Below are 56,988 nucleotides of genomic sequence, written 5' to 3'. Positions count from 1 at the left end.
CCGCGCCCGGCACCCGGACGGGACACCGGCCGGGCACCCGTGAACGCACGCCCGATTCCGCCTGCCGGTGACCTGTCCGGCCGTTGCCCCGTTGCCCTGGTATGACCCCCATCTCCTCAGCGACCGGGCGTCAGCGCCTCCTGTACGTCCCGCCGCCCGCAGAATCGGTTCGGCCGACTGCGCCGCGGTATCAGGACCCGCCGATCTACCGCGACCTGATGCGGGCATGGGCAGAGCGCGGCCGCACCCTGCCGGGCCGGCACGACCCGGAGTGGATGCGGCTCGCGGCGCCCTGGCGCGGCCTCGACCAGTTCAGCGTTCCTCTGGACCCACGAGATGGCGGGCGATGACCATCCGCTGGATCTGGTTGGTGCCCTCGACGATCTGGAGCACCTTGGCCTCGCGCATGTAGCGCTCGACCGCGAAGTCCGCGGTGTAGCCGTAGCCGCCGAGGATCTGCACGGCGTCGGTGGTGACCCGCATCGCCGTGTCGGTGCAGTGCAGCTTCGCCATGGCCGCCTGCCGGGCGAAGGGCCGGCCCGCGTCCCGCAGCCGCGCCGCCGCCAGGTAGAGGGCACGGCCCGCCTCGATCTGCGTCGCCATGTCGGCGAGCATGAAGCGCAGACCCTGGAAGTCGGCGATCGGCTTCCCGAACTGCCGCCTCTCGGCGGCGTACGCCAGCGCCTCGTCGAGCGCCGCCTGGGCCACGCCGATGGCGCAGGCCGCGATACCGAGCCGCCCCGAGTCGAGCGAGGACAGCGCGATCGCGAAGCCCTGGCCCTCCTCGCCGATGCGGCGGTCGTCGGAGACCCGTACCTCGTCGAAGTGGACCTGGGCGGTGGGCGAGCCCTTCATGCCCATCTTCTTCTCGGGCGCCGCGGCACTGACCCCCGGCGCGTCGCCCGGCACGAGGAACGCGGTGATCCCGCGCGGGCCCTCCTCGCCGGTGCGCGCCATGACCGTGTAGAAGTCGGCGATCCCGCCGTGCGTGATCCAGGCCTTGCTGCCGCTGATCACCCAGTCGTCACCGTCCCGCACGGCCTTGGTGCGCAGGGCCGCCGCATCCGACCCCGAGTGCGGCTCGGAGAGGCAGTAGGCACCGAGCATGCCGCCGCCGAGCATCGCGGGCAGGTGCTCGACCTGCTGTTCCTTGTTGCCGTAGGCGGCGAGGGCGTACGAGGCCAGGGTGTGGACGCTGACGCCGAGACCGACGGTGAGGCGGGCCGCGGCGAGCTCCTCGAGGACCTGGAGGTAGACCTCGTACGGCTGGTCGCCACCGCCGTACTCGGAGTCGTACGGCAGGCCGAGCAGGCCGGAGCGCGAGAGCAGGGTGAAGAGTTCGCGCGGAAAGCGGCCTGCGTCCTCCTCCTCGGCTGCCTTCGGGGCGATCTCCTGCCGTGCGATGTCACAGACGAGCGAGATCAGGTCCCGGGCCTCGTCCGTGGGCAGTTGTCGGTCCACCGGCTGCGGGGCGCGGTCGGGCATGGCGACGCTCTCCTCCCTGTCGGGCGCTGGCGGACGGGCCCGTGGGTGAGGGCGGCGCCGCCGGGTCGTTCTGGTGCCTGGCCGATGCTTGCAGTTCCGGGTCTCGGAAGCTGCTGACCAGCGGCTCTGGGCTGTGAGTATGCCCGATCGGAGGCATCCCGTCACCAGTTAACGACCGCTCACTTCAAGAAATACCCGAGCAGGTCCGCGCGTGCGAAATTGGTCCGCACCATTGACCCTACTGGTCTAGTCCTCCTACTGTTTCGCTGCATCGACCCATCGCGTTCATGCCAACGCTGTGGGTCCGCGGCGTGTTGTGCCGCCCCCGGCGCCGACCCGCCGGCCGGCGCGGGCACCTCGTCCCTCACCGCGGCGACCTCGGCTCAGGAGGCCGCCGCACGCTCGAAGTCCGCCCTCCCCGGGGCCGGGGCCGCCGGCTCCAAGGTCATCGGGTGCTTCACCGAATGGGGCACCTAGCGAACTACCACGCCCTGGACGGCACGTTCTTCACGCGCCCTGCCGGGCGGCTTCCGGGGCGGGGTAGGCGGGGTCGAGGTCCGCGATCGCACGCAGGGCGCCACCGAGCCCCTTCACCAGCAGCTCGCACATGGTCCCTCGGGGCAGCCCGGGGCGGTCGATCCATTCGAGGGTGGCACCCTCGACGCCGCACACCCAGGCCAGCAGCCCCATGCGCGCCAGCGGAGTGATGTCGACACTGCCGTACGCCCCCTCGGCGATGGTGGCGACGATGGCCTCGCGCACCCCGTCGCGGATGGCGTGCACCTCGGTGTCGAAGCCGACGCCGCCGCTGACGATCGTGCGGTACGCCGCCTGGTTCTGCTCGGCGTAGCGCAGATAGCTGTCGATGGTGCGCTGCACACGGTCGACCGGGGGCAGTTCGAGGCCGCTCGCCGCAAGGTTGACCAGGTCGGTGACAGAGTCCTGGATGATGGCCAGGTAGTAGCCGCGCTTTGACTGGAAGTAGTAGTAGATCAGCCCTTTGGCGACGTGCGCCTGCCGGGCGATGTCGTCCATCGACAGGGCGTCGTAGGAGGTGTCGGCGAACAACCTCCGCCCGATGGCGATGAGTTCGGCACGGCGGGCCAGCGAGCGCTCGGTGCCGCGAGCTCTGGGACGCGTGGCAGGCTGTGGACTGATATTCAATTTCGACCCTGGTTCCAACGGGCGGGCGGGGCGGGACATCCGCAGTATGGCAGGTCGCGGGGCCCGGTCGTGGGTCAGGTCACACCGCCTCGGAGAACCGGATCACAGCAGGCCGAGCTGGGTCACGAGCATCGCGACGACCACGACGAGGACCCAGCCCATCGCGTGCTCGACGATCTTCGGGCCGTCTCCCTGAGGACCGCCGGTACGGACGTTGGCTGCGGTGGCGGAGTGTGCGGTCATGAGCTCTCGCTGCTTCGGTCGGTGCGGACGGACTCCCCCCGGCGCCCGTCCAGCTTGCCACCTTAGGCGGCTTTTGCGGCCGAGACCTTGGTCACACGCGCACACCCACGGCCGCCAGTGCCATGCGCTGGGCCGCGGTCGGACGCGCCGGGAAATACAGGTAGCAGACGCCGCCGGTTCCGGAGACGACCTTGCCGGAGGAGTTGTACCGCTTGGTCCGCAGCCAGATGTTCTCGAATTCACGACGCCGGTAGACCCGCCGCACGGCCTCGTTGCTCTCCGATGCCGGGTCGTTGGCGATCACGTCGCCCCCGGCGGTGAAGCCGACGACGGTCATCAGGTGCCCGGCCGTGCCGTACCCGGCCCCGGTCAGTTCCTCCTTCAGGAAGGACTGGGAGGTTATGGCCGGGATGCCGGCGGCGATCAGCCTTTCCAGGTCGGCGAGCGAGCCGAGCCGGGTGACGACGCCTTGGAGGTCCTTGAAGGTGGCCGCGTAGGCGGCGTTGAACGGCCAGTTGCCGCAGCCCGCGTACTGGTAGTCGTACGTGAAGCGGGCCGCGTGGCAGACCTGCGGGTCGCTGTACGCCGGATCCACCCAGGCCAGCTGTTCGGGGGTGAGCCGGCCGCCCCAGTACTCGATGATCATCTGGGAGGACGTGGGGCTGCACCAGGCCTCGCCGCCGTTGTCGTACTCGGGGTACCGGCCCTTGTGGATCTCCTGCGAGTACCTCGGGACAGCCAGTTCCTTCGCGAGGCGGGGCTCGGACGCCGGGACGGTGAAGCGGTCGGGCACGTCCGACCCCATCGCGCCGAGCCGCCACACGGTGGGCGTGACCTTGGCGCCCGGCCTGCGGTACAGGGTCAGGCGCAGCCGGTAGGAGGCCAGGCGCAGCCCCGTCGCCGGGTCGTCGATGGCCAGTGTGTCCGTCCAGACGGTGCTCTTGCCGTCGCTCTGGTCGTCGACCGAGGTGCGCCGGATGTCCTGGTCGCCGGCCGCCCAGCGGCCCATGACGTACCAGGGGGTGCTGGTCCCGTCGGTGTAGGTGCCCTTGAGTTCGGCCTGGAGCCAGGTGCCGGCCGGGGTGTGCGCGTTCCAGGAGACGATCGCCTCCGTAGCGGGGACCGCGAGCCGGTGGGCGCGGGAGGTCCAGGTGCCGTACTCCCAGAAGGCGGTGGTGCCGGTGTGCGGGTCCGTGTAGTCGGTGGTTCCGGCGGGCGTCGCGATCACGACGCCCGGACGGGCGCCCGCGACGGCACGGGTGCCCCGGACGGCACCCCCGCTCCAGTCGGCGAACGAGATCCAGGCCCGGTTGTGCACGGTGCGGGCCGGGAGGGAGCGGGCGGGGTCTGCGGTGTCGGTCGGCATGGTGGCCTCGGGCTCGGCGGCCACCGGACTCGCGCCCGCCGTGACGGCGGCGACGACCGCGGCGGCCAGGACGCTTCTGCGGGACGGCTGTTCGGCTCTGCTCATGGCGGGGACCCCCGGATCTCGGAGTCGGGCAGGGGCGGGGCAGGTCCGTTGCATGTAGGTCGCACAGGTGTATGCGCCACATAGGAGCACAGCCCGCCGGATACCGCCAGCACTTCGGCCCGCGCCACGCTCACCCATATCGGCGTGACCAGTGGCGGGGACCGAGGGCGCCGTCGTTAGAGTGCTACGCGAGATGAACGCGCCCTTCCGCTCCACCCCGGGATCAGCCGTCCGCGATCTCGCCTCGCGGATCCGCGGCCTCCGGCCCTCCTGCGGCCCGGTCCGTCTCGTGGGCGTCGACGGGCACGCCGGCTCCGGAAAGACCACGTTCGCCTGCCGGTTGGCCACGGAACTGGACGGTGCTCCGGTGCTGCGCCTCGACGACATCGCCAGCCACGACGAACTCTTCGAGTGGTCCGGACGCCTGCTCGACCAGGTGATCGAACCGCTGTCCCACGGCCGGACCGCGCAGTACGCCCCCTACGACTGGCGAGCCCGCCGCTTCGGCCTCCCGCGCTCCCTGCCGGCCGCCCCTGTGGTCCTCGTGGAGGGCGTCGGAGCGGGGCGCCGGGCACTGCGCCCCCATCTGGCCCTGCTGCTGTGGATGGAACTGCCGTGCGAGGAAGCCTGGGCACGTGGGCGGTCGCGGGACGGGGAGGAACAGCGGGAGTTCTGGAACGGATGGATCCCCGCCGAACGACGGCATTTCGCCGGCGACCCCTCGCGGCCCTTCGCCGACCTCCTGGTACGGCAGGTGGAGAAGGGGTATCAGGTGCTTCCGGGACCTGCTGGGACCGTTGGACCGGACCAGTTTCCTCACGCACGGTGACGGGCCGCCCGCAGTGTGCTGAAGTCGTGAAAGCCCTTGCGGGACAACTTGCCGGAGTGCTTCAACTCGGCTTGACCGGGGGGCCGTACAGGACTTACGTTTCCAATGTGCGGCCATTCGCAGCCGCCCACAGACGCGAAGCCCCCGGTTGTTCCCCCGTGATCGGGGGCTTCGTTCTGTCTTCTTCCGGTTCTCCGGGCGCCGCGCCCCATGACGCGCTCACCCTCGGTCACCGTGCACGGCAGCGCCGCGTCCGCTCCCACCTCGTCGAACGGCCCGTGCGGCACCCTACGGGGCGGCGGCCCCCGCGGGTACGATGCCCTCGTCGCGGCCTGCGGACGGTTGCTTCGCGCACCTGGCAACTCCGGTCCGTGGCACAGCGGTTCGAGCAGGGCAGCCGGCTGGGGGCGGCTCGTTGGCATTCCGACGGGGGCACGGTTCGTGGGGGACGTGATGGACTTCGGCACGCAGGGCCCTCAGGCCCCGGCCGACCTCGCCTGGCTGCGAGGCGTGGACGCCTACACCATGGGTGCCTATCCGCAGGCGGAGGAGGAGTTCCGCGCCGCCGTCCGGACGGACCCCCACATGGCCGACGGCTGGCTCGGGCTGCACGCGCTGCGCGTCGACACGACGACCGCGCTGCTGAGGATGTTCCGGCACCGGGACCGCTTCGGCGAGCAGCGCTCCCGGTACGGTCGCACCCTCAACTCCTGGTACTGGCTGGGCTGGTGGGTGCAGCCCGTGCTGGAGAGCCCGCGTGATCTGCTGCTCGCGCACGCCTCCCACTGGCTGGACGGCCGCCACGTCCCCGAGCTGGACCGGGCGCTCGCCGGACTGCCACCGGTGGACACCGATCACCAGGTCCGGTTCCTGCACGCCTGCCGCGCCTATCTCGTCAAGGACTGGGAGCAGCTGGTCCGGCACACCGACCCCCTCCTCGACGACCCGATGCTCGGCATCGAGGCGGGCTTGTTCGGCGGCATGGCCCGGGTCCGCCTGGAGATGTACGGCCAGGCCGAGCCGCTGCTGTCCGCCGCGCTGATGCGCTGCCGCAGCGAGCAGCCCCAGCGCAAGGAGCTGCGCTACTGGCTGGCCAGGGCTCACGAGGGCACCGGCCGCAGCGCCGCCGCACTCCCCCTGTACCGGGCCGTGCACCGCGTCGACCCCGCCTTCATGGACACCTCGGCGCGGCTCGCCGCGATCGCCGAGGGCGACGGCTACGACGCCGCCGATCTCGCGGCCATCACGCTCAACGGCGCGGGCCAGGACATGGTGGACGGCCAGGACGGGTTCGATCCCCTCTTCGGCGCCGACGGCCGCGATCTCAGGCTGCCCGATCCCGAGCCGCCGGGCTCCGCTCCCCTGCCACCGGTCACCGACCCCGCGGTGCGCGAGAAGGCCGGCCCGGTGTCGTCGCTGCCCGCCGGGCCCACCGACCCCGTGTTACTGGAGGAGGCCCTCGCCGAGCTCGAGCGCATGGTGGGGCTGGAGCCGGTGAAACGCCAGGTCAAAGCGTTGTCGGCACAGTTGAACATGGCGCGGCTGAGGGCCGGGCAGGGGCTTCCGGTCCAGCCGCCGAAACGCCACTTCGTCTTCTCCGGCCCCTCCGGCACCGGCAAGACCACCGTCGCCCGCATCCTCGGCCGGGTGTTCTACGCCCTCGGGCTGCTCGGCGGTGACCATCTGGTGGAGGCCCAGCGGGCCGACCTGGTCGGCGAGTACCTCGGGCAGACGGCCGTGAAGGCGAACGAGCTGATCGACTCGGCCCTCGGCGGTGTGCTCTTCGTCGACGAGGCGTACTCGCTGTCCAACTCCGGCTACGGCAAGGGGGACGCGTACGGCGACGAGGCGCTGCAGGTGCTGCTGAAACGGGCCGAGGACAACCGCGACCATCTCGTGGTCATCCTGGCCGGCTACCCGGAGGGCATGGACCGCCTGCTCGCCGCGAACCCCGGGCTCTCCTCCCGCTTCACCACCCGCGTGGACTTTCCCTCGTACCGGCCCCTGGAGCTCACCGAGATCGGCAAGGTGCTCGCGGCGGAGAACGGGGATCTGTGGGACGAGGAGGCCCTCGACGAGTTGCGGTCGATCGCCGGGCATGTGGTGGATCAGGGGTGGATCGACGAGCTGGGGAACGGGCGGTTTCTGCGGACGCTCTACGAGAAGAGCTGCGCGTACCGGGATCTGCGGTTGTCGGTCTATCCCGGGGTGCTGGGGAGGGAGGATCTGGCGACCTTGCGGCTGCCGGATCTGATGCAGGCGTACGGGGAGGTGCTGTCCGGGCGGGGGCCGCAGGACCCGCCCGGACGGTGAGGCGCCGGCCAGGTGGGACGGCCCGCAGCCCGGCGGTGCGGGGTGCCTCCCCCAAGCTCTCGGCTTCTCCCCCAAGCTCTCGGCTTCGCTCGAACAGGGGGGACCCCCATGAGCAGGGGGACCCCCATCGCCCACCCGTGCCACCCCAGGCGGCACGACTGCCCGCAGGCTGGGTGAGACTACGTCGCCAGCACCTCTTCACCGGACCTGGGCTCGGTCAGCCGTACCTCGCGCACCTCCCGGTGAGCCGGATCCCGCACCTCCCCCACCAGCAGCTCCAGCACGTCCTCCAGCGCGACAAGCCCGAGTACCTTCCCGGACCCGTCGGCCACCTGGGCCAGATGCGTAGCCGCCCGCCGCATCACGGTCAGCGCGTCGTCCAACGGCAGCTCGGACCTGAGCGTCGTCATGGGCCGCCACAGCTGCTGCGGTACGGCCCGGTCCGAGTGCTCCAGGTCGAGGACGTCCTTGACGTGCAGGTAGCCCATGAACACGCCGTTGTCCGCGGCGACCGGGAAGCGGGAGTACCCGGTGCGGGCGGTGAGCTCGACGATGCGGCCGGGGGTGACCGACGGGCTGACCGTGACCAGTGACTCTCGTTTCAGAAGGACGTCCGTCACCGGGCGGGAGCCCAGCTCCAGGGCGTCCTCCAGGCGTTCGGCCTCCTCGGGGTCGAGCAGGCCCGCCTGGCCGGCGTCCTCCACCAGCCGGTTGAGCTGCTCGCTGGTGAAAACGGCCTCCACCTCGTCCTTCGGCTCGACGTGGAAGAGCCGCAGTATGCCCTGCGAGACCGCGCCGAGGGTGGCGGTGATCGGCTTGCAGAAGCGAGCGAACCAGACCAGGCCGGGGCTGAGCCACAGCGCGGCCTTCTCGGGGGCCGCCATCGCCAGGTTCTTCGGGACCATCTCACCGATGACGAGGTGGAAGAAGACCACCGCGGCGAGGGCGATGACGTAGGTGAGCGGGTGGATCATGCCGTGCGGCAGGTGGATCCACTCGAACACCGGCTCCAGCAGGTGCGCGACGGTCGGTTCGGCGACCGCGCCGAGGGTGAGGGAGCAGATCGTGATGCCGAACTGGGCCGCCGCCATCATCTGCGGCAGTCGCTCGAGGCCGTAGAGCACCTGCCGGGCCCGGGCGGTGCCGAGCGGTTCGATCTGACTGCGCCGTACGGAGACGAGCGCGAACTCGGCGCCGACGAAGAAGCCGTTGGCCAGCACCAGGAGCGCGGCGAAGGTCAGCTGGAGCGTGCTCATCGGGCGACCTCCATCACGGCGACCGGGGCGGTCCTGACGAGCCGCACCCGCTCCGCGCGGTAGTGGCCGACCTGGCGCACCGACAGCCGCCAGCCGGGCAGCTCCGCCTTGTCACCGACGGCCGGGATCCGGCCCAGCAGGTCGGCGATGAGGCCCGCGACGGTCTCGTACGGCCCCTCGGGCACCTCCAGGCCTATCCGCTGGAGGATGTCGACACGGCAGCTGCCGTCGGCGTCCCAGGCGGGCCTGCCGTCCTCCGGCGGGGCGGCCGCCAGCTCGGGCAGGTCGTGTCCGTCGTGCTCGTCGCGGACCTCGCCGACGATCTCCTCGACGATGTCCTCCAGCGTGACCACACCGGCGGTGCCGCCGTACTCGTCGACGACGACCGCGATGGGCTGCTCGCTGCGCAGGCGGGCCAGCAGCGGCCGTACGGGCAGGGTCTCGGGGACGAGCAGCGCCGGGCGGGCGATGCGGCCGACGGGGGTGCGCAGCCGGTCCCGTACGGGCACGGCCAGGGCGTCCTTGAGGTGGACCATGCCGACGACCTCGTCGATCTTGTCCCGGTAGACGGGGAAGCGGGACAGGCCGGTGGCGCGGGTCAGGTTGACGACGTCCTCGGCGGTGGCGGACGACTGCAGGGCACTGACCTTCACCCGCGGCGTCATCACATGCTGCGCGGTGAGCTCGCCGAGCGACAGGGTGCGGACGAAGAGGTCGGCCGTGTCCTGCTCCAGGGCGCCGGCCCGGGCCGAGTGACGGGCCAGGGAGACGAGTTCGCCGGGGGTGCGGGCGGAGGCCAGTTCCTCGGTGGGCTCGATGCCCAGGGCGCGTACGAGCCGGTTCGCGACGGCGTTGAGGCCGGCGATGACCGGGCGGAACAGCCGGGCGAAGACATGCTGCGGGCCCGCGACGAAGCGCGCGACCTGCAGCGGCCTGGACACCGCCCAGTTCTTGGGGAGGAGCTCGCCGATCACCATCTGCACGGCGGAGGCCAGCAGCATGCCGACGACGACCGTGACACCGGAGACGGCTCCCTCGGGTACGCCGATCGAGGTGAACGGGCCGTGCAGCAGCTCAGCGAGCGCCGGTTCGGCGAGCATGCCGACGACGAGGGAGGTGATGGTGATGCCGAGCTGGGTGCCGGAGAGCTGGAAGGACAGTTCCCTGAGGGACTCGACGACGCGGTGAGCGCGCCGGTCGCCCTCGGCTGCGGCCTTCTCGGCGTCCGCCCGCTCGACCGTCACGAGGCCGAACTCGGCGGCCACGAAGAAACCGTTGGCCAGAATCAGCAGGAACGCGGCTGCCAGGAGCAGCAGGGGGATGGTCATGTTGCCGCCGCCTCCGCACGGTCGCGGACACGGTCCGCGCTATGTCGGCAGGGGGCGGCGCAGGTACTGCAGGACGATCCGTCCATCGCCGGAGAGGGTCACTCCTCGGTTAGCAGGAGCCCCTGGCACACCGGGCGGGGCGACAGGGGCGGAGGCGCATCCGTTCACGCCTCCGCCAACAGATTAATCAAGACATGGCCCGATGCGGCAGGGTGACCACCCCCAGGATCTCCCCGAGCGGCCCTCAGGGCCGCTCGGGGTCCGGCACGGAGCGGGCCTCGGCGAGCGCCCGCAGGGCGCGGGCGTCGGCGATCGCGCGCTGTCTGGCGATGCCCGGCTGGATGCCGAGCGCGGGCAGGCTGGTGCCGTCGCTGAGGTTGAGGAAGACCCAGGGGTCACCCGGCCGGAGGGTCACCTGAAGGATCTCGGCCCACTCCAGCCGGCGCTTGTTCGTGAGATTGACGACAGTGACGCCGTCCTCGTCGGCGACGACCTTGGGCCGTGCCAGCAGGAGCAGCACCGCGTCCAGCAGGAGCGCCGTGAAGACGAAGCTGACGCGCTCACCGGGGCTGAGCTGCTTCAGCAGCATCGCGACGGCTGTGATCACCACGAAGATCGCGACGGCGGCGGTGAGCAGCACCGCGCGGGTGCTGCCCGGCCGGAAGGTGACGGGCAGGGTGGGCAGGTCGGACATCGTCGGTCGCCCCTCAGAGACGGCAGGCGTGGATGGCCGTGGTCAGGATGGCCCGGGCGCCGATGTCGTACAGGTCGTCCATGATCCGCTGCGCCTCCTTGGCCGGAACCATGGCGCGGACGGCGACCCAGCCCTCGTTGTGCAGCGGGGAGACGGTCGGCGATTCCAGACCGGGGGTGAGGGCGACGGCCTTCTCCAGCTGCTCGACGCGGCAGTCGTAGTCCATCATCACGTACGTCCGGGCGACCAGGACGCCCTGGAGGCGGCGCAGGAACTGCTGCACCTTGGGGTCGTCGGCGTCCGCGCCGGTGCGGCGGATGACGACGGCCTCGGACCGCATGATGGGCTCGCCGACGACCTCCAGGCCGGCGTTGCGCAGCGAGGTGCCGGTCTCGACGACATCGGCGATGACCTGGGCTACGCCGAGCTGGATGGCGGTCTCGACGGCGCCGTCGAGGTGGACGACGGAGGCGTCGATGCCGTGGTCGGCGAGGTGGCCCGCGACGATGCCCTCGTAGGAGGTGGCGACGGTCTTGCCCGCCAGGTCGGCGAGGCCGCTGATGGTGCCGGGCTTGCTCGCGTAGCGGAAGGTCGACCGGGCGAAGCCGAGGGCGAGGATCTCCTCGGCGTCGGCTCCGGAGTCGATGAGCAGGTCGCGGCCGGTGAGGCCGATGTCCAGCTGGCCGGAGGCGACGTAGATGGCGATGTCGCGGGGGCGCAGGTAGAAGAACTCGACCTCGTTGGTGGGGTCGACGATCCGCAGTTCCTTGGACTCCCGGCGCTGCTGGTAGCCGGCCTCATGCAGCATCTCCGCCGCAGGGCCTGACAGGGAACCCTTGTTGGGGACGGCGATGCGCAGCATGAGGTGGGCTTCCTTTGCGTGGTGTCTTACGGGAACGGGGTGCGGCTCAGAGGTGGGCGTAGACGTCGTCGAGGGAGATGCCGCGGGCGACCATCATCACCTGGACGTGGTACAGCAGCTGCGAGATCTCCTCGGCGGCCGCCTCCTTGCCCTCGTACTCGGCGGCCATCCAGACCTCGGCGGCCTCCTCGACGACCTTCTTGCCGATGGCGTGGACGCCCTTCTCGACCAGTTCCGCGGTGCGGGACGTGGCGGGGTCGCCGTGGGTGGCCTTGTGCTGGAGCTCGGTGAAGAGCTCCTCGAACGTCTTCTTGGACATGGTGACGCTCAGCCTATGCCACCGCCGGCTTTCGTCAGCGCCAGGGTTCGGATACTGAGCGGAGGGTGGCCGCGGTCGCCACCGCCGCCGTCACCGCCTCGTGCCCCTTGTCCTCGTTCGAGCCCTCCAGGCCGGCCCGGTCCAGGGCCTGCTCCTCGGTGTCGCAGGTGAGCACGCCGAAGCCGACGGGGACGCCGGTGTCGACGGAGACCTGGGTGAGGCCCTGGGTCACGCCCTGGCACACGTAGTCGAAGTGGGGGGTGCCGCCACGGATGACGACGCCGAGGGCGACGATCGCGTCGTAGCCGCGACCCGCGAGGACCTTGGCGACGACCGGGAGCTCCCAGCTGCCGGGGACCCTGAGCAGGGTCGGCTCGTCGATACCCAGGTCGTGCAGGGCGCGCAGGGCGCCGTCGACCAGACCGTCCATCACCTTCTCGTGCCACTGTGCCGCGATGACGGCGACCCGGAGGTCACCCACATTGCGTACGGACAGTTCCGGTGCACCCTTGCCGCTCACGTCTCTCCCTCGTGCTTTCTTACTGGTTGCCGCAGGCCGGCACGGTGGTCGTGTCCAGCCAGGGCAGGTCGTGGCCCATCCGGTCCCGCTTGGTGCGCAGGTAGCGGAGGTTGTGCTCGCCGGCGCTCACCGGCATCGGGACGCGCGCCTTGACGGTGATGCCGTGCCGGACGAGCGCGTCGGTCTTGTCGGGGTTGTTGGTCAGCAGGCGGACGCCGCGCACGCCGAGGTCGGCGAGGATCTGGGCCCCTGCCGCGTAGTCCCGGGCGTCGGCGGGCAGGCCGAGTTCGAGGTTGGCGTCGAGGGTGTCGCGTCCGCGCTCCTGGAGTTCGTAGGCGCGCAGCTTGGACATCAGGCCGATGCCGCGGCCCTCGTGTCCGCGCAGGTAGACCACCACGCCCCGGCCCTCGGCCTGGATGCGGGCGAGGGAGGCGTCCAGCTGGGGGCCGCAGTCGCAGCGGGCGGAGGAGAAGACGTCGCCGGTGAGGCATTCGGAGTGGACGCGGACCAGGACGTCGTCGCCGCCGCCCACCTCGCCGTGCACCAGGGCGACGTGCTCGACGCCGTCGACGGTGGAGCGGTAGCCGTACGCCGTGAAGGTGCCGTGGGCGGTGGGCAGTTGGGTCCTGGCCTCGCGGCGGACGGTGGGTTCGCTGCTGCGGCGGTAGGCGATCAGGTCCTCGATGGAGATGATCGTCAGGCCGTGCTTGCGGGCGAACGGGATCAGCTCGGGCAGGCGCAGCATCTGGCCGTCCTCGCCGGCGATCTCGACGATGGCGCCCGCCGGGCGCAGGCCCGCGAGGCGGGCGAGGTCGACGGCGGCCTCGGTGTGGCCGTTGCGGGTGAGGACGCCGCCGGGGCGGGCGCGCAGCGGGAAGACGTGGCCGGGGCGGACGAAGTCGCCGGGACCGGAGACACCGTCGGCGAGCAACTGGAGGGTGGTGGCGCGGTCGGAGGCGGAGATGCCGGTGCTCACGCCGTGCGCGGCGGAGGCGTCGACGGAGACCGTGAACGCGGTCTTCATCGACTCGGTGTTGTCCTCGACCATCTGCGGGAGGTTCAGCCGGTCCAGTTCGTCGCCCTCCATGGGGGCGCAGATCAGACCGCGGCACTCGCTCATCATGAAGGCGACGATCTCGGGGGTCGCCTTCTCCGCGGCGATGACGAGGTCGCCCTCGTTCTCCCGGTCCTCGTCGTCGACGACCACGACCGGCCGGCCGGCCGCGATGTCGGCGATGGCCTGCTCGACGGGGTCGAGCACGAAGTCCTCCACCTCTCCGGTGCCGTACAGAGCGGTTGCCGAGGGGGTGACGCGATGGGGGTCCCCCCAGGCCTTCTGCTCTGGGGGAGCCTCGTCGAGGGCGGTGGTGGGTGACGGGCGGGCACTCATGCCGGCGCTCCTTCCAGGGTGGGCTGGGCTGCCGCTCGCGAGCGCAGCCACCAGTCGCGCAGGCCCCACAGGACGAGCGCGCCGTAGATGACGTAGACGAAGCCGGAGAAGGCGTAGCCGTTGGCGAAGTTGAGGGGAACGCCGACGAGGTCGACGAGGAGCCAGGCGAACCAGAACTCGACCATGCCGCGGGCCTGGGCGTACATGGCGACGATGGTGCCGACGAAGATGTAGGCGTCCGGCCAGGGGTCCCAGGACAGCGTCGGGTACGCCTTGAAGAGCAGCGCCACCGCGACGGTGCCGGCGGCGGCCGCCGCGGTCATCACCGCGCGCTCACGCCAGGTGGCGAACCGCACGGCGATGTGGCCGTCGCCCCCCTCGTCCTTGCCGCGCTGCCACTGCCACCAGCCGTAGAGGGCCACGAGCATGACGACCGCCTGCTTGCCCGCGCTGCCGGTCAGATGTCCGAAGAAGGCGCCGAAGAGGATGAGGCCGGCCAGGAACTGCACGGGCCAGGTCCAGATGGAGCGCCGCCAGCCGAGGGCGAGGGCGGCCAGCCCGAAGAGGTTGCCGACCATGTCGGACCAGAGGATGTGCTGGCCGAAGAGGACGAACGCCTCAGAGTTCAGCGAGTTCACTCGGCCGCCCCCTGCGTGCGGTCGCCCAGCATCCGCTCGACGTACTTGGCGATGACGTCCACCTCGAGGTTGACCGGGTCGCCGGCCTGCTTGTGGCCGAGCGTGGTCAGGGCGAGGGTGGTGGGAATGAGACTCACGGTGAAGTAGTCGGGGCCGGCGTCGACGACCGTGAGGCTGATGCCGTCGACGGTGATGGAGCCCTTCTCGACCACGTACCGGGTGAGGTCCGCGGGGAGGGAGATCTTCACGATCTCCCAGTTCTCGGACGGCTTGCGCTCCAGGATCTCGCCGGTGCCGTCGACATGGCCCTGCACGATGTGCCCGCCGAGGCGTTCGCCGAGGGCCATGGGGCGTTCGAGGTTGACGCGGGAGCCGGCCTCGAGGACGCCGAGGCTGGAGCGGCCCAGCGTCTCGGCCATCACGTCGGCGGTGAACTCCTCGCCCTCGTGGTCGACGACGGTGAGGCAGACGCCGTTGACGGCGATGGAGTCGCCGTGCTTGGCACCCTGGGTGACGATGGGGCCGCGCAGGCGGAAGCGACAGGCGTCGTCGAGGGTCTCGACGGCGGTGACCTCGCCCAGCTCTTCGACGATTCCGGTGAACACTTCCCGGGTCCTCCTGCCTCTTCGGGCACGGACTCCGGGGCTGTCGATGACGACAGAGGATACGAGCGGGAACACCGGGGGCGGCGCCGGATGAGTTCCGCCCGAGGACGGACCACTTCGGCGGCGCGCACGAATGCCCGCTCGCCGCGCACTGCCTCCCATCCGGACTTTAACCGTCGGTCCAGGAATTTCACCTGGTCAACCGGCCGCTGGAGGCGACCGGGTCGCGGACTTTAACCGCCGGTTCGGACTTTCACCGACCCCGGAGTGCGCTGCTGCTGATACATGGCCAGTGTGCCACGCCTGATCGACGTTAAGAATGTGGGGTGCCTCACAGAACGTTGCTCCGCCTTTCCGCAGCGCGACAGGGCGGCGCAACTGCCGGGAGAGACGCACCTATTGACGCTCTGGTCTAGTCCTTTCTAGGGTCGACGCACGGCCGCCCAGACCGGCCCGGCGGCGGTGACGACGGCCCTTGCCCGCCGCCGGGCCCTACCACCCCTGTACGACCTGCTCCCCAGGGGTGAAGAGTTCCCGCTGGGCGCGGTCGCGGGCGGTGAGGAGTGCGCCGCGCAGGACCGCGCCGCCGCCCAGTGTGGTCGCCCGTACCTCGGTGGCCAGGGGTGTCATCCGGGCGATGCGGTCCTGCACCCGCCCCGCGAGCTCCTCGCCACCGGCCTGCCCCACCTCACCGCCGAGCACCACGCACCCGGGGTCCAGGATCGCGACGACCGAGGCGACACCGACGGCGACACGGTCGGCCAGCGCGTCGAGGAAGCGGGCGGCGGAGCCGGGCTCCGCGGAACGGGCCCTGCCGTCTTCCACCAGCCCGACTGCCGACCGCACCACACCAGCCGCCGCCCGGACCACCCCCACCAGCGACGGTTCCCCCTCCGCCACCACCGGAACACCCCACAACGCGGCCAGCTCCAGCACCGCGGCCGACGAGGCCAGCGAATGGAACCCGCCCTCGCAGTCCGTCGAGGACGGCAGCGCGGCCGCGCCCGGCACCGGCAGGAAGCCGATCTCGCCCGTGCCGCCCGAAGCTCCGCGCCGCAACGCACCGTCGAGGACCACCGCCGCGCCCGTGCCGTGGCCCAGCCACAGCAGGACGAAGGTGTCCCGGTCCCGGGCCGCCCCGTCGCGCTGCTCCGCCAGCGCCGCGAGGTTGGTCTCGTTCTCGACGCTGATCCGGGCCTCGGGCAGCCGCTCCTGGAGGGCGGCGACGAGGCGGCGGTGCCACTCGGGCAGCCCGGAGGAGTTACGGAGTTCGCCGTTCGCCGGGTCGATCAGGCCGGGGGCCCCGATCCCGACGGTGTGCAGGCGGTCGGCGCCGGCCTCCTTCACCACGCGCTCGACCAGTGCGACGGCCTGCTCCACGGCGGGCCCGGTTCCCGTGTCACCGCCGATCGGCATCGACGCCTCGGCCAGCACCCGGCCCACCAGGTCCGCGACGGTCACGGCGACGCCCTCGGTGCGCACGTCCAGCGCGGCGAGGTGCGCCCGGTCGGCGACGATGCCGTAGACCTTGGCGTTGGGGCCGCGCCGCTGCTCCCCCGCCTCGCCGACCACCGCGATCAGCCCGGCGGTGGTGAGGCGTTCGACCAGGTCGGCGACGGTCGGCCGGGAGAGACCGGTCAGCTGCTTCAACTGCCCTGCCGTCAGCGGGCCCTCCTGCTGGAGCAGACGCAGGGCGAGCCGGTCGTTGATGGCCCGGGCGGTGCTCGGGGATGCGGGCATGCCGGGATCCTTCCAGATCGGCGAGTCCGTCGGCCGTGGCCCGCCGGGAAACCCTCTTATTATCAGGCAGGGTTCCTGATAGTTTACGCCCGCTGCGGTGAGCGCGGCAGCGAAGACCTGGAGGGGGACCGCAGAATGGGCAACGTGCTCGACGAACTGCGCGAGGTGAAGCGGTCGCGGTACGCCGTGGCCGCCGTCTTCGCCGTGCACGGCGCGGTGACCGGCTCGTTCGCCACCCGTGTGCCGTGGATCCAGGACCACGCGGGCGTCAGCGCGGGGCAGTTGGGGATCGCCCTCGCCTTCCCCGCGCTGGGCGCGTCCGTCGCGATGCCGCTCGCGGGCAGTGTCAGCCACCGTTTCGGGGCCCGCAACGCACTGCGCGGACTGATCGCCCTGTGGACGATGTCCCTGGTCCTGCCGTCCCTCGCCCCGAACCTCCTGACGCTCTGCCTGGCCCTGTTCACGTACGGCGCGACGGCTGGCATGGCGGACGTGGCGATGAACGCCCTCGGTGTCGAGGTCGAGAACCGCCTCGACCGGTCGATCATGTCCGGACTGCACGGCATGTGGAGCGTCGGGGCCCTGGTCGGTTCGGCGGCCGGCACGCTCGCCGCGCACCTCGGCTCGGACGCCCGGCTGCACCACGTGCTGGCCGCCGTGGCCCTCACCCTCGTCGGCGTGCTGTCCTGCCAGTGGGTGCTCGACCTGCAGCCCGCCGCGGACGAGGAGCCGCCGCCGAGGTTCGCGCTGCCGCCCCGGTCGGCGCTGGTCATCGGCGCGATCGGGTTCTGCGCGGTGTTCGCCGAGGGCGCGAGCCTGGACTGGTCGGCGGTCTACCTGCGCGAGCAACTGGAGACCTCGGCCGGTCTCGCGGCGGCGTGCACGACGGGCTTCACCCTCACCATGGCGCTCGCCCGGATCGCCGGCGACCGGATCGTGGACCGCTTCGGCGCCGTGCGGACCGTGCGTGCGAGCGGGGTGCTCGCCGTCCTCGGCGGGCTGCTGATCGTCGTCGCGGAGCAGCCGGCGGCGGCGATGACCGGGTTCGCGCTGATGGGGCTTGGCATCGCCGTCGTCGTACCGCTGTGCTTCGCGGCGGCGGGGCGCAGCGGCTCCAACCCGAGCCTGGCCATCGCGGGTGTCGCGACCATCACGTACACCTCCGGCCTGATCGCGCCGAGCGCCATCGGCATGCTGGCCCAGGCGACCAGCCTGATGGTGTCGTTCTGCCTGGTGACGCTGCTGTCCGGCGGCCTGGTGGCGTTCGCGGCCGTGTTGCGTCCCGGCGACCGGGCGAAGATCAGCCGGCCGGACGCGGCCGTCCCCGACCCACGGCCCTGAGCGGATCCGGGGCCGGCCGGGCCCGCCCCGGTCATCGCCGCTCCGGGCGCACCCCGACAATGGTCCGGACACTCGCACGCACGACGAAAGCGATACCGCACCATGGATCTCGGCGTCCGCTGGAAACTGCACGGCGACGGACGCACCCCGGCGCCCGGCGCGGTGGTCCGCCCCGACGAGCGGCTGTCGTGGCCCCGCACGGCCGGGCTCGGTGCCCAGCACGTGGTGGCCATGTTCGGCGCGTCCTTCGTGGCCCCGGTCCTGATGGGTCTGGACCCCAATCTCGCGATCATGATGTCGGGCGTCGCGACCGTCGTGTTCCTGCTCGCCACGCGTGGCCGCGTCCCCAGCTACCTGGGCTGCTCGCTGTCGTTCGTCGGTGTGGCGGCGGTCATCCGCGCACAGGGCGGCAGCAGCGCCACCGTGACCGGCGCGGTCTTCGTCGTCGGTGCCGCACTGGTCCTGGTGGGGCTCGCCGTGCGGCGGTTCGGGGCGCGGATCATCCACGCCACGATGCCGCCCATCGTGACCGGCGCGGTGGTCATGCTGATCGGCTTCAACCTGGCCCCGGTGACGGCCTCGACGTACTGGCCGCAGGACCAGTGGACGGCGCTGCTGGTGATGCTGTTCACCGGTCTCGCCGTGGTGTGCCTGCGCGGTTTCTGGTCCCGGATCGCGATCTTCCTCGGGCTGGTCTTCGGGTACGGCATCTCCTGGATCTTCGACCTGGTCTTCGGCAGGATCCACTCGGTCGACGCGAGCGGCAAGCTCACCGACCACTGGCGGCTCGACCTCTCCGGCGTGGGCCAGGCCGACTGGATCGGGCTGCCGACCCTGCACGGCCCGTCGTTCGAGTGGTCGGCGATCCTGGTCGCCCTGCCGGTCGTCATCGCGCTGGTCGCGGAGAACGCCGGGCATGTGAAGGCGGTCGGCGAGATGACCGGCGACTCACTGGACGACAAGCTCGGCACGGCGATCGCGGCCGACGGCGTCGGCTCGATGCTGTCCACCGCGGTCGGCGGCCCGCCCAACACCACCTACTCCGAGAACATCGGCGTGATGGCCGCGACCCGCGTCTACTCGACGGCCGCCTACTGGGCCGCCGCCGGTTTCGCGCTCCTCTTCGGCGTCTGCCCCAAGTTCGGCGCGGTCGTCGCCGCGATCCCCGGCGGTGTGCTCGGCGGCATCACCGTCATCCTGTACGGCATGATCGGCCTGCTCGGCGCGCAGATCTGGATCAACGCCGGGGTGGATCTGCGCAATCCGCTGAACCTGGTCCCGGCGGCCGCGGGCATCATCATCGGCGTCGGCAACGTCTCCATGAAGTTCACGGACACGTTCTCGCTGAGCGGCATCGCCCTCGGCACCCTGGTCGTCATCACCGGCTACCACGCGCTGCGGGCCTTCGCACCGGCCCATCTGAAGACGCAGCACCCGCTGCTGGACGAGGGCACCTCCTCCTACGACGACGCCAAGTCGTAGGCGCCGTCCGCCGAGGCGCCGTTGCCCTTGCGGCTGGTGCCCGACACGGTACTGCTCCCCTCCCCTGCGGCGAGCCGTGTTCCCCCGTTTCGGGGAAGCGCCGGGCCCGCCGGCCCTCCGGCCGGCCCAAAGCTGCGACTCTGCCCGCATGCCGCGATGCGAACAAGTCCCCCCGGCCGTGGACACTCCGGTCGACGGAGTCATCTCCCGTATGCGCGCCCTCGACGCGACCCTGCACCCCCGGGACGGCGTGGCCGTCTTCAACCGCGTCTACCTCGCCGTGACGCAGGCGGTGGGCCGGTACGTCGGCACCGGGCGGTTCGCCGACCGGCACGCCGCGATCACGCTGGACGTCCGGTTCGCGGAGCGGTATCTGACCGTCGTCGAGGCGGGCTCGGACGAGCGGCGTCCCCCGGCCTGCTGGCGGCCGCTGTTCCAGTTCCGCCGTCACCCCGGGGTACGGCCGTTGCAGTTCGCGCTGGCGGGCATCAACGCGCACATCGGGCACGATCTCGCGCTGGCCGTCGTGGACACCTGCCGTACGCTCGGCTGCGCGCCCGCCGAACTGGAAGACGAGTTCGACACGGTGGGCGATCTCCTCGTCTCGCTGGAGGAACGCATCCGCGAAGATCTGATGCCGGGCCCCGACCTCCTCCAGATCGCCGACCCGCTCACCCATCTGCTCGGCTCGTGGAGTCTGGAGCGGGCCCGGGACGCGGCCTGGACGGCGGCCCGGGCCCTGTGGGCGCTGCGGGACTTCCCGGACGTCGCAGAGGAGTTCACCGAACGTCTGGACACGGCCGTGGGCTTCGCGGGGCGCATGCTGCTCACGCCCCTGCCCGAGCCGCTGCCCGGGCCCTGCCGGTTCTCCTAGTCCTCCGGCAGTTCGACCGGCGCGATGTCGTCGTAGACGTCGCCGGGGCCCGGGTTGGTCGGGTCGGTCGTGCCGCCGAGGTGGTGCATCACGCCCCAGACCGCGTTGAGGGCGGTCTGGACGGCGCCCTCGGCCCAGCCGGCCGTCCAGGAGATGTCGTCGCCGGCGAGGAAGATGCCGCGCTTGTCCTCGGGCAGCCGGTCCTGCATGAAGTGGGTGAACAGGCGCCGCTGGTAGCGGTAGTGACCGGGGAGGTTGGCCTTGAACGCGCCCATGAAGTAGGGCTCGTTCTCCCAGGAGACGGTCACCGGGTTGCCGATGATGTGCCCCCGGATGTCGACGTTCGGATAGATCTCGCCGAGCGACTTCAGCATCACCTCCATCCGCTCGTTCGCGGACAGCGGCAGCCACTTCAGGCTGTCGTCGCACCAGGTGTAGGAGAGGCAGATGACGGCGGGCTTGTCCGGGCCGTCGTCGAGGAGGTAGGTGCCGCGCGTCATGCGGTCGGTGAGCGTCATCGACATGACGTCCCGGCCGGTCGGGTTTCCCCTGTCGTCGACGGCCTTGTCCAGCCAGAACGGGCGGTCCACCGGCACGAAGAGCTTGGAGCTCTCCATGTAGTGGGTGCGCTCGATGGCCGTCCAGTGGTCGATCGGGAAGAGCGAGTCGTCGCAGTCGATCTTCGAGAGCAGCATCCAGGACTGGGCGGTGAAGATCGCCGCCCGGTAGGTGCGGATGTCGCCACGCGCGTCCGTCACCGTGATCCGGTTGCCCGCCGTGCGGTGCAGCCGCGTCACGGCCGGGCGGGGCTCGCCGCCCTCGTGCAGGGTCGCGAGCGAGGTGCCCTGGGCCCAGTGGACGATCTTCTGCGGCTCGCGCTCCCACAGGCGCAGCGGCAGTTGCTGGGAGCCGCCGACGATGCCGCGGTGGTGGTCGTCGGCCTCGGTGTAGACGACGCGGAGGATCTCCAGGATGGAGTTGGGGAAGTCGGTGTCCCAGCCGCCGGTGCCGAAGCCCACCTGGCCGAAGATCTCGCGGTGCCGGAAGGACTTGAACGCCTCGGAGTCGCACAGGAAGCCGTAGAAGGTCTGGTTGTCGAGCTTCTCGACGAGCCGGGACCAGATCTCGCGGATACGCGGCACGTCCCGCTCGCGCAGGGCGCGGTTCATGTCGGAGAAGTCGGCGCCCTCCTCCAGGCACCGGTTCCAGGCCTGGGCGACGTCCCGGTACACCTGGGGCAGGTCGTCGATCGTCTCGGCGTAGTGCGACTCGCCCTTGAGGTCGACGACGGTCGACGGCGTCGCCTCCGCCAGGGGGTTGGGGAAGGGCCGGGTCTCAAGGCCGACCAGGTCGATGTAGTGCTGGAGGGCGGTGGAGGACGGCGGGAAGCGCATCGCGCCCATCTCGGCGGTGAGGGACTCGTCGCAGCCGTCGAAGCCCACCGTCCGAAGGCGCCCGCCGATCTGGTCGGCCTCGTAGACGACCGGCTTGAGGCCCATCTTCATCAGCTCGTACGCGGCGACGATGCCCGACAGCCCGCCGCCGATGACCGCGACCTCCGTGCCGTGCTGCGTCGCGGGTATCTGACCGAGACCCGCCGGGTGGGCGAGGAAGTCGTCGTAGGCGTACGGGAAGTCCGGGCCGAACATGGTGATCGGCGGCTGCTGCGCGTCTGCGTGCTCGACGGCGTTGGGCACGGTGGACGTCATGGGGTACGGACTCCTTGTACGAAAGAACTGGGGGGAGAGAGATCAGGGGGTTGTCAGATCAGCGACCCGTACAGGCCGGGGCGCCGGTCCCGCAGATACGGGTTGGCCTCGCGCGACGCGGCGAGGAAGGCCGGGTCCACGTCGGCGAACACGAGCTCCTCGCCCCGCCCGGCGCGGGTACGGGCGACCCCGTCGGGCCCCGCGAGTGTGGAGAGGCCGACGAACTCGAACTCCCCTTCCTGCCCGACCCGGTTGACGTACGCGACGTACATCTGGTTCTCGAAGGCCCGCACCGGGATCATCGACTCGGCGACGAACTGGAACGGGTGCATCTGCGCCGTCGGGACGACCAGCAGGTCGGTGCCGGCGAGGGCGTGGGCGCGGACGTTCTCCGGGAACTCGACGTCGTAGCAGATCAGGACACCGACCCGGACGCCGTCGATCTGGGCCTGGACGACCGGCTGTTCACCCGGTGCGAAGTGGTCGCGCTCGAAGCAGCCGAAGAGGTGCGTCTTGCGGTAGTTGGCCAGGCGGGTGCCGTCGGCGGAGATCAGCTGGGCGGAGTTGAACACCGTCTCGCCGGCCCGCTCGGGGTAGCCGTAGGCGATCGCCAGTCCGTACCGCGTCGCGGTCTCGGCGATCGCGTCAGCGCCGTCGCCGTCGGCTGGCTCGGCGAGCCGGCCGATGTCGTCACCGATCGCGTACCCGGTCAGGAACATCTCCGGCGCGACCAGCAGCCCCGCGCCCGCGGCGGCGGCCCGGCCCGCGGCCTCGTCGAGGACCTTGAGGTTCTCGGCGGTGGAGCCGGGGCGGCCGGAGCTCTGGAGCAGGGCGGTGCGCATGCGTGTTCCTCACCGGGCGGAAGGGTGGTTGGAGGGGCCACGTAGACGGTACGGGCGGCTGACCAGGGGGGACAAGAAGGAGCCGTTGCGCGCCGGTGAACGGTTCGTTGCGTGCTCCGGGCGTCGGACGGCGATTCGTTGCGCGACCGGAGCCGTAGCGCGGCTCCTCCTCGAAGCCCCGGTCCGTCTCCTCTTCCCCGCCGCTCGGCGGAGGTGGGGTCCCGCCCTGAGCGCGATGTCCAGGCCGCACCGGGCCAGGAGAGTAGGGGCTGTCCACTCGACCTGCGGAAAGGACCGAAATGAAGCGCCGTACGAAGATCGTCGTGCTCGGCTCCGCACTGCTGCTCACCGCCGGGGTGACCTCGGCCGCGACCGCATCGGACGCGCCCCGGCAGCGGGAGGCGGCCACTACCGCGTCCGACGCGCCCCGGCAGCGGGAGGCCGCGTCTCTCACCGGTACCGCCAAGCTGTACCGCTCGGCCGGGGACGACATCACCTTCTCCTTCGACGCGCACCTGGCCGCGAAGGACAAGGCCGACCCGATGAAGGCCACCGGCACCTTCGAGTTCAGCCACTACCTGAACGGCGCCGGCGCCCGGGCCGAGGTCAAGGTCGACTGCCTGCTCACCGGCGGCAAGGTGGCCGTCGTCTCGGGTGTCATCACCGAATCCGACCTGCCGGGCGCCGAGGGCGAGCGGGTCGGCGTCACCGTCCACGACCTCGGCCGGCACGACCGGCTCGGCTACAGCTGGGCCTCGACGGGCCGTCCCGGCGAGGGAAACGAGCCGCCCCGGTGCGTGAGCTCCGCCCCCTTCGAGAAGGTCAGGAAGGGGACGGGCGACTTCACGGTCGTGCCGTGGCAGCCCGAGCTCTGACCAGCGCCAGGGCCGTCACGCCGTAGGGAACCGCCAGCACCGCGAAGACCGTGCTGTGCGCCAGGTCCGTGCCGAGCAGCGCGTACCCGCCGAACGTGGCGACGGTGGCCAGCTCGGTGCCCAGGCTCGCCACGGAGGTGAGCGTGGCCCGGCGGGACTCGCCGATACGGTGCTGGAGGCGGACGTCGGCGAGCACCTCGGCCAGCTGGAACCCGGCGAGGGCGAGGCTCACGAGGGCGACACCGGCCAGTGAGCGGGCCGCGGCGCCGACGGCCAGGGCGAGTGCGGCACCCGCGAGGAGTGCCGCGAGCCCTGTCGTGCCGAGGCGCTCGGCCGGTCCGGCCAGGAGGCTGCCGACGGTGACGCCGGCCCAGATCAGCATGATCAGGTAGGGCACCGTCGCCTCGGCGACACCGATGTCCCGGACCAGCAGGGGGGTGTACTCGTCGAGCGCGCCCCACACCGCGGCGACGGCCGGGACCAACAGCAGGGCGCCCCGCACCGAACGGTCCCCGCGAACCTCGGCGAGTCCGGTCCGCAGGGTCGTCGCCCAGCTGTCGCCGGCGGACTCCGGCCGCACCCGGTGCTCGGGGAACCGGGTCGCGGTGACGGCGGTCAGCACACAGGCCACGAAGCTGGCGGCACCGACGGCCGCGTAGCCGCCCTCGGCGAGAACGGGCCCCGCGAGGCCGGTGGCGGCCACGGTGCCCAGCAGCCGTGCGGCCCGGGCCCGGCCCATGACCCGCGCGTACCGGTCTGCGGCGCCGAGCCGGTCCAGCTCGTCGTAGACCAGCGCCTCCAGCGCGCCCGAGCCGAGCGCCCCGCCCGCACCCCACAGGACGAAGCCGACCGCGAAGGCCCCGTACGACGGGACGGCCACCCACAGCGCGAAGCCGGCGGCGGTGAGCAACGGGCCGATCCACAGCAGCCGGCGACGCGACACGGCGTCGGCCCAGGCGCCGGAGGGCACTTCCAGCACGACCGAGGTGATCGACCACAGGGCGAACAGGGAGGAGATCTGCCAGAGCGACATGCCGGCGTCGGCGAACAGCAGCGCGTACACCGGGTAGAGCAGGACGAAGTCGTCGAGGAACGCGTAGCCGTACAGCGTGGTGGTCAGCCGCCGGACGCCGGTGGCGGGCACGCGTGCAGGTGAGAGTGTCATGAGGCCTTCCCGCAGGGACGGATCGGATGCCGGGGGTACGGCGTCCGAGGCGGCCCTCGGGAGGCGCGGCTGGTGGATCAATGTCGCCAGGTCATGCCCCCGATGCTAGGGGCTGACCGGCGGATCGTCCCGTGGATTACGTGGGCGATCCCGACGAGAAGCGCCGCAACAGCGGCGACAGGACGAGCACGGACTTGGTCCGCTCGACGAACGGCTCCCCGGCGATCCGCTCCAGGACCCGTTCGAAGTGCCGCATGTCGGAGGCGAAGACCTGGGCGATCGCGTCCGCGTCCCCGGTGACGGTGGAGGCGGCCACGACCTCCTGGTAACGCTCCAGGCCGCGCTGGATGGTCTCCGGGGAGGTGTTGCCGCGGCAGTAGATCTCGACGAACCCCTCGGTCTGCCAGCCGAGGGCGCCCGGGTCCACCCGTACGGTGAAGCCGGTGATGGCTCCGGTGGCGCGCAGCCGGTCCACGCGCCGTTTCACGGCGGGCGCGGACAGCCCGACCAGTTGGCCGATGTCGGCGTAGGAGCGGCGGGCGTCCTCGGCGAGGGCGTGCACGATGCGTTCGTCGAGATCGTTCAGCACTGTGGGTCGATCACTTCTCGGATGGTGCGAGTCGGGAACGGCGATAGCCGTACCCGAAGTAGAACACGAGCCCGGCGGCCATCCAGACGCCGAAGACCACCCAGGTGATGGCCGGCAGGCTGCCCATCATCCACAGGCAGAAGCCGAAGCCCAGCGCCGGCATGACCGGGGAGAGCGGCACCCGGAAGGTGCGCGGCATGTCCGGCCGGGTCCAGCGCAGCACCACGACGGCCACGTTGACCAGCGCGAAGGCGAACAGGGTGCCGATGCTGGTGGCGTCGGCGAGCTGTCCGAGCGGGATCGCGGCGGCCAGGACACCGCAGAACAGCGAGACGATCAGGGTGTTGGCGCGGGGCGTGCCGGTCTTCGGGTGGACCCTGGCGAACACCTTGGGCACCAGTCCGTCGCGGGACATGGCGAAGAGGATGCGGGTCTGGCCGTACAGCACGGTCAGGACGACGCTCGCGATGGCGATGACGGCGCAGAACGCCAGCAGGGTGCCCCAGAAGGTCTGCCCGGTGACCTCGCGCATGATCTGGGCGAGGGCGGCCTCGGAGTCGGTGAAGTTCTTCCAGGGCTTGGCGCCGACCGCGACGGCCGCGACGAGCACGTACAGGGCGGTGACGATGACCAGCGACAGCATGATCGCGCGGGGCAGGTCGCGCTGGGCGTTCTTCGCCTCCTCACCGGCGGTGGAGGCGGCGTCGAAGCCGATGTAGGAGAAGAACAGGGTCGCACCCGCGGCGCTCACGCCGGCCATGCCGAGCGGCATGAAGTTCTCGTAGTTGCCGGAGCGGAAGCCCTGCACACCGATGGCGCAGAACATCACCAGCGCCCCGATCTTCACGATGACCATGACGGTGTTGGCGCGAGCGGACTCGCGGGCACCGCCCAGCAGGAACGCCATGGCGAGGAGGACGACGATCAGCGCGGGCAGGTTGAAGACACCGCCGTCACCGGGCGGAGCGGACAGGGCCGCCGGGATGGTGACGCCTATCGTCCCGTCGAGAAGTTCGTTGAGGTACTCGCCCCAGCCGACGGCGACGGCGGCGACCGAGACGCCGTACTCCAGGACCAGGCACCAGCCGCAGATCCAGGCGATCAGCTCGCCCATCGTTGCGTACGCATACGAGTACGAGGAGCCGGAGACCGGGATGGTGCCCGCGAGCTCGGCGTAGGACAGGGCCGAGAACAGGGCGGTGAGACCGGCGATGACGAAGGCGAGCGTGACGGCCGGGCCCGCCTTGGGCACGGCCTCGCCGAGGACGACGAAGATGCCGGTGCCGAGGGTGGCACCGATGCTGATCATGGTGAGCTGCCACAGCCCGAGGGAGCGCCGCAGCGACCCTCCTTCGCCCTGGCCGCCCTCTGCGACCAGGTGTTCCACGGGCTTACGACGCATGAGGCGCGCGCCGATGCCGGGGGAGGCGGATACGGCGGTCTGGCCTGGGTTCTGCGGGGGTGCGCCTTGGTCGAGCACGCGCTGGCTCCTTCATCGCTGCCGGTCAGGGCGGCAGGGAACGGCGGCGCCCTTGAGCAGGGACCCACCGAGCGGAGTCCCCGCCACGCCACGTACGAGGCGACAGCCTACGAGGATCGGCGTTGCTGGTGAAATGCAGCAACCTTGCGCATACCCGCAAGATCGTTGCGTTGCTCCGAACTCCGCGGGTTTTCGTTGCGGGATGCCTGTCGACCGTTGCGCGAGACGACGTCGGAGGGGCTTGACGATCACGCCGATGAGCCAGGAAAACGGCCCCCGCATTCCCGCGGAGCGGGTCGACGGGGGCCGTGCGACGGGATGCTGGGAGTCAGCTCCAGCTGGCGTGCAGCGGCTTGCCCTCCGCGTAGCCGGCGGCGCTCTGGATGCCGACGATGGCCTTCTCGGCGAACTCCTCCAGGGAGCCGGCACCGGCGTAGGTGCAGGAGGAGCGGACGCCCGCGATGATCGAGTCGATCAGGTCCTCGACGCCGGGGCGGTCCGGGTCGAGGAACATGCGGGAGGTGGAGATGCCCTCCTCGAACAGCGCCTTGCGGGCCCGGTCGTACGCCGACTCCTCCGAGGTGCGGTTGCGCACGGCACGGGCGGACGCCATGCCGAAGGACTCCTTGTAGGCACGCCCCTGCGCGTCGTGCTGGAGGTCGCCCGGGGACTCGTAGGTGCCCGCGAACCAGGAGCCCACCATCACGTTGGACGCGCCGGCCGCGAGGGCCATGGCCACGTCGCGGGGGTGGCGGACACCGCCGTCGGCCCACACGTGCTTGCCGTACTTCCTCGCCTCGGCGGCGCACTCCAGGACGGCGGAGAACTGCGGCCGGCCGACGCCGGTCATCATGCGCGTGGTGCACATGGCACCGGGCCCGACGCCGACCTTGACGATGTCCGCACCGGCCTCGATGAGGTCGCGCACACCGGCCGCGGCCACGACGTTGCCCGCGACGACCGGCACCTGCGGATCGAGGTCGCGCACCAGCTTCAGGGCGCTGATCATCGACTCCTGGTGGCCGTGCGCCGTGTCGATGACGAGCGCGTCGGCACCCGCGTCCAGCAGCTGCTTCGCCTTGCCCGCGACGTCGCCGTTGATGCCGACGGCGGCGGCGATGCGGAGCCGGCCCTGCGCGTCGGTGGCCGGCTGGTAGAGCGTGGCGCGCAGGGCGCCCTTGCGGGTGAGGATGCCGGCGAGGGTGCCGTCCTCGTTGACCGCCGGGGCGTAGCGGCGGTTGGCGTGGTCGAGGGTGTCGAAGGCCTCGCCCGGGTCCATGTCCGCGTCGATCAGCAGCAGGTCGCGGGACATGACCTCGGCGAGCTGGGTGAAGCGGTCCACGCCGGACAGGTCGGAGTCGGTGACGACGCCGACCGGCTTGTGGTCCTCGTCGACGACGACGCCCGCGTTGTGCGCGCGCTTGGGCAGCAGGGCCAGCGCGTCCGCGACGGTCTGGTGCGGGGAGAGGATGATCGGGGTGTCGAGGACCAGATGACGGCTCTTCACCCAGGAGATGACCTCGGTGACCACGTCGATCGGGATGTCCTGCGGTATGACGACGAGGCCACCGCGGCGGGCCACGGTCTCGGCCATGCGGCGCCCGGCGATGGCGGTCATGTTGGCGACGACGAGCGGGATGGTGGTGCCCGTGCCGTCCGGGGCGCTGAGGTCGACGCCCTGCCGCGAGCCGACCGCGGAGCGGCTCGGCACCATGAAGACGTCGTCGTACGTCAGGTCGTACCCGGGCTGGATGTCATTGAGGAAACGCACGTGCTGCACATCCCAGTCGATCAGAGGTGACCCCCGGACCGGCCGGCCAGGGGGAAAGAGCACGTACTTCATTCTCCCATGCCGGGCCCGCGAACAACCCCCAGCAGATCATCCAGGCTGGTCAGGGGCCTGCTTGGAGGATTCTCCAAGGCCGAGGGTGACGAAGAGGCCCGGGCCCCGGTCCGTCGCCTCGGCGAAGATCTCCTCGGCGACCTCCCACTCCTCGGGCCGCGTCGCGGCGTACTTCCGCCAGCCCACGACGACGACCAGCAGCCCCCGCTCCTGAGCGCCCTCGGGCCACAGGTCGGGGTCGGACAGGCTGTCGGCGAGGGCGTCCCAGTTGCGGCCGAACCACTCGGGCAGTGCCAGGTCACGGGCGCAGCGGTCCATGAGGCCCGCCTTGTCCGTGACCCCGTCGAGGTCCAGGACGACCACGATCCTGCCCGCCGGGTCGTCCGGCACCCCGTGCGACGTGCTCTCCACTCGTCAGGCTCCGTCCGGGTCGGCCCGGTTGAAGGCGGACTTCGGCGACGGGCCGGCCGTCATCAGGTAGTCCGCGGCCGAGGTGTCCGTCACCAGGCTGGTGACCAGCCCGGAGCGCAGCACCGCGTCGATCGCGGGCCCCTTGCGCTGCCCGCCCGCGATCGCGACGACCTCGGGGATCCGGCGCAGCTGGTCGGCCTTGACGGTGATGCACCGCTCGCCCAGATCCCGGCCGACCCGGCGGCCCTCGGCGTCGAAGAGGTGCGCGGACATCTCGGCGGCGACACCGAGGGAGGCGTAGTGCGCGCGCTCCTCCTCGGTGAGCATGTCGTGCACCGTGGAGATGCCCGGCTCCCAGGAGCCGATGGAGACACAGGCGACGGTGACCTTGTCGAAGTGCTCGAAGGCCCGGGCGATCCCCGTCTGGTTGCGTAGTGCCGAGGCCGTGGCCGCGTCGGGCAGCAGCATCGGCGCGTAGATGGGGTGGGCGTCGCCGCCGGACACCTGCGCGGCGCGGCGCACCGCCTCGACGGAGCCGCGCTCGGCGGTCCCGGCGTCGTACACGCCCGTCAGCTGCACCACCGTGCAGGGCGGCAGCCGGTCGAGCGCCGCCGCCATGTGGATGGTGGAGCGGCCCCAGGCCAGGCCCAGCACATCACCTTCGTTGACCAGTTCGCCGAGCAGATCGGCGGCCACTTCTCCCAGGTTCTCGGGGTCGGGCGTCTCCTCGGCCTCGGCCGGGGACTCGACCACGACGGCGTGCCTGAGGCCGTAGCGGGCGCGGAGCGCGTCCGAGCGCTCGGCGTCCAGCTCCGCAGGCACACGGATCTCGATACGTACGAGGTCCCGTTCGAGGGCGGTCTCCAGGACCCGGGCCACCTTGAAGCGGCTGACGCCGAACTCCTCAGCGATCTGGATCTTGGACTTGCCCTCGAGGTAGAAGCGGCGGGCCATGGCCGCCGCCTGCACCAGCTCAGCGGGTCCCATCCGCATGGCTGACCGGCCCGCCGACATACCCGACACGGCGATCTCCTCACTGCTGTTCACACTCTGGATTCGCCGTTCATCCTTGCAGATCCGGCGCGGATGATCAGCCCTGATGAGAGCCGTTCACTTTGCTGTGGCTCAGTGGTCGCAGGCCCAGGAGGCCTTGGCGGTCGTCGCCTCCGCCTGTGTGCGTAGTGCACGTACCGCCTCTGCCGGGTCGTTTGCCCCGTAGACCGCCGATCCGGCCACGAAGACGTCGGCTCCGGCGTCCGCGCACCGCTCGATGGTGGAAGCGGAAACTCCGCCGTCGACCTGGAGCCAGAGCTCCAGTCCGTGCTTGCTGATCAACTCGCGGGTGCGGCGAATCTTAGGAAGCATGATGTCGAGGAAGGCCTGTCCCCCGAAGCCCGGTTCAACCGTCATGATCAGCAGCATGTCGAGCTCGGGGAGCAGGTCCTCGTACGGCTCGATGGGAGTCGCGGGCTTCAGCGCCATGGAGGCGCGGGCGCCCTTGGCACGGATCTCCCGGGCGAGCCGGACCGGGGCGGCGGCGGCCTCGACATGGAAGGTGACGGAACCGGCCCCCGCCTCCACGTACTGGGGCGCCCACCGATCGGGGGCCTCGATCATCAGATGGCAGTCCAGCGGAGTGTCCGTCGCACGGGCCAGCGCCTCCACGACCGGCACACCGAGCGTGAGGTTCGGGACGAAATGGTTGTCCATGACGTCGACGTGGAGCCAGTCGGCTCCCTCCACGGCCCTCGCCTCGTCCGCGAGGCGGGCGAAGTCGGCGGACAGGATGCTGGGGTTGATCTGCACGGCCATGTCCTAAGACTGCCATGCCCTGCGGGGGTTGTGGACAGCGGTCCCGGGTGGCCTTGGTCGTCCGCTGGCTGCGGGCCGCCTGTGGCTGGTCGCGCAGTTCCCCGCGCCCCTTATGGGTCGGCTCCGCTGAGGGGGGTGCCATGAAACAGGGCGTCGCGCACCTCGTCTGCGGGCGGCGGTCCAAGTGGCTGGTGCTGGTGTTGTGGCTGGTGGTGCTGTTCGTCGCCACGCCGTTCGCCATGAAGCTCACCGACGCGCAGGACAACGACGCCGCGTCCTGGCTTCCGGGGTCCGCGGAGTCCACACAGGTGCTGGAGATCTCGCAGGACTTCCGGCCGGAGCAGATCCCGGCGGTGGTGATCTACGCCCGGGACAGCGGGCTGACGGCCCAGGACCGGGCCCGGATCGCCGAGGACGTGCGGCAGCTCAAGGAGCTGCGTGACCACGGCATCATCGGGGCGCAGACCCGGGGGCCCGTCTTCGACCGGCAGGTCGAACCGCGGGCGGCGCAGGTGTGGGTGCCGATCAAGATGGACGAGAAGGGCTGGGAGCGGCTCTCGCCCGCCGTCGATTCCATCCGGGACGACGTCGGCGAGAGCGGTGGCGGGCTGGCTGTCCACGTCACCGGCCCGGGCGGCACCTCCGCGGACTTCGCGGAGGCCTTCGAGGGCATCGACTCGACGCTGCTGTTCGCGGCGATGGCCGTCGTCATCGTCATGCTGCTCATCACGTACCGCAGCCCGACCCTGCTGCTGGTCCCGCTGGTCGCGGTGGTGTGCGCGCTGTTCACCGCGCAGGCGCTGATCTACCTGCTGGCGGAGCACGCGGGCCTGACCGTCAACGGGCAGAGCGCCGGCATCCTCACGGTGCTCGTCTTCGGCGCCGGGACGGACTATGCCTTGTTGCTGGTCGCCCGCTACCGGGAAGAACTGCGCCGGCACGAGGACCGGCACGAGGCGATGGCCCTGGCGCTGCACCGCGCGGGCCCGGCGGTGCTCGCCTCCGGCGCGACGGTCGTGCTGAGCATGCTGGTGCTGCTGGTCGCCGAGATGAACTCGACGAGCAGCCTGGGACCCGTCGCCGCGATCGGCGTCGCGGTGGCCGTGCTGGCGATGATGAGTCTGTTCCCCGCCCTGCTGGTGATCTTCGGCCGGTGGATCTTCTGGCCGGTGATCCCGCACCTCGGCACCCCCGATCCGACCGAGCGCGGTGTCTGGGCGCGCATGGGCCGCCGTATCGCCCGCAGGCCCCGGGTGACGTGGGGTGTGACGGCGGTGGTACTTGCGGTCTGCTCGCTGGGCCTGATCCAGCTGCGCGCGGAGGGCATCGGCAACGCGGACGCGTTCACCGGGAAACCGGACTCGATCACCGGTCAGGAGGTGTCGGCGCGCTACTTCCCGGCGGGCAGCGGAGATCCCCTGGTCATCGTGAGCAACCGGGCGCAGGCCGAGCAGGTGGGCCGCACGGTCGCCGGTACGCAGGGCGTGGTTCCGACCTCCCTGGGCCTGCCGCCCGGCACGAAACCGATCCACGAGGGCATGGTCCTCTTCGAGGCCACCATGACCGCCCCCGCGGACAGCGAGGCCGCCAAGCAGACGGTGGAGCGCGTCCGGGACGCCGTGCGCGCGGTTCCGGACGCCGACGCCCAGGTGGGCGGCGGTACGGCCGCTCTGCTGGACATGGACGAGGCGACCACGCACGACAACGTGCTGATCATCCCGCTGGTGCTGGTCGTCGTCCTGCTGATCCTGTGTGTCCTGCTGCGCGCCCTGATCGCCCCGCTGTTGCTGGTCGGCACGGTGATCCTGTCGTTCACGGCGGCGCTGGGCATCAGCGCCCTGGCCTTCCGGTACGTGTTCGACTACGCGGGGGAGGCGACCGACTTCCCGCTGTTCGTCTTCGTCTTCCTGGTCGCCCTGGGCATCGACTACAACATCTTCCTGACCACCCGCATCCGTGAGGAGGCGGCCCGCCAGGGCACCAGACCGGGCGTGGTCACCGGGCTCGCCACCACCGGCGCGGTCATCACCTCCGCCGGCCTGGTCCTGGCCGGCACCTTCGCCGCCCTCGGCACCCTCCCGCTGGTGGGCTTCGCCGAGATCGGCTTCGCGGTCGCGCTGGGCGTCCTCATCGACACGTTCATCGTGCGCTCGGTCCTGGTGACGTCCCTGTTCCTGGACGTCGGCCCGAAGGTGTGGTGGCCGCACCGGCTGGCCCGGGAGGACGGCGGCGCGGCGGCCCGCCAGGGCGTGGCGACGGGGGTCAGCCGGTCCGACGGATGAGCGCCAGGTACATGGCGTCGGTCCCGTGCAGATGCGGCCACAGCTGGATGTCGGGCCCCTCGCCCAGGTCCGGTACGCCGGGCAGCAGCGGCCGGGCGTCGACGAGGTCGGTGTCCGGGTACTGCTTGAGCACGTCGGCCACCACGGCCCTGGTCTCGGCGAGGTGCGGCGAGCAGGTCGCGTAGCCGACGACACCACCGACCCGCACCGACTCCAGGGCGGTGCGCAGCAGCCCCCGCTGCAACGGCGCGAACCCCTCCAGGTCGTCCGGCCGGCGCCGCCAGCGTGCCTCGGGGCGCCGCCGCAGGGCGCCCAGGCCGGTGCAGGGCACGTCGACCAGCACCCGGTCGAAGCTGCCGGGCCGCCACGCCGGGCGGGTCCCGTCGGCGGCGATCACCTGATACGGCCCGGGATTCCCGTCCAGCGCCCTGGCCACCAGCCCGGCACGGTGGGTCTGCTTCTCGGAGGCCACCAGCAGGGCCCCTCGCTCGGCGGCCAGGGCCCCGAGCAGCGCGGCCTTGCCACCGGGCCCCGCGCACCCGTCCAGCCACCGGCGGTCGGGCCCGTCCAGGGGGGCGTTCGCGAGGGCGATCGCCACGAGCTGGCTGCCCTCGTCCTGCACGCCCGCGCGCCCGTCCCGTACGGCGGCGACAGCACCCGGCTCGCCGCCCTCGGTCAGCCGCACGGCATACGGAGACCAGCGCCCGGGCACGGCGGCGTCCTCGTCGAGCAGTTCCTCGGAGGTGGCCCGCCCGGGCCGCGCCACCAGCGTCACCTCGGGGCGCTCGTTGTCGGCGCTCAGCAGTTCCTCGATGCCGGCGCGCCCGCCGCCGAGAGAGTCCCACAGCGCGGACACGACCCACCTCGGATGCGAGTGGACGACGGCGAGGTGATCCTCGGGATCGTCGTCGTAGGGCGGCGCGACCCGCTCCAGCCAGCCGTCCAGATCGTGCTGCGCGACCTTCCGCAGCACGGCGTTGACGAACTTGGCCCGCCCGTCGCCGAGCACGACCCGGGCGAGCTCGACGGTGGCGGACACGGCCGCGTGGGTCGGGATCCGAGTCCCGAGCAACTGGTGCGCGCCGAGGCTCAGCACGTCCAGCACCGGCGGGTCGACCTCCCCGAGCGGCCGGTCCACGCAGCTCGCCAGGACCGCGTCGTACGTCCCCTGCCGCCGCAGCGTCCCGTACACCAGCTCGGTGGCGAGCGCCGCGTCCCGGGCGTCGAACTTCTCGGGTCCCTCCTTCTCCCGCGCCTTGCGCAACAGGGGCGGCAGAACGAGGTTGGCGTAGGCGTCCCGCTCGTCCACGGCCCTCAGCGCCTCGAACGCGAGGATGCGGACGGGGTCCTTCTTGGGCCGACGGTAGGGCTTGCCGGACGAACGGGGCCGACGGGGCTGGTCGCTCACGAAAAAGGTGCTCCGGGTGTGAGAAGAAGTGCGCCCTCCAGCCTACGCCGCGCCGGGCGAGAACAGGTCGCGGGTGGGTGAGCCGCCGAACCGGTGGCTCACGGTATCCGTGGATCAGCCCCCGAGCCGCTCTCCTTCGGCGATCCTCACCCCTCGTGCCCAGTCCGCCGCCCGCATCGGCTTCTTGCCCTGGGCCTGCACCCACAGCAGTTCGACGCCGTAGGAGCCGGTGCCGACGTACACGTTGTTCTTCTGGGCGGCGATCTGTCCCGGGGCGAGATCCGTCCGGTCCGGCACCGCGGCGACCTGGACGAGCTTGAGCCGCTCGCCCCGGAACGTGGTCCAGGCGCCCGGTGCCGGAGTGCAGCCCCGCACCAGCCGGTCGACGCGCAGCGCGGGGGCGTTCCAGTCCACGTGTGCGTCCTCGACGTTGACCTTCGGGGCCAGACTGACCCCCTCGGCCGGCTGCGGCACGGCCTTCAGCGTGCCGTCCTCGATCCCGTCCATGGTCGCCGCGAGCAGGCCGGCACCGGCGAACGCGAGCCGCGTCAGCAGGTCCCCGCTGGTGTCGGTGGCCCGGATCTCCTCGGTCACCGTCCCGTACACCGGCCCCGAGTCGAGCCCCTCCTCGATCAGGAAGGTCGACGCCCCGGTGATCTCGTCGCCGGCCATGATGGCGTGCTGTACGGGCGCGGCACCCCGCCAGGCCGGCAGCAGGGAGAAGTGCAGATTGACCCAGCCGTGCGCGGGGACGTCGAGAGCGACACGGGGCAGCAGCGCGCCGTAGGCGACGACGGGGCAGCAGTCGGGCCCGATCTCCCGCAGCCGCTCCAGGAACTCGGGGTCTTTCGGCTTCGCCGGCTTCAGCACCTCGATCCCGGCCTCCTCCGCCCGCTCGGCGACGGGCGACGCGACAAGCCTGCGCCCCCGCCCGGCCGGGGCGTCGGGCCGCGTGACGACAGCGGCCACCTCGTGCCGCCCGGAGGCGAGAAGAGCGTCCAGGGCGGGAACGGCGACCTCGGGTGTACCGGCGAAGACGAGCTTCATGGGGTGGTGGGGGCCTCTCGGGCAGGGGTCGATGACGGGCGACTCCCCAGTCTATGAGCCGCGAACCGCAAAGCCGCCGACGGTGCTCGGCCCCCACGGGAGAGCCGGGCCGCTCGGCCAGGAGTTACGGGCGGTGCGCGGGTGGGAGACCAAGACCGAAGGCCGAAGGCCGAGGCGCACACCCGGCGCAAACAGGCGCACGCATATGCCCCTACGCCCCCACACCGTGACCCGCGGCGCGAATCCGCGTTGGTCAAGACAGAGTTGACCACACCGGGCCGCCATCTCGGCCCATTCCTTTCATCGCCGGTTCGAGAGGCTTGTTCATGGCCGACCACGCAACCCACGACGCCCAGGCTCGGGCCAGCCTGCACTTGCTGGTGCGGGACATCGAGCGGGTCCGCCGGCAGGTGGACGCGCTGCGCACGCTCACCGCCCAGCTGGGCAACGTCTACCGCCCGCGCCGCTCCGGCCCCTCCACGGGCTTCGTCGTCTACGGACGCGCCCCCGCCCCGACGGTACGTCTCGCCCAGGAGCTGCGGGACAGCGTCGAGACCCTGGTCACGGCGGCCGTGGACTTCGACCGCTCACTCGGCTTCTCGTGGGACGCCGTGGGGTCCGCGCTGGGAGTCACCAAGCAGGCCGTCCACCGCCGTTACGGCGCACGCCGTGCCACGGCCCAGCCGGCCGCGGCGGCCGAGGCGGAGCGCACCACGGAACCGTCGGGCAACCGGACGGTCCATGTGAACACGGGTCTCCCCACGGTTCCGACGGTCCCCGCGGCCCGCTCCATGCCCACCCAGCCGACGGCAGGCAGCACAGCCCTCCGCGACGAGGCGAGGCCGACGGCCTTCCCCGGCCCACGCAACGGCTGACCGCGGCAGGCAGTTCCCTATGCCCTCCCGGAATCCTCCGGGAGGGCAGCCGCGTATCCGGGCGATGCCCACCGGGCCGGCCCCCTCGGGTCACCCGATATCAGCCGGGTCGATCCGCACCCACACCCCGGCACCACTGCCACCGCCGTTCCCGCTCCCCCGAGCCATCCGAGCGGCCTGAGCGGCCTTCAGAGAGGCAGCCAACGCCGCCCCCTTCCCGGGCGGCACCCTCAGCAGCGCCCGCTCCCACTGCTCCCCCGGCGGCGGCGCCCCCGGCCGCCGAGGTCGCCCCGCGGCGGGGACGGGCAACGGCACCGGTCCCAGGACCTCGGCCTCCGGCGGCAGTTGGACCGCACGGAGGAAGTCGGCCACCGCTTCCGCCGGCCCCGACACCGCCGCCATCCGCGACACCGGCGGAAATCCCAGCTCGGCCCGCTCGGCCAGTTCGCGCACCGCGTGCCCCACGGGATCCCACCGCACCAGCGCCTGCACGGGCCGTAGCGTCGGCTCGGCCACGACCACCACCGTTCCCCCGTCCGACTGTGGCCGGACGAGAGCCCCGGCCGCGATCCACCGCCGCAACGCGTCCTCACCGGCCCGCAGATCCGGCCGCCCGAGCATGGCCCACCCGTCCAGCAGCAGCGCCGCCGCGTACCCGCCCTCGGCGACGGGCTCGGCCCCCGGCGTACTGACCACCAGCGCGGGCGCCCCCGGCACCGTGTCGAGCACGTGTTCACGACCGGACGTCCGCACCGGAACGGTGGGGAAGGCCCGTCCGAGTTCCTCGGCGGTACGCCGCGCTCCCACCACCGAGGCACGAAGGCGGAAGGAACCGCACTCCGGGCAGTGCCAGCCGCCCTCCTCGCGGCCGCACCACCCGCAGCTCAAGGCACCGCCGTCCCGCGCCTCCAACGGTCCGGAACAGTGCCGGCACCGCGCGGGCGCCCGGCAGTCGGCACACGCCATGCGCGGCACGTACCCCCGCCGCGGCACCTGCACCAGCACCGGCCCCTGCCGCAGGCCGTCCCTGACGGCCTGCCAGGCGAGCGTCGGCAGCCGGGCGGCCCGGGCGGCCTCGTCCCGCGCGAGGTCCCCGTCCCCGACGGTTCGTACAAGCGGTGCGGCGGCGCGTACCTGCTCCCGCGTGGCGACGAGCGGCCGCGCCCACCCGGTCTCGACGAGCTGTGCGGCCTCCACCGTGCAGCCCCAGCTGCCCAGCAGGAAGCCGCACTTGTCCTGGGCAGCCCGCAGCAGCAGCACCTCCCGGGCGTGCGGCTGCGGTGCGTGCTGCTCGCTGTGGCTGTCGTCCCCGTCGTCCCAGAGGGCGACCAGTCCCAGGTCCTGGACCGGCGCGAACATCGCCGCCCGGGTGCCGATCACGGCCCGGACCGAGCCACGCCGCACCGCGAGCCACTGCGCGTACCGCCTCTCGGGCCCGGCGTCGGCCGTGAGGACCGCGTGCCGCCCCTCCCCCAGCAGGGCGGTCAGGGCCGCGTCCACCCGGGCGACCGCCCGTCCGTCCGGCAGGACGACGAGCGCCCCGCGCCCGGAGGCCAGGGTCGCCACCACGGACCGTGCCAGCTCCTCGCTCCACTGCGGTCCGGGCAGCGCGTTCCACACGGCACGGGGCGCACCGCCGGAGGCCAGCGACTCCACGAAGGCCGCTCCCCGCTCGTACCGCTGCCAGGAGCCGGTCCCGGGAGCCGGGGGCGGCGGCAGCGGTGCGGGGGACGGGCGTTGCTCGGCCCGTGCGTTGCGCGGCGGCACGGCGAGTTGCAGGACGTCGGCGAGGCTGCCCGCGTACCGGTCGGCGACGGCCCGGGCCAGTCCCAGCAGTTCCTCGCTCAGCACCGGCTCGGGCGACACGACCTGGGCGAGGGCGGCCAGCGGCCCGGAGTAGTCGGACTCGGGCAGCCGCTCGACGAGGAACCCGTCGATCAGCCCGCCGCCCTCACGCCTCCCCTCCCGCACCCGGTGCCGCCCGGCTCCGAACCGCACCCGTACGCGCACACCCGGCTGGGCCTCGGCGTCCAGCTCCTCGGGCACCGCGTAGTCGAAGTACCGGTCGAGGTGGAGCACGCCCTTGTCGACGAGCACCCGCGCGACGGGCAGCTCCTTGGCCAGCGCGGCCCCGCGCCACGTCCGCGGTTTGGCCCGGGGTGCCTTGGCCTTCCGCACGCTCTCCCGGATGAGCGCGAGCTGCTCGGGCGGCGCACCCTCCGCACCGCCGTCCGGCCGTTCGTTCTCGCTGCTCACGCTTGCATTCTTCCAAAGACCACTGACAACCGGCGGTGCCCCGAAGGCGCGCCCGGGGCACGACGAGGCCCGGCCCCCGAAGGGTGCCGGGCCTCGTGCGCTGTCCGGGGACTTACAGTCCCGCCGCCTCGCGCAGCGCGTCCACGCGGTCCGTGCGCTCCCAGGTGAACTCGGGAAGCTCACGGCCGAAGTGGCCGTACGCCGCGGTCTGGGAGTAGATCGGGCGGAGCAGGTCGAGGTCGCGGATGATCGCCGCCGGGCGGAGGTCGAAGACCTCGTCGATCGCCTTCTCGATCTTCTCCGTGTCGATCTTGGCGGTGCCGAAGGTCTCGACGAACAGGCCGACCGGCTCGGCCTTGCCGATCGCGTACGCCACCTGGACCTCGCAGCGGGTGGCGAGACCAGCGGCGACCACGTTCTTGGCGACCCAGCGCATCGCGTACGCGGCGGAGCGGTCGACCTTGGACGGGTCCTTGCCGGAGAAGGCGCCGCCACCGTGGCGGGCCATACCGCCGTAGGTGTCGATGATGATCTTGCGCCCGGTGAGGCCGGCGTCACCCATCGGGCCGCCGATCTCGAAGCGGCCGGTGGGGTTGACCAGGAGGCGGTAGTTCTCCGTGTCGAGCTTGATGCCCTCGTCCAGGAGCGCCTTCAGCTCCGGCTCGACGACGAACTCCTTGATGTCCGGGGCCAGGAGCGAGTCCAGGTCGATGTCGGACGCGTGCTGGGAGGAGACGACGACGGTGTCGAGGCGGACGGCCTTGTCGCCGTCGTACTCGATGGTGACCTGGGTCTTGCCGTCCGGGCGCAGGTAGGGGATCGTGCCGTTCTTGCGCACGTCGGACAGACGCTTCGACAGGCGGTGCGCCAGGAAGATCGGCAGCGGCATCAGCGTCGGCGTCTCGTCCGTCGCGTAGCCGAACATCAGGCCCTGGTCGCCCGCGCCCTGCTTGTCGAGTTCGTCCTCGTCACCCTCGACACGAGACTCGTACGCCGTGTCGACGCCCTGGGCGATGTCCGGGGACTGCGCGCCGATCGAGACCGACACGCCGCAGGAGGCTCCGTCGAAGCCCTTCTTCGAGGAGTCGTAGCCGATTTCGAGGATCTTGTTCCGGACCAGCGTCGCGATGTCCGCGTACGTCTTGGTCGTGACCTCACCGGCCACGTGCACCAGGCCGGTCGTGATCAGCGTCTCGACGGCGACCCGGGAGGTCGGGTCCTCGCGGAGCAACGCGTCGAGAATGGTGTCGCTGATCTGGTCAGCGATCTTGTCGGGGTGACCTTCGGTCACGGACTCCGAGGTGAACAGGCGACGGGACACAACGCTCCCTGTGGTTGCAGCGGCTGCTGGCTGATCATTGGCGGACGGCGGGGGCTGCACCCGGCGCCGTCCGTGGAACAGCTTATCGGTCACGCTTCGGCCACGGTCCCCCTGTCTCGCCACTCGGGAGCGCTGTGACCTGCGGCACAGGCATTCTGCCCAATGCCGAGCTGCGTTGGCCAGAGGCGCCACGCCACGATCGGCCGGGTTTCACGGAAGCGCAGGGCGACTGAAACATCAGCGCAGGCGCTCGGCCACCAGGTCCCACACGGTTTCGGCCAGGGCTTCCTTGGGTCCGTACGGCACGGCGGTCTCTTGGCCGTCGGCGCCGAGCACGACGGCCTCGTTCTCCTCGGATCCGAAGGTCCTGCGCTCGCCCACCTCGTTCACGACCAGCAGATCGCAGCCCTTGCGCTTCAGCTTCGCGCGGCCGTTGGCGAGCACGTCGTCGGTCTCCGCGGCGAAGCCGACGATCACCTGTCCGGGGCGGGCACGGCCGGCGGAGATCTCCGCGAGGATGTCCGGATTCCGCACCAGAGTGATCGGCTCCGGTTCCTGGTCGTCCTTCTTCTTGATCTTGCCGGTCGCGTACGCCGCCGGGCGGAAGTCCGCCACCGCCGCCGCCATCACCACCGCGTCGGCGTCGGCGGAGGCCCGCAGCACCGCCTCACGCAGCTGCACCGCGGTGCCGACGGAGACGACGTCCACACCGGCGGGGTCCGGCAGGGCGCTGTTGGCGGCGATCAGGGTGACACGGGCGCCGCGGGCGGCGGCGGTGCGGGCGAGGGCGTAGCCCTGCTTGCCGGAGGAGCGGTTGCCGAGGAACCGCACGGGGTCCAGAGGCTCACGGGTGCCGCCGGCGCTGACCACGACATGGCGGCCCGCGAGATCGGGCTCGGCCACGCCCCGGGCGAGCACCCGGCGGCAGACCTCGAAGATCTCGCCCGGGTCGGGCAGCCGGCCCTTGCCGGTGTCGACGCCGGTGAGGCGGCCCACCGCGGGCTCGATGACGAGGGCACCGCGGCGGCGCAGTGTCGCCACGTTCTCCTGGGTGGCCGGGTGCTCCCACATCTCCGTGTGCATGGCGGGGGCGAAGACGACCGGGCAGCGGGCCGTGAGCAGGGTGTTGGTGAGGAGGTCGTCGGCGAGGCCGTGGGCCGCCTTGGCGAGCATGTCGGCGGTGGCCGGGGCGACGACGACCAGGTCGGCGTGCTGCCCGATGCGGACGTGCGGGACCTCGTGCACGTCGTCCCACACCTCGGTGGAGACGGGGTTGCCGGAGAGCGCGGACCAGGTGGCGGCGCCGACGAAGTGCAGCGCGGACGCCGTGGGCACCACCCGCACGTCGTGGCCCGACTCGGTCAGCCGCCGTAGCAGCTCACAGGCCTTGTACGCGGCGATGCCGCCACTGACCCCCAGAACGACCTTCGGCTTGTCCACCGTCTCTCCCCGGATCTCGGCGACCTACATGTCCCATCACACACCACAGGCCCGGCAGTAGGCCTGCCGGGCCTGTGGTCACGTCAGCGTCAAGCTGGACTGCTGCTTACTGCGCCGGGCCCTCGACGGCCTCGGACGTCAGCAGTCCCGCGTTGATCTCGCGGAGGGAGATCGAGAGCGGCTTCTCGTGGACGTGGGTGTCGACGAGAGGACCGACGTACTCGAGGAGACCCTCACCGAGCTGCGAGTAGTACGCGTTGATCTGGCGAGCCCGCTTGGCCGCGTAGATCACGAGGCTGTACTTCGAGTCGGTGGCCTCGAGGAGCTCGTCGATCGGCGGGTTGATGATGCCCTCGGGCGCGGAGATGGAAGAGGACACGCTCTACCTTCCGATGGATGGGAAAGATTCTGTCGGGGTGATCAGCGAGGACAGGAACGACCAGCGGTGGTCACACGACGTTCATCAAGGCTAGCAGCTCGCGCGCCACGTCCTCGACGGAGGTGTTGACCAGGGTTGTGTCGAACTCCGGTTCGGCGGCCAGTTCGATCTTCGCCGCCTCGAGCCTGCGCTCGATCACCTCGGGCGGTTCGGTACCCCGCCCGGTGAGTCTGCGCACCAGCTCCTCCCAGGAGGGCGGAGCCAGGAACACCAGCTGGGCCTCGGGCATTGACTCCCGGACCAGCCGGGCACCCTGCAGGTCGATCTCGAGGAGGACGGGCTCGCCCTTCTCCAGACGCTCCTGTACGGCCGCACGCGGCGTGCCGTAGCGGTTGCCGGCGAACTCGGCCCACTCCAGCAGCTCGCCGTTGGCGATCAGCTTGTCCATCTCGTCGTCGGTGACGAAGAAGTAGTGGACTCCGTGCTGCTCGCCGGGGCGGGGCTTGCGGGTCGTCGCCGACACCGAGAGCCAGACCTCGGGGTGTTCCTTGCGCATATGGGCGACGACCGTGCTCTTGCCGACCCCGGAGGGGCCGGAGAGCACGGTCAGCCGCGGACGTACGTCCGGGGGTACGGGGGTCGTCCCCCGGGGTGTTGCAGCCATGCAGCGATTATCCAGCAATCCCGGAGTGCCCGGGGATCGCTTCCCCGGGACTGCCCGGATCAGGAGCCGGTGCTGCCGAACTCGCGCTCCAGGGAGGCGATCTGGTTGGAACCGAGGCCACGCACACGGCGGCTCTCGGAGATACCGAGTCGCTCCATGATCTGCTTGGCGCGGACCTTGCCCACGCCCGGCAGGGACTCAAGAAGGGCGGAGACCTTCATCTTGCCGATGACGTCGTTCTCCTGGCCCTGCTTGATGACCTCGTGGAGGGAGGCGCCGGAGTGCTTGAGTCGATTCTTGACCTCGGCCCGCTCCCGGCGAGCCGCGGCGGCCTTTTCGAGCGCGGCTGCGCGCTGTTCAGGGGTAAGGGGCGGAAGAGCCACGCCTACGTCACCTCGGATGTCGAACTGTCGGATACGGACCGGTGAGGAACCTAGTCGCCCCACACCTGGGGAGCTACGAGCAACACGCTTGCCCGTTCACTCTCGTCGGAGACTAGCGGGCAAGTCCGCCAGAGTCAGCGAGAACAGCGGAAAAGTCCTGGTCAGCCTTCATCTGAACGGACATTTAGGACATACTGCCCCGGATTTGAGGATGTATTCAGATTCAAGCAGGCCCCGGACCACTCATCGGACGTCTCGGGAAGAGGTCACGACAGGGTCGGGGGGAGGTCAGCGCGAGGTCACGACGTGACGAATCTCCTCCGCGACGCGCTCCGCCGCGTCACGGAGCGTGTCCACCTGGGGACCGTGGCGTAGCACTCCCCGGCTGACGTTCGGCACGACGTTGCGCACCGCCGCGCCGAAGACCCGGGGGAGGTCGGCCGGCGTGGCCCCCTGCGCGCCGATGCCGGGTGCCAGGAGCGGGCCGTTGATGTCCAGGTCGTACGTCGACAGATCACCGAGGGTGGCGCCGACAACGGCGCCGAAGGACCCCAGGGGCTCCTCCCCCGCGTTCTCGGCGGACAGGTGCGCCAGCATCGTCGCTCCGACGTTCCGGCCGTCGGACCGCACGGCGTGCTGGACCTCGCCGCCCTCCGGGTTGGAGGTCAGCGCCAGCACGAACAACCCCGTGCCGCTCTCCCGCGCCAGGGCGACGGCCGGGCTGAGCGAGCCGTAACCGAGGTAGGGCGAGACCGTCAGCGCGTCGGAGAACAGCGGCGCGTCCTTGTGCAGGAAGGACTCGGCGTACGCGGCCATGGTCGAGCCGATGTCGCCGCGCTTGGCGTCCATCACGACCAGGGCCCCCGCCGCCCGCGCCTCGGCCACGGCCGTCTCCAGGACGGCGAGCCCGCGCGAGCCGAACCGCTCGAAGAACGCGCTCTGCGGCTTGAGCACGGCGACCCGGTCGGCGAGCGCCTCGACGACCGTGCGGCTGAACCGCTCCAGGCCGGCCACGTCGTCGTTCAGGCCCCACTCGGCGAGCAGGGAGGCGTGCGGGTCGATGCCGACGCACAGCGGGCCGCGCTCGTCCATGGCACGGCGCAGGCGGGCGCCGAAGGGTTCGAGACCACTCATGCCGTCTTCCTCACGTCGGCGCCCACCGCGTCGGCGAGCGTGGCGTACGGGCTGGTGCGCAGGCGTGCCGCGAGCCCCTTGTGGATCGCGCGGGCGTAGAAGGGCCCCTCGTAGATGAAGGCGCTGTAGCCCTGCACCAGCGTGGCACCGGCGAGGATGCGCTGCCAGGCGTCCTCGGCGTTCTCCACGCCGCCGACGCCCACCAGGGTGATCCGGTCGCCCACACGCGCGTACAGGCGGCGCAGGACCTCCAGGGAGCGTTCCTTCAGGGGTGCCCCGGACAGGCCACCGGTCTCCTTGACCAGGGCGGGGCCGGACCTCAGGCCGAGTCCCTCGCGCGCGATGGTGGTGTTCGTGGCGATGATTCCGTCGAGGCCGAGTTCCACGGCGAGGTCGGCGACGGCGTCGACGTCCTCGTCGGCGAGGTCCGGCGCGATCTTCACCAGGAGCGGGACACGCCGCGCGGACACCGTGCGGTCCGCGGCCTCCCGGACGGCGCTCAGCAGGGGGCGCAGCGCCTGAGTGGCCTGGAGGTTCCGCAGCCCGGGCGTGTTCGGCGAGGAGACGTTGACTACGAGGTAGTCGGCGTACGGCGCGAGCCGCTCGGCGGACTTCACGTAGTCCGCGACGGCCTCCTCCTCGGGTACGACCTTGGTCTTGCCGATGTTGACACCCACGACGGTCCTGAAGACGGGCGTGCGGGAGGCCAGGCGGGCGGCGACCCGGAGCGAACCGTCGTTGTTGAAGCCCATGCGGTTGATCAGCGCGCGGTCCTTGACCAGCCGGAACAGCCGCTGCTTTGGGTTGCCGGACTGCGGCTCGCCGGTCACCGTGCCGATCTCGACGTGGTCGAAGCCGAGCATCGCCATGCCGTCGATGCCGACGGCGTTCTTGTCGAAGCCCGCTGCGAGCCCGAAGGGGCCGTGCATGCGCAGGCCGAGGGCCTCGGTGCGCAGCTCCTCGTAGCGGGGCGCGAGAGCCGCCGCGAGGAAGGTGCGCAGCACCGGGACGCGGGCGGCCAGGCGGATCCAGCGGAAGGCGAGGTGGTGGGCCTGCTCCGGGTCCAGCCGCTTGAAGAACAGGCTGAAGAAGATCTTGTACATGGTGTCCTCACGAAGACGTGGCGTCCTCACGAAGAGGGGGACACCGTTTCCGGTGTCCCCCTCGGGGCTGCTGCTAGTCGCGGGCCGCGGTCAGGTGTTCCGCGTGTTCCTGGAGCGATCGGACGCTCACGTCACCGCGGTTGAGGGCGTCGATGCCCTGGACCGCCGCCGCGAGCGCCTGGACCGTCGTCAGGCAGGGCACTGAGCGTGCCACGGCCGCCGTACGGATGTCGTAGCCGTCGAGGCGGCCGCCGGTGCCGTACGGGGTGTTGACGATGAGGTCGACCTCGCCGTCGTGGATGAGCTGGACGATGGTCTTCTCGCCGTTCGGGCCGGTGCCCTCGGACTGCTTGCGCACGACCGTGGCGTTGATGCCGTTGCGCTTGAGGACCTCGGCCGTGCCGGACGTGGCCATCAGCTCGAAGCCGTGCGCGACCAGCTCGCGGGCCGGGAAGATCATCGAGCGCTTGTCACGGTTGGCGACCGAGATGAACGCCCGGCCCTTGGTGGGCAGCGGGCCGTAGGCGCCCGCCTGCGACTTGGCGTACGCCGTGCCGAAGACGGAGTCGATGCCCATGACCTCGCCCGTGGAGCGCATCTCCGGGCCGAGGACCGTGTCGACGCCGCGGCCGTGGATGTCGCGGAAGCGCGACCACGGCATGACGGCTTCCTTGACCGAGATCGGCGCGTCCAGCGGCAGCTCGCCGCCGTCGCCGTTCGCCGGGAGCAGGCCCTCGGCGCGCAGCTCGGCGATGGTGGCGCCCAGCGAGATCCGGGCGGCGGCCTTGGCCAGCGGCACCGCGGTCGCCTTCGAGGTGAAGGGGACGGTGCGGGAGGCGCGCGGGTTGGCCTCCAGGACGTACAGGATGTCGCCCGCGAGCGCGAACTGGATGTTGATCAGGCCGCGGACCCCGACGCCCTTCGCGATGCCCTCGGTGGAGGCCCGCAGGCGCTTGATGTCGAAGCCGCCGAGGGTGATCGGGGGCAGGGCACAGGCCGAGTCGCCGGAGTGGATGCCGGCCTCCTCGATGTGCTCCATGACGCCGCCGAGGTAGAGCTCCTCGCCGTCGTAGAGGGCGTCGACGTCGATCTCGATCGCGTCGTCGAGGAACCGGTCGACCAGGACCGGCCGGGAGGGGCTGATCTCGGTCGACTCGGCGATGTACGCCTCCAGGCGGGTCTCGTCGTAGACGATCTCCATGCCGCGCCCGCCGAGGACGTAGGAGGGGCGCACCAGGACCGGGTAGCCGATCTCGTCGGCGATGGCCTTGGCCTCGGCGAAGGTGGTGGCGGTGCCGTGCTTCGGGGCGGGGAGGCCGGCCTCCTTCAGGACCCGGCCGAAGGCACCCCGGTCCTCGGCGGCGTGGATGGCCTCGGGGGAGGTGCCGACGATCGGCACGCCGTTGTCCTTCAGCGCCTGCGACAGACCCAGCGGGGTCTGGCCGCCGAGCTGGACGACGACGCCCGCGACGGGTCCGGCCTGCTGCTCGGCGTGGACGATCTCCAGCACGTCTTCCAGCGTCAGCGGCTCGAAGTACAGGCGGTCGGAGGTGTCGTAGTCCGTGGAGACGGTCTCCGGGTTGCAGTTGACCATCACGGTCTCGTAGCCCGCGTCGCTCAGGGCGAAGGAGGCGTGGACGCAGGAGTAGTCGAACTCGATGCCCTGGCCGATGCGGTTCGGGCCGGAGCCCAGGATGATGACGGCCGCCTTCTCCCGCGGCGCGACCTCGGTCTCCTCGTCGTAGGAGGAGTAGAAGTACGGCGTCTTCGCGGCGAACTCGGCGGCGCAGGTGTCGACCGTCTTGTAGACCGGGCGGATGCCCAGCGCGTGCCGGACCTCGCGGACGACGTCCTCGCGCAGGCCGCGGATCTCACCGATCTGCGAGTCGGAGAAGCCGTGCCGCTTGGCCTCGGCGAGCAGGTCGGCGGTCAGCTCGGGCGCCTCGGCCAGCTCGTCGGCGATCTCCTTGATCAGGAAGAGCTGGTCGACGAACCAGGGGTCGATCTTCGTGTACTCGAAGACCTCCTCGGGCGTGGCGCCCGCGCGGATGGCCTGCATGACGGTGTTGATCCGGCCGTCGGTGGGGCGGACCGCCTCACGCAGCAGCTCGTCCTTGTCGCCGGGCTCGCCGACGAACGTGAACTGGCTGCCCTTCTTCTCCAGCGAGCGCAGGGCCTTCTGGAAGGCCTCGGTGAAGTTGCGGCCGATGGCCATGGCCTCGCCGACCGACTTCATGGTGGTGGTGAGGGTGGAGTCCGCGCTCGGGAACTTCTCGAAGGCGAAGCGCGGGGCCTTCACGACCACGTAGTCGAGCGTCGGCTCGAAGGAGGCGGGGGTCTCCTGCGTGATGTCGTTCGGGATCTCGTCCAGCGTGTAGCCGACGGCGAGCTTGGCGGCGATCTTGGCGATCGGGAAGCCGGTCGCCTTGGAGGCCAGCGCCGAGGACCGGGAGACGCGCGGGTTCATCTCGATGACGATGACGCGGCCGTCGACCGGGTTCACGGCGAACTGGATGTTGCAGCCGCCGGTGTCGACGCCGACCTCGCGGATCACGGCGATGCCGATGTCCCGCAGGATCTGGTACTCGCGGTCGGTGAGCGTCATGGCCGGGGCGACCGTGATCGAGTCGCCGGTGTGCACGCCCATCGGGTCGAAGTTCTCGATGGAGCAGACGACCACGACGTTGTCGTGCTTGTCGCGCATCAGCTCCAGCTCGTACTCCTTCCAGCCGAGGATGGACTCCTCCAGGAGCACCTCGGTGGTCGGCGAGAGCGTGAGGCCGGTGCCCGCGATGCGGCGCAGCTCCTCCTCGTCGTGGGCGAAGCCGGAGCCGGCGCCGCCCATGGTGAAGGACGGGCGGACGACGACCGGGTAGCCGCCGAGCTCCTCGACGCCCTTGAGGACGTCGTCCATGGAGTGGCAGATGTAGGACCGGGCGGACTCGCCGTGGCCGATCTTCTTGCGGACCTCCTCCACGACCTCCTTGAACTGGTCGCGGTCCTCGCCCTTGTGGATCGCCTCGACGTTGGCGCCGATCAGCTCGACGCCGTGCTTGTCGAGGACGCCGTTCTCGTGCAGTGAGATGGCGGTGTTGAGGGCCGTCTGGCCGCCCAGGGTGGGCAGCAGCGCGTCGGGCCGCTCCTTGGCGATGATCTTCTCGACGAACTCGGGGGTGATCGGCTCGACGTAGGTGGCGTCGGCGATCTCCGGGTCGGTCATGATCGTCGCCGGGTTGGAGTTCACGAGGATGACCCTGAGGCCCTCGGCCTTGAGGACGCGGCACGCCTGGGTGCCGGAGTAGTCGAACTCGGCGGCCTGGCCGATGACGATCGGGCCGGAGCCGATGACCAGGACGGACTGGATATCGGTGCGCTTAGGCACGCTGGCCCTCCATGAGCTTCACGAAGCGGTCGAACAGGTAGGCGGCGTCGTGCGGGCCGGCTGCCGCTTCGGGGTGGTACTGGACGCTGAAGGCGGGGCGGTCGAGGAGCTGCAGCCCCTCCACCACGTTGTCGTTCAGGCACACGTGGGACACCTCGGCGCGGCCGAACGGGGTCTCGGAGACCTGGTCGAGCGGGGCGTCGACGGCGAAGCCGTGGTTGTGCGCGGTGACCTCGACCTTGCCGGTCGTACGGTCCTGCACCGGCTGGTTGATGCCGCGGTGGCCGTACTTCAGCTTGTAGGTGCCGAAGCCGAGGGCGCGGCCGAGGATCTGGTTGCCGAAGCAGATGCCGAAGAGCGGGGTGCCGCGCTCCAGGACGCCCTGCATCACGGAGACCGGGTGGTCGGCGGTGGCCGGGTCGCCCGGGCCGTTGGAGAAGAACACGCCGTCCGGGTTCACCGCGTAGACGTCCTCGACGGTGGCGGTGGCGGGGAGGACGTGCACCTCGATGCCGCGCTCGGCCATGCGGTGCGGGGTCATGCCCTTGATGCCGAGGTCGACGGCGGCGACGGTGAACTGCTTCTCGCCGATCGCCGGGACGACGTACGGCTCGGTGGTGGCGACCTCGGCGGAGAGGTTCGCGCCCTTCATCTGCGGGGCTTCCTGCACGCGCGCGAGGAGGGCGCTGTCGTCCTTGACGGCGTCGCCGCTGAAGATGCCGACGCGCATGGCGCCGCGCTCGCGCAGGTGGCGGGTGAGGGCGCGAGTGTCGATGCCGGAGATGCCGACGACGCCCTGGGCGGCCAGCTCCTCGTCCAGCGACCGGCGGGAGCGCCAGTTGGACGGCACCCGCGCGGGGTCGCGCACGACGTAGCCGGAGACCCAGATGCGCTTGGACTCCATGTCCTCGTCGTTGACGCCGGTGTTGCCGACGTGCGGGGCGGTCATCACCACGACCTGGCGGTGGTAGGAGGGGTCGGTGAGGGTCTCCTGGTAGCCGGTCATGCCGGTGGAGAACACCGCTTCGCCGAAGGTCTCCCCCACGGCCCCGTAGGCACGGCCGCGGAAGACCCGGCCGTCCTCCAGGACGAGTACGGCGGGAGTCCTGGCAGCTCCCCTGGTGGAGGTGGTCATCGTTCGGCGCCTTCCCTGGTGTTCGTTTCGATCATGGAGTTGAGGGCTTCGACCCACTCGTTGTGCTCGGCGGCGTGGTCGGAGCGGAACCCGGAGTCGATCAGCCGGTCGCCGTGCGCCCACGTGACGACGAGCAGGCCGCCCTCGGTGAGCACCTTGCCGGCGATGCCCTTGTCGAGCCGGGCCTCGCGCAGGGCCGCGGCCGGGACGAAGAAGTCGTCCGCCCCGGGGCGTACGACGTCCAGGCCGGCGTCCGTGAGGGTGAGCTCGGCGCGGCTGCGGGTGCCCAGGCCGTGCGCGACGATCCGGTCGAGCCACTGCCCGGCGGTGGTGGAGCCGTGGTAGCGGCCGCTCAGGGTCAGGCGGGCCGGGCCGGGTTCGTCGGGGCCGGTGGGCAGCTCGGGCAGGTCGCCCTGGAGGGTGCCGCGCCACTTCCAGCCCTCGCGCATCAGCCAGTAGACGAGCGCGACGAACAGGGCGAGGCCGACGACCCAGCCGATGCGGGCGGCCCAGTCGGTCACTTGCGCCGATTCCTTCTCGGCGGCCAGCAGGAGTACAGGTGTCACGTGAGCTTCCCGTCGACGAGCGTGGCCTTGCCCCGCAGCCACGTGTGCGTCACACGGCCCGGCAGCTCACGCCCCTCGTAGGGGGTGTTGCGGCTGCGCGAGGCGAAGCCCGCGGGTTCCACCGGCCCACGGTATGCCGTGTCGACCAGGGTGAGGTTGGCGGGCTCACCTGCCGAGACGGGACGGCCGTGGCCCGTGGCCTGTCCGATCTGCGCGGGCTTGACGGACATCCGGTCGGCGACGCCGGCCCAGTCCAGCAGGCCCGTGTCGACCATGGTCTCCTGCACCACTGACAGCGCGGTCTCCAGGCCCACCATGCCCATGGCGGCCGCGGCCCACTCGCAGTCCTTGTCCTCGTGGGGGTGCGGGGCGTGGTCGGTGGCGACGATGTCGATCGTGCCGTCGGCGAGCGCCTCGCGCAGGGCCATCACGTCCCGCTCGGTGCGCAGCGGCGGGTTGACCTTGTAGACCGGGTTGTACGTGCGGACCAGCTCGTCGGTGAGGAGCAGGTGGTGCGGGGTGACCTCGGCGGTGACGGCGATGCCGCGGGACTTGGCCCAGCGGACGATCTCGACGGAGCCGGCGGTCGACAGGTGGCAGATGTGGACGCGGGAGCCGACGTGGTCGGCGAGCAGGACATCCCGGGCGATGATCGATTCTTCGGCCACCGCGGGCCAGCCACCGAGACCCAGCTCGGCGGAGACGATCCCCTCGTTCATCTGGGCGCCCTCGGTGAGCCGCGGCTCCTGCGCGTGCTGCGCGATGACGCCGCCGAAGGCCTTCACGTACTCCAGGGCCCGGCGCATGATCACGGCGTCGTGGACGCACTTGCCGTCGTCGGAGAAGACGGTGACGCCGGCGGCCGACTCGTGCATGGCGCCGAGCTCGGCGAGCTTCTTGCCGTCGAGGCCGACGGTCACCGCGCCGATCGGCTGGACGTCGCAGTAGCCGTGTTCCTTGCCGAGCCGCCAGACCTGTTCGACGACACCGGCGGTGTCGGCGACGGGGAAGGTGTTGGCCATGGCGAAGACGGTGGTGTAGCCGCCGGAGGCCGCGGCCCGGGTGCCGGTGAGGACGGTCTCGGAGTCCTCACGGCCGGGCTCCCGCAGATGGGTGTGCAGGTCGACCAGGCCCGGCAGCAGGACCTTGCCGTCGGCCTCGACGACCTCGGCGCCCTCGGCGGACAGTCCTGTGCCCACCTCGGCGATCGTCCCGCCGTCGATCAGGACGTCCTGCGGCTCGCCGCCGAGCACCTTCGCACCACGGATCAGGATCTTGCTCATCTGTCTTACTTCTCCTCGGTACGGGGGTGGGTGACGGCGGGCTCGTTGCCCCCGAGCAGCAGGTACAGGACGGCCATCCGGATGGACACTCCGTTGGCGACCTGCTCCACGACGGTGCAGCGGTCGGAGTCGGCGACCTCGGCGGTGATCTCCATGCCGCGGACCATCGGGCCGGGGTGCATCACGACGGCGTGCTCGGGCATCCGCGCCATGCGGTCGCCGTCGAGGCCGTAGCGGCGTGAGTACTCGCGCTCGGTCGGGAAGAACGCGGCGTTCATGCGCTCGCGCTGGACGCGCAGCATCATCACCGCGTCGGACTTGGGCAGCGTGCTGTCGAGGTCGTAGGACACCTCGCAGGGCCAGGTCTCGATACCGACGGGCAGCAGGGTCGGCGGGGCGACGAGGGTGACCTCGGCGCCGAGGGTGTGCAGCAGGTCGACGTTGGATCGGGCGACGCGGCTGTGCAGGACGTCGCCGACGATGGTGATGCGCCGGCCCGCGAGGTCCTGGCCGAGACCGGCGTCCGGGCCGACCAGGCGGCGGCGCATGGTGAAGGCGTCCAGCAGCGCCTGGGTGGGGTGCTGGTGGGTGCCGTCGCCGGCGTTGACGACGACCGCGTCGATCCAGCCGGAGTTCGCCAGCCGGTACGGGGCACCGGACGCGCCGTGCCGGATGACCACGGCGTCGACGCCCATGGCCTCCAGCGTCTGGGCGGTGTCCTTGAGGGACTCGCCCTTGGAGACGCTCGACCCCTTGGCGGAGAAGTTGATCACATCCGCGGACAGCCGCTTCTCGGCGGCCTCGAAGGAGATCCGGGTCCGGGTGGAGTCCTCGAAGAAGAGATTGACGATCGTGCGGCCGCGCAGGGTCGGCAGCTTCTTGATCGGCCGGTCGGCGACCCGGGCCATCTCCTCGGCGGTGTCGAGGATCAGGACGGCGTCGTCGCGGGTGAGGTCGGCGGCCGAGATGAGATGACGCTGCATCTGTCAGGCTCCGTAAGGCAGTCGCTGGGAGGATGTGGGCAGACGGGTGCGTGAGGGCGCTCTGAGCCGACGCACGCCGACGACGTGCGCCCGAGGCGCTACTGTGCGGTCTGCTTGGCGCCGAGCAGCACGGTGTCGCGACCGTCCTCCTCGGCGAGCTGGACCTTGACCGTCTCCCGCAACGACGTGGGGAGGTTCTTGCCGACGTAGTCGGCGCGGATGGGCAGTTCCCGGTGACCGCGGTCGACGAGGACCGCGAGCTGCACCGCGCGCGGGCGCCCGATGTCGTTCAGGGCGTCCAGGGCGGCGCGGATGGTGCGGCCGGAGAAGAGCACGTCGTCGACGAGGACGACCAGCTTGCCGTCGATGCCGTCACCCGGGATCTCGGTGCGGGCCAGCGCACGCGGCGGGTGCATACGCAGGTCGTCGCGGTACATGGTGATGTCGAGCGAGCCGCACGGAACCTTGCGTTCGGTGATCTGCTCGAGCTTGTCGGCGATCCGCCGGGCGAGGAAGACGCCCCGGGTCGGGATGCCGAGGAGCACCACGTCGTCGGCGCCCTTCGCGCGTTCGACGATCTCGTGGGCGATGCGGGTGAGCACCCGCGCGATGTCGGGCCCTTCGAGAACGGGCCGGGCATCGGACTGCGTGCCGTGCGTGTCCATACGAAACGGACCTCCTTCTCCGCCTCACGGGACGGACGTTAAAGGACGTCGGGATTGCGCCATCCACCGTAGCAGGCCCTCACGGTCGCCCGGACAGCCCCCTGGGATCACCCGTTCGGCCTAACCGAGTGCCGATAGCACGGAAGAGTCGGTGCGGACCATTCGGCTTGACGCGGCAGAGTAACGCTGCGTAACCTCACAGTGAGTTACCAGCCGCGCGGCCTGGCACCCACGCCAGACGCGTCGACACAGTGCCGGGGAGCTATATGTCCAGCGAATACGCCAAACAGCTCGGGGCCAAGCTCCGGGCGATCCGCACCCAGCAGGGCCTTTCCCTCCACGGTGTCGAGGAGAAGTCCCAGGGACGCTGGAAGGCGGTCGTGGTCGGTTCGTACGAGCGCGGCGACCGCGCCGTGACCGTGCAGCGCCTCGCCGAACTGGCGGATTTCTACGGCGTTCCCGTGCAGGAGCTGCTCCCGGGCACCACCCCGGGAGGCGCCGCCGAGCCGCCCCCGAAGCTGGTCCTGGACCTGGAGCGGCTGGCCACGGTGCCGGCCGAGAAGGCGGGCCCGCTGCAGCGCTACGCGGCCACGATCCAGTCGCAGCGCGGTGACTACAACGGCAAGGTGCTCTCGATCCGCCAGGACGATCTGCGCACACTCGCCGTCATCTACGACCAGTCGCCGTCGGTCCTCACCGAGCAGCTGATCAGCTGGGGTGTGCTGGACGCCGACGCGCGTCGCGCGGTGGCGTCACACGAGGAGGGCTGAGCGCTCCGCAGGGGGGCGCAGAAACGTGCCGCCGGGGTGGCCGGAACCATGCGGTTCCGGCCACCCCGGCGGCGTTTCCAGGGCCTGACAGCGCCCGGACCGCACGGGAATGCCGGAGGGCCCGCAGCGGTGACGCTGCGGGCCCTCCGGCATTCCCTGTCTTTCTCAGACCTCGTCGCGGCGGAGCGAGGGCTTGAGGTCCTTCAGCCGGCCGAGCAGCCCGTTCACGAACGAGGGCGACTCGTCCGTGGAGAACTCCTTCGCCAGCTGCACCATCTCGTCCAGGACGACGGCGTCGGGCGTCTCGTCGACCCAGATCAGCTCGTAGGCGCCGAGCCGCAGGATGTTGCGGTCGACGACCGGCATCCGGTCGAGCGTCCAGCCGACCGAGTACTGGGCGATCAGCTCGTCGATGCGCTTCGCGTGCTTCGCGTAGCCCTCGACCAGCTCCATCGTGTACTCGCTCACCGGCGGCTGCCGGGTGTCCGCCCGGGAGAGCCGGACCCAGTCCGCGAGGACCGTCAGGGCCTCGGCGCCACGCTGGTCGCCCTCGAAGAGGATCTGGAAGGCGCGTTTGCGGGCCGTGTTGCGGGCAGCCACGGTTAGCTGTTCACCCGGCCGAGGTAGTCGCTGGTGCGGGTGTCGACCTTGATCTTCTCACCGGTGGTGATGAAGAGCGGGACCTGGATCTGGTGGCCGGTCTCGAGGGTGGCGGGCTTGGTGCCGCCGGTCGAGCGGTCGCCCTGGACGCCCGGCTCGGTCTCCTGGATGACGAGCTCGACGGCGGCCGGCAGCTCGACGAAGAGCACCTCGCCCTCGTGCTGGGCGACGGTGGCGGTGAAGCCCTCGATCAGGAAGTTGGCGGCGTCGCCGACGGCCTTCTTGTCGACGTGGAGCTGGTCGTAGGTCTCCATGTCCATGAAGACGAAGTAGTCGCCGTCCATGTAGGAGAACTGCATGTCGCGCTTGTCGACGGTGGCCGTTTCGACCTTGACGCCGGCGTTGAAGGTCTTGTCGACGACCTTGCCGGAGAGCACGTTCTTGAGCTTGGTGCGCACGAAGGCCGGGCCCTTGCCGGGCTTGACGTGCTGGAACTCGACGACGGACCAGAGCTGGCCGCCTTCGAGCTTGAGCACCATGCCGTTCTTGAGGTCGTTCGTGGAAGCCACGGTTGCGGAATCTCCTGGACTGACGTACGACCCCGGGGCACGCACCTGCCTACAGGGCGAGCAGCTCCTTGGTCGTGATGGTGAGTAGCTCGGGTCCGCCGTCCGCCTCGGGGCGGACGACGAGCGTGTCATCGATCCGGACGCCGCCCCGGCCCGGGAGGTGGACCCCCGGTTCGACGGTGACCGGCACGCAAGCGTCCAGTTTACCCATGGCCGCGGGACTCAACTGAGGGTCCTCGTCGATTTCGAGCCCGACCCCGTGTCCGGTCAGGGCCGTGAGGCCCTCGCTGTACCCCGCGGAGTCCAGGACGTGACGGGCGGCGCGGTCGACGTCCCGGCAGGCGGCGCCGGGTACCAGGCTCTCACGTCCGGCCCGCTGCGCCGCGAAGACCAGGTCGTACAGTTCGATCTGCCAGTCCGCGGGGGCGGTGCCGATGACGAACGTCCGGCCGATCTCACAGCGGTAGCCGCGGTAGGTGGCGCCGAGGCAGACGGAGAGGAAGTCTCCCTCCTCCACGCGACGGTCGGTGGGCCGGTGACCGGGCCGCCCGGCGTTCGGCCCCGTGGCGACGGAGGTCGGGAAGGCCGGTCCGTCGGCTCCGTGATCGACGAGTCGTCGTTCCAGTTCCAGGGCGAGGTGGCGCTCGGTGCGGCCGACGAGGATGGACTCCAGCAGTTCACCGAGGGCCTGGTCGGCGATCTCGGCGCCGATGCGGAGGCAGGAGATCTCCTCCTCGTCCTTGACGACCCGGAGCTGTTCGACGGCGCTGCCGAGGTTGGCCAGCCGCAGCCGCGGGGCGACCGAGCCGAGGGCGCGGTGCCGGGCCACGGTGAGGTGGTGCTCCTCCACGGCGAGGGAGTCGGCGCCCTGGCCCGCGGCGAGGTCGGCGGCCGCGACGGCCGGGTCGCCTCCGCCGACCGCGGGCAGGGTCTGTACGCGCAGCGCCTCGTCGGGGCGCTCCTGGCCGGGCCGGTCGGCCGTCGGACCGCCGCACAGCAGCAGATCCTCGGTCCTGCCCAGCAGCAGAACGGCGCCGCGCGGGGCGGCGCCCGCGAGATAGCGCACATTGGCGGGACGGGAGACCAGCGCCGCCGCGCTGCCGCCCGCGTTGCAGTATTCCCTCAAGCGCGTCCGGCGGGCCGCGTACACCTCTGACATGACCCGAGCCTACGAGCGGGGGCGGGATGTCGCCGGTCGAGAGGGCCGAGTGGGGGTGTCCGCGACGGCTGTGCGGGGTGCCTGCGGCGGCCTGTGCGGGTTCGGTGGGGGTGCGTGTGGCGCCAGCGGTTTCGTGGTGGGTCGGGGCCGCGCCGGGGGGTGTCCGTCCTCGGAACGGCGCGATGGGGTCGGATACCGACTGACGGTCCGTTGACGCGCCAACCAGCTGCGGGCGGACACCCCCCGACACGTCCCCTTCCGTGCGACGGCGGCTGCGGGTGCGCGGGGGCGGGCCGCCGATCCG

The 56,988-nt window shown here is 71.3% G+C and carries 50 protein-coding genes, 1 pseudogene and 1 riboswitch; of the genes and pseudogenes, 9 read left to right on the top strand and 42 right to left on the bottom strand.

The window, feature by feature from the left end:
* Nucleotides 1-312: 312 nt before the first annotated feature.
* From IE97_RS0129505 to IE97_RS0129490, 4 genes are all read right to left on the bottom strand, one after another.
* Nucleotides 313-1,485: an acyl-CoA dehydrogenase family protein gene (locus tag IE97_RS0129505; protein ID WP_030247081.1), complete on the bottom strand. Its 1,173-nt coding sequence runs from the start codon at nt 1,483-1,485 to the stop codon at nt 313-315.
* 507 nt (nt 1,486-1,992) lie between these two features.
* Nucleotides 1,993-2,649, bottom strand: a complete 657-nt coding sequence (locus IE97_RS0129500) for a TetR/AcrR family transcriptional regulator (protein WP_030247078.1) — start codon at nt 2,647-2,649, stop codon at nt 1,993-1,995.
* A 102-nt stretch (nt 2,650-2,751) separates the two neighbouring features.
* Nucleotides 2,752-2,892, bottom strand: coding sequence for an SCO1431 family membrane protein (locus IE97_RS41700; protein WP_106975456.1), 141 nt, complete (start codon nt 2,890-2,892; stop codon nt 2,752-2,754).
* A gap of 91 nt (nt 2,893-2,983) precedes the next feature.
* Complete coding sequence (locus IE97_RS0129490; protein ID WP_030247076.1) at nt 2,984-4,363, bottom strand: peptidase C39 family protein; 1,380 nt, start codon at nt 4,361-4,363, stop codon at nt 2,984-2,986.
* A gap of 193 nt (nt 4,364-4,556) precedes the next feature.
* On the opposite strand from IE97_RS0129490, the pseudogene IE97_RS38765 reads away from it, so the two are divergent.
* Nucleotides 4,557-5,214 (top strand): annotated as a pseudogene (locus tag IE97_RS38765) (uridine kinase family protein).
* 431 nt (nt 5,215-5,645) lie between these two features.
* The gene (locus IE97_RS0129480) at nt 5,646-7,505 is read left to right on the top strand and encodes an AAA family ATPase (RefSeq protein WP_030247073.1); all 1,860 of its coding nucleotides are present in this window, start codon (nt 5,646-5,648) and stop codon (nt 7,503-7,505) included.
* A 179-nt stretch (nt 7,506-7,684) separates the two neighbouring features.
* On the opposite strand, the gene IE97_RS0129475 is transcribed toward IE97_RS0129480, so the two are convergent.
* From IE97_RS0129475 to IE97_RS0129430, 10 genes are all read right to left on the bottom strand, one after another.
* Entirely contained in the window at nt 7,685-8,761 is a 1,077-nt protein-coding gene (locus IE97_RS0129475; RefSeq protein WP_030247071.1) for a hemolysin family protein, read from the bottom strand.
* Nucleotides 8,758-10,089 (bottom strand): hemolysin family protein, encoded by a 1,332-nt coding sequence (locus tag IE97_RS0129470; RefSeq protein ID WP_030247068.1) that lies wholly within the window; start codon nt 10,087-10,089, stop codon nt 8,758-8,760. Before IE97_RS0129470 ends, IE97_RS0129475 begins: the two co-directional genes overlap by 4 nt.
* Nucleotides 10,090-10,333: 244 nt before the next feature.
* Nucleotides 10,334-10,783, bottom strand: coding sequence for a PH domain-containing protein (locus IE97_RS0129465; protein ID WP_030247065.1), 450 nt, complete (start codon nt 10,781-10,783; stop codon nt 10,334-10,336).
* Between the two features lie 13 nt (nt 10,784-10,796).
* Complete coding sequence (gene hisG, locus IE97_RS0129460) at nt 10,797-11,645, bottom strand: ATP phosphoribosyltransferase (protein WP_030247062.1); 849 nt, start codon at nt 11,643-11,645, stop codon at nt 10,797-10,799.
* 46 nt (nt 11,646-11,691) lie between these two features.
* Nucleotides 11,692-11,964: a phosphoribosyl-ATP diphosphatase gene (locus IE97_RS0129455; protein WP_030247060.1), complete on the bottom strand. Its 273-nt coding sequence runs from the start codon at nt 11,962-11,964 to the stop codon at nt 11,692-11,694.
* Between the two features lie 34 nt (nt 11,965-11,998).
* The gene (gene ribH / locus IE97_RS0129450) at nt 11,999-12,484 is read right to left on the bottom strand and encodes a 6,7-dimethyl-8-ribityllumazine synthase (protein ID WP_030247057.1); all 486 of its coding nucleotides are present in this window, start codon (nt 12,482-12,484) and stop codon (nt 11,999-12,001) included.
* Between the two features lie 19 nt (nt 12,485-12,503).
* Nucleotides 12,504-13,874, bottom strand: a complete 1,371-nt coding sequence (locus IE97_RS0129445) for a bifunctional 3,4-dihydroxy-2-butanone-4-phosphate synthase/GTP cyclohydrolase II (protein WP_324605858.1) — start codon at nt 13,872-13,874, stop codon at nt 12,504-12,506.
* Complete coding sequence (locus tag IE97_RS0129440; RefSeq protein ID WP_030247054.1) at nt 13,871-14,512, bottom strand: nicotinamide mononucleotide transporter family protein; 642 nt, start codon at nt 14,510-14,512, stop codon at nt 13,871-13,873. The genes IE97_RS0129445 and IE97_RS0129440 overlap by 4 nt, the downstream gene beginning before the upstream one ends.
* A complete protein-coding gene (locus IE97_RS0129435) occupies nt 14,509-15,117 on the bottom strand; it encodes a riboflavin synthase (protein WP_030247053.1) in 609 nt (202 codons plus the stop codon). Before IE97_RS0129435 ends, IE97_RS0129440 begins: the two co-directional genes overlap by 4 nt.
* A 144-nt stretch (nt 15,118-15,261) precedes the next feature.
* A riboswitch (FMN riboswitch) is annotated at nt 15,262-15,392 on the bottom strand.
* Nucleotides 15,393-15,609: 217 nt separating this feature from the next.
* Nucleotides 15,610-16,857: an ROK family transcriptional regulator gene (locus IE97_RS0129430; RefSeq protein ID WP_030247052.1), complete on the bottom strand. Its 1,248-nt coding sequence runs from the start codon at nt 16,855-16,857 to the stop codon at nt 15,610-15,612.
* Nucleotides 16,858-16,992: 135 nt separating this feature from the next.
* Here IE97_RS0129430 and IE97_RS0129425 point away from each other — a divergent pair, with 135 nt between their 5' ends.
* From IE97_RS0129425 to IE97_RS0129415, 3 genes are all read left to right on the top strand, one after another.
* On the top strand, nt 16,993-18,198 hold the full coding sequence (locus tag IE97_RS0129425) for an MFS transporter (protein WP_030247048.1): 1,206 nt from the start codon (nt 16,993-16,995) through the stop codon (nt 18,196-18,198).
* 102 nt (nt 18,199-18,300) lie between these two features.
* Complete coding sequence (locus IE97_RS0129420; protein ID WP_030247047.1) at nt 18,301-19,680, top strand: uracil-xanthine permease family protein; 1,380 nt, start codon at nt 18,301-18,303, stop codon at nt 19,678-19,680.
* Nucleotides 19,681-19,828: 148 nt separating this feature from the next.
* The gene (locus IE97_RS0129415; RefSeq protein ID WP_030247044.1) at nt 19,829-20,554 is read left to right on the top strand and encodes a DUF5995 family protein; all 726 of its coding nucleotides are present in this window, start codon (nt 19,829-19,831) and stop codon (nt 20,552-20,554) included.
* Here IE97_RS0129415 and IE97_RS0129410 read toward each other — a convergent pair.
* Nucleotides 20,551-22,263 carry a flavin monoamine oxidase family protein gene (locus IE97_RS0129410; RefSeq protein WP_030247042.1) on the bottom strand — a complete coding sequence of 571 codons (1,713 nt, stop codon included), beginning with the start codon at nt 22,261-22,263 and terminating at the stop codon, nt 20,551-20,553. The two genes, IE97_RS0129415 and IE97_RS0129410, sit on opposite strands and share 4 nt — an antisense overlap.
* A gap of 53 nt (nt 22,264-22,316) precedes the next feature.
* The gene (locus IE97_RS0129405) at nt 22,317-23,105 is read right to left on the bottom strand and encodes a carbon-nitrogen hydrolase family protein (RefSeq protein ID WP_030247040.1); all 789 of its coding nucleotides are present in this window, start codon (nt 23,103-23,105) and stop codon (nt 22,317-22,319) included.
* A gap of 299 nt (nt 23,106-23,404) precedes the next feature.
* On the opposite strand from IE97_RS0129405, the gene IE97_RS0129400 reads away from it, so the two are divergent.
* Entirely contained in the window at nt 23,405-23,980 is a 576-nt protein-coding gene (locus tag IE97_RS0129400; RefSeq protein ID WP_030247037.1) for a hypothetical protein, read from the top strand.
* Here the strand turns inward: IE97_RS0129400 and IE97_RS0129395 are convergent.
* The 7 genes from IE97_RS0129395 to rpe form a co-directional block, all read right to left on the bottom strand.
* Nucleotides 23,949-25,145: an MFS transporter gene (locus IE97_RS0129395; RefSeq protein WP_030247035.1), complete on the bottom strand. Its 1,197-nt coding sequence runs from the start codon at nt 25,143-25,145 to the stop codon at nt 23,949-23,951. The two genes, IE97_RS0129400 and IE97_RS0129395, sit on opposite strands and share 32 nt — an antisense overlap.
* 136 nt (nt 25,146-25,281) lie before the next feature.
* On the bottom strand, nt 25,282-25,734 hold the full coding sequence (locus tag IE97_RS0129390; RefSeq protein WP_030247033.1) for an Lrp/AsnC family transcriptional regulator: 453 nt from the start codon (nt 25,732-25,734) through the stop codon (nt 25,282-25,284).
* 10 nt (nt 25,735-25,744) lie between these two features.
* Nucleotides 25,745-27,214 (bottom strand): amino acid permease, encoded by a 1,470-nt coding sequence (locus tag IE97_RS0129385; protein ID WP_030247031.1) that lies wholly within the window; start codon nt 27,212-27,214, stop codon nt 25,745-25,747.
* 328 nt (nt 27,215-27,542) lie between these two features.
* Nucleotides 27,543-28,985 carry a GuaB1 family IMP dehydrogenase-related protein gene (locus tag IE97_RS0129380; protein ID WP_030247030.1) on the bottom strand — a complete coding sequence of 481 codons (1,443 nt, stop codon included), beginning with the start codon at nt 28,983-28,985 and terminating at the stop codon, nt 27,543-27,545.
* A 108-nt stretch (nt 28,986-29,093) separates the two neighbouring features.
* Complete coding sequence (locus IE97_RS0129375) at nt 29,094-29,447, bottom strand: barstar family protein (RefSeq protein ID WP_030247028.1); 354 nt, start codon at nt 29,445-29,447, stop codon at nt 29,094-29,096.
* A gap of 24 nt (nt 29,448-29,471) precedes the next feature.
* Entirely contained in the window at nt 29,472-30,515 is a 1,044-nt protein-coding gene (locus IE97_RS0129370; protein ID WP_030247026.1) for a sugar-binding transcriptional regulator, read from the bottom strand.
* A gap of 78 nt (nt 30,516-30,593) precedes the next feature.
* Nucleotides 30,594-31,280: a ribulose-phosphate 3-epimerase gene (gene rpe, locus IE97_RS0129365; RefSeq protein WP_030247024.1), complete on the bottom strand. Its 687-nt coding sequence runs from the start codon at nt 31,278-31,280 to the stop codon at nt 30,594-30,596.
* Nucleotides 31,281-31,420: 140 nt separating this feature from the next.
* On the opposite strand from rpe, the gene IE97_RS0129360 reads away from it, so the two are divergent.
* On the top strand, nt 31,421-33,562 hold the full coding sequence (locus IE97_RS0129360; protein ID WP_030247021.1) for an MMPL family transporter: 2,142 nt from the start codon (nt 31,421-31,423) through the stop codon (nt 33,560-33,562).
* Here the strand turns inward: IE97_RS0129360 and IE97_RS0129355 are convergent.
* Both IE97_RS0129355 and fmt read right to left on the bottom strand, forming a co-directional pair.
* A complete protein-coding gene (locus IE97_RS0129355; protein ID WP_030247016.1) occupies nt 33,543-34,970 on the bottom strand; it encodes an RsmB/NOP family class I SAM-dependent RNA methyltransferase in 1,428 nt (475 codons plus the stop codon). The two genes, IE97_RS0129360 and IE97_RS0129355, sit on opposite strands and share 20 nt — an antisense overlap.
* A gap of 114 nt (nt 34,971-35,084) precedes the next feature.
* A complete protein-coding gene (gene fmt / locus IE97_RS0129350) occupies nt 35,085-36,017 on the bottom strand; it encodes a methionyl-tRNA formyltransferase (protein WP_030247015.1) in 933 nt (310 codons plus the stop codon).
* Between the two features lie 326 nt (nt 36,018-36,343).
* Here fmt and IE97_RS0129345 point away from each other — a divergent pair, with 326 nt between their 5' ends.
* On the top strand, nt 36,344-36,892 hold the full coding sequence (locus tag IE97_RS0129345) for a hypothetical protein (RefSeq protein ID WP_030247014.1): 549 nt from the start codon (nt 36,344-36,346) through the stop codon (nt 36,890-36,892).
* Nucleotides 36,893-36,982: 90 nt separating this feature from the next.
* Here IE97_RS0129345 and IE97_RS0129340 read toward each other — a convergent pair whose 3' ends face one another.
* The 14 genes from IE97_RS0129340 to pyrR form a co-directional block, all read right to left on the bottom strand.
* Nucleotides 36,983-39,148 (bottom strand): primosomal protein N', encoded by a 2,166-nt coding sequence (locus IE97_RS0129340; protein WP_030247013.1) that lies wholly within the window; start codon nt 39,146-39,148, stop codon nt 36,983-36,985.
* A gap of 112 nt (nt 39,149-39,260) precedes the next feature.
* Nucleotides 39,261-40,469, bottom strand: coding sequence for a methionine adenosyltransferase (gene metK, locus IE97_RS0129335; RefSeq protein WP_030247012.1), 1,209 nt, complete (start codon nt 40,467-40,469; stop codon nt 39,261-39,263).
* Between the two features lie 237 nt (nt 40,470-40,706).
* A complete protein-coding gene (gene coaBC, locus IE97_RS0129330; protein ID WP_030247011.1) occupies nt 40,707-41,909 on the bottom strand; it encodes a bifunctional phosphopantothenoylcysteine decarboxylase/phosphopantothenate--cysteine ligase CoaBC in 1,203 nt (400 codons plus the stop codon).
* Nucleotides 41,910-42,015: 106 nt separating this feature from the next.
* Nucleotides 42,016-42,288, bottom strand: coding sequence for a DNA-directed RNA polymerase subunit omega (gene rpoZ, locus IE97_RS0129325; RefSeq protein WP_030247008.1), 273 nt, complete (start codon nt 42,286-42,288; stop codon nt 42,016-42,018).
* Nucleotides 42,289-42,358: 70 nt separating this feature from the next.
* A complete protein-coding gene (gmk, locus tag IE97_RS0129320) occupies nt 42,359-42,952 on the bottom strand; it encodes a guanylate kinase (protein WP_030247006.1) in 594 nt (197 codons plus the stop codon).
* A 59-nt stretch (nt 42,953-43,011) separates the two neighbouring features.
* Entirely contained in the window at nt 43,012-43,335 is a 324-nt protein-coding gene (locus IE97_RS0129315; protein ID WP_003977346.1) for an integration host factor, read from the bottom strand.
* A 288-nt stretch (nt 43,336-43,623) separates the two neighbouring features.
* The gene (pyrF, locus tag IE97_RS0129310; RefSeq protein ID WP_030247003.1) at nt 43,624-44,469 is read right to left on the bottom strand and encodes an orotidine-5'-phosphate decarboxylase; all 846 of its coding nucleotides are present in this window, start codon (nt 44,467-44,469) and stop codon (nt 43,624-43,626) included.
* Nucleotides 44,466-45,572: a quinone-dependent dihydroorotate dehydrogenase gene (locus IE97_RS0129305; RefSeq protein WP_030247001.1), complete on the bottom strand. Its 1,107-nt coding sequence runs from the start codon at nt 45,570-45,572 to the stop codon at nt 44,466-44,468. Before IE97_RS0129305 ends, pyrF begins: the two co-directional genes overlap by 4 nt.
* 73 nt (nt 45,573-45,645) lie before the next feature.
* Nucleotides 45,646-48,954 carry a carbamoyl-phosphate synthase large subunit gene (gene carB / locus IE97_RS0129300; protein WP_030246999.1) on the bottom strand — a complete coding sequence of 1,103 codons (3,309 nt, stop codon included), beginning with the start codon at nt 48,952-48,954 and terminating at the stop codon, nt 45,646-45,648.
* Nucleotides 48,947-50,089, bottom strand: coding sequence for a glutamine-hydrolyzing carbamoyl-phosphate synthase small subunit (carA, locus tag IE97_RS0129295; protein ID WP_030246996.1), 1,143 nt, complete (start codon nt 50,087-50,089; stop codon nt 48,947-48,949). The genes carB and carA overlap by 8 nt, the downstream gene beginning before the upstream one ends.
* Nucleotides 50,086-50,655, bottom strand: coding sequence for a hypothetical protein (locus tag IE97_RS0129290; protein WP_030246995.1), 570 nt, complete (start codon nt 50,653-50,655; stop codon nt 50,086-50,088). Before IE97_RS0129290 ends, carA begins: the two co-directional genes overlap by 4 nt.
* Nucleotides 50,652-51,938 (bottom strand): dihydroorotase, encoded by a 1,287-nt coding sequence (locus IE97_RS0129285; RefSeq protein WP_030246994.1) that lies wholly within the window; start codon nt 51,936-51,938, stop codon nt 50,652-50,654. The genes IE97_RS0129290 and IE97_RS0129285 overlap by 4 nt, the downstream gene beginning before the upstream one ends.
* 5 nt (nt 51,939-51,943) lie before the next feature.
* A complete protein-coding gene (locus IE97_RS0129280) occupies nt 51,944-52,921 on the bottom strand; it encodes an aspartate carbamoyltransferase catalytic subunit (RefSeq protein ID WP_030246990.1) in 978 nt (325 codons plus the stop codon).
* A 98-nt stretch (nt 52,922-53,019) separates the two neighbouring features.
* Nucleotides 53,020-53,586: a bifunctional pyr operon transcriptional regulator/uracil phosphoribosyltransferase PyrR gene (gene pyrR, locus IE97_RS0129275; RefSeq protein ID WP_030246980.1), complete on the bottom strand. Its 567-nt coding sequence runs from the start codon at nt 53,584-53,586 to the stop codon at nt 53,020-53,022.
* 266 nt (nt 53,587-53,852) lie between these two features.
* Between pyrR and bldD the strand changes: the two genes are divergently transcribed.
* Entirely contained in the window at nt 53,853-54,356 is a 504-nt protein-coding gene (gene bldD, locus IE97_RS0129270) for a transcriptional regulator BldD (RefSeq protein WP_030166512.1), read from the top strand.
* A 165-nt stretch (nt 54,357-54,521) separates the two neighbouring features.
* Here bldD and nusB read toward each other — a convergent pair whose 3' ends face one another.
* The 3 genes from nusB to IE97_RS0129255 are packed head-to-tail and all read right to left on the bottom strand — an operon-like array spanning nt 54,522 to nt 56,684.
* A complete protein-coding gene (gene nusB / locus IE97_RS0129265; protein WP_030246977.1) occupies nt 54,522-54,956 on the bottom strand; it encodes a transcription antitermination factor NusB in 435 nt (144 codons plus the stop codon).
* 2 nt (nt 54,957-54,958) lie between these two features.
* Nucleotides 54,959-55,525 carry an elongation factor P gene (gene efp, locus IE97_RS0129260; RefSeq protein WP_030246976.1) on the bottom strand — a complete coding sequence of 189 codons (567 nt, stop codon included), beginning with the start codon at nt 55,523-55,525 and terminating at the stop codon, nt 54,959-54,961.
* Between the two features lie 49 nt (nt 55,526-55,574).
* On the bottom strand, nt 55,575-56,684 hold the full coding sequence (locus IE97_RS0129255; protein WP_030246974.1) for an aminopeptidase P family protein: 1,110 nt from the start codon (nt 56,682-56,684) through the stop codon (nt 55,575-55,577).
* Between the last annotated feature and the right edge of the window lie 304 nt (nt 56,685-56,988).

It is taken from the genome of Streptomyces sp. NRRL S-455 (assembly GCF_000717875.1).
Classification (GTDB): Bacteria; Actinomycetota; Actinomycetes; order Streptomycetales; family Streptomycetaceae; genus Streptomyces.
Note: the sequence above shows the minus strand (reverse complement) of the source record. Positions and strands in the feature narration are given on the sequence as shown.

What these genes read in the sequence shown, in the direction of transcription:
- IE97_RS0129505 (WP_030247081.1), bottom strand. Translation starts at nt 1,485, where the DNA reads ATGCCCGACCGCGCCCCGCAGCCGGTGGACCGACAACTGCCCACGGAC.
- IE97_RS41700 (WP_106975456.1), bottom strand. Translation starts at nt 2,892, where the DNA reads ATGACCGCACACTCCGCCACCGCAGCCAACGTCCGTACCGGCGGTCCT.
- IE97_RS0129490 (WP_030247076.1), bottom strand. Translation starts at nt 4,363, where the DNA reads ATGAGCAGAGCCGAACAGCCGTCCCGCAGAAGCGTCCTGGCCGCCGCG.
- IE97_RS0129480 (WP_030247073.1), top strand. Translation starts at nt 5,646, where the DNA reads ATGGACTTCGGCACGCAGGGCCCTCAGGCCCCGGCCGACCTCGCCTGG.
- IE97_RS0129475 (WP_030247071.1), bottom strand. Translation starts at nt 8,761, where the DNA reads ATGAGCACGCTCCAGCTGACCTTCGCCGCGCTCCTGGTGCTGGCCAAC.
- IE97_RS0129470 (WP_030247068.1), bottom strand. Translation starts at nt 10,089, where the DNA reads ATGACCATCCCCCTGCTGCTCCTGGCAGCCGCGTTCCTGCTGATTCTG.
- IE97_RS0129465 (WP_030247065.1), bottom strand. Translation starts at nt 10,783, where the DNA reads ATGTCCGACCTGCCCACCCTGCCCGTCACCTTCCGGCCGGGCAGCACC.
- hisG (WP_030247062.1), bottom strand. Translation starts at nt 11,645, where the DNA reads ATGCTGCGCATCGCCGTCCCCAACAAGGGTTCCCTGTCAGGCCCTGCG.
- IE97_RS0129455 (WP_030247060.1), bottom strand. Translation starts at nt 11,964, where the DNA reads ATGTCCAAGAAGACGTTCGAGGAGCTCTTCACCGAGCTCCAGCACAAG.
- IE97_RS0129445 (WP_324605858.1), bottom strand. Translation starts at nt 13,874, where the DNA reads ATGAGTGCCCGCCCGTCACCCACCACCGCCCTCGACGAGGCTCCCCCA.
- IE97_RS0129430 (WP_030247052.1), bottom strand. Translation starts at nt 16,857, where the DNA reads ATGCCCGCATCCCCGAGCACCGCCCGGGCCATCAACGACCGGCTCGCC.
- IE97_RS0129425 (WP_030247048.1), top strand. Translation starts at nt 16,993, where the DNA reads ATGGGCAACGTGCTCGACGAACTGCGCGAGGTGAAGCGGTCGCGGTAC.
- IE97_RS0129420 (WP_030247047.1), top strand. Translation starts at nt 18,301, where the DNA reads ATGGATCTCGGCGTCCGCTGGAAACTGCACGGCGACGGACGCACCCCG.
- IE97_RS0129415 (WP_030247044.1), top strand. Translation starts at nt 19,829, where the DNA reads ATGCCGCGATGCGAACAAGTCCCCCCGGCCGTGGACACTCCGGTCGAC.
- IE97_RS0129410 (WP_030247042.1), bottom strand. Translation starts at nt 22,263, where the DNA reads ATGACGTCCACCGTGCCCAACGCCGTCGAGCACGCAGACGCGCAGCAG.
- IE97_RS0129405 (WP_030247040.1), bottom strand. Translation starts at nt 23,105, where the DNA reads ATGCGCACCGCCCTGCTCCAGAGCTCCGGCCGCCCCGGCTCCACCGCC.
- IE97_RS0129400 (WP_030247037.1), top strand. Translation starts at nt 23,405, where the DNA reads ATGAAGCGCCGTACGAAGATCGTCGTGCTCGGCTCCGCACTGCTGCTC.
- IE97_RS0129395 (WP_030247035.1), bottom strand. Translation starts at nt 25,145, where the DNA reads ATGACACTCTCACCTGCACGCGTGCCCGCCACCGGCGTCCGGCGGCTG.
- rpe (WP_030247024.1), bottom strand. Translation starts at nt 31,280, where the DNA reads ATGGCCGTGCAGATCAACCCCAGCATCCTGTCCGCCGACTTCGCCCGC.
- IE97_RS0129360 (WP_030247021.1), top strand. Translation starts at nt 31,421, where the DNA reads ATGAAACAGGGCGTCGCGCACCTCGTCTGCGGGCGGCGGTCCAAGTGG.
- fmt (WP_030247015.1), bottom strand. Translation starts at nt 36,017, where the DNA reads ATGAAGCTCGTCTTCGCCGGTACACCCGAGGTCGCCGTTCCCGCCCTG.
- IE97_RS0129345 (WP_030247014.1), top strand. Translation starts at nt 36,344, where the DNA reads ATGGCCGACCACGCAACCCACGACGCCCAGGCTCGGGCCAGCCTGCAC.
- gmk (WP_030247006.1), bottom strand. Translation starts at nt 42,952, where the DNA reads ATGGCTGCAACACCCCGGGGGACGACCCCCGTACCCCCGGACGTACGT.
- pyrF (WP_030247003.1), bottom strand. Translation starts at nt 44,469, where the DNA reads ATGAGTGGTCTCGAACCCTTCGGCGCCCGCCTGCGCCGTGCCATGGAC.
- IE97_RS0129305 (WP_030247001.1), bottom strand. Translation starts at nt 45,572, where the DNA reads ATGTACAAGATCTTCTTCAGCCTGTTCTTCAAGCGGCTGGACCCGGAG.
- carA (WP_030246996.1), bottom strand. Translation starts at nt 50,089, where the DNA reads ATGACCACCTCCACCAGGGGAGCTGCCAGGACTCCCGCCGTACTCGTC.
- IE97_RS0129285 (WP_030246994.1), bottom strand. Translation starts at nt 51,938, where the DNA reads ATGAGCAAGATCCTGATCCGTGGTGCGAAGGTGCTCGGCGGCGAGCCG.
- IE97_RS0129280 (WP_030246990.1), bottom strand. Translation starts at nt 52,921, where the DNA reads ATGCAGCGTCATCTCATCTCGGCCGCCGACCTCACCCGCGACGACGCC.
- pyrR (WP_030246980.1), bottom strand. Translation starts at nt 53,586, where the DNA reads ATGGACACGCACGGCACGCAGTCCGATGCCCGGCCCGTTCTCGAAGGG.
- bldD (WP_030166512.1), top strand. Translation starts at nt 53,853, where the DNA reads ATGTCCAGCGAATACGCCAAACAGCTCGGGGCCAAGCTCCGGGCGATC.
- IE97_RS0129255 (WP_030246974.1), bottom strand. Translation starts at nt 56,684, where the DNA reads ATGTCAGAGGTGTACGCGGCCCGCCGGACGCGCTTGAGGGAATACTGC.